Below are 57,435 nucleotides of genomic sequence, written 5' to 3' on the forward strand. Positions count from 1 at the left end.
ACGAGGGCGATCCTACTCTAACTCGGCCCGTCAAACGGCCAGCAAAATCACGATCCGTCCCTCGCCGCTGGACGGGAGTTATAACTCCCGTCCAGCGGATCTCTTTTCGCACTTTCGAACGCAATTGTCATAAGACAAGCATGATCCGCAAAAGTGGAACCCGCTTTTGCGATAAGATCATGCTCAGGCATATGATCCGGCGCCGCGCTCCCAGGGATGCAAAGGCGAAGAACGCGTCCGCAGGACCGCGGTTGACAGCCACGCCGGGCGTCTCTATGAGACCCTTCGCCTGCCCAGATGGCGGAATTGGTAGACGCACTAGTTTCAGGTACTAGCGCTGCAAGGCGTGGAGGTTCGAGTCCTCTTCTGGGCACCAGATTTGACAGTCGAGTTACGGCGGGACCCCTGCGATGGCCATCAAGCTTTACAAGGGCGACCTGCCTCCGGGTCTGGATTTCGGAAGCTCCGTTGCGGTGGACACCGAAACCCTGGGCCTCGTTCCCCGCCGCGACAAGCTTTGCCTTGTGCAGCTCTCCGCCGGCGATGGCAATGCGCATCTGGTGCAGCCGGACCGCTCGGGCTATGACGCGCCCAACCTCAGGGCGCTGTTCGCCAACCCCGCCGTCACCAAGATCTTTCATTACGCCCGCTTCGACGTCGCGGTGATCAGACATTATCTCGGCGTCGATGTGTTTCCGCTCTATTGCACCAAGGTCGCCTCGAGGCTCACCCGCACCTACACCGACCGGCACGGGCTGAAGGACCTGGTGAAGGAGCTTCTGGGGATCGAGCTCAACAAGCAGCAGCAGAGCTCGGACTGGGGCGCGCACATGCTGTCGGATTCGCAGAAGCAATATGCCGCGCAGGACGTGCTCTACCTGCATGAGCTGAAGTCCCGCCTTGACCAGATGCTGGCGCGCGAGGGGCGCGAGGCGGTGGCCAGGGCCTGCTTCGACTTCATCCCCACGCGTGCCGCGCTCGATCTTTCGGGCTGGACCGAGGAAGATGTCTTCGCCCACTAAAGACGCCCGCAGGGCTGTCCGGGCGGCCGAGGTCTCTCGCCTGTTGAGCTGGCTGGCGGCGGCCATCGGCATCGGTTTCGTGATCGCCTTCCTGGCCCAGGCCGGGCTGTTCCAGGCGCTGCTCCCGAAGCAGGCGGAGCCGCCGCCGCCGGGCATCGAGCCGGACCGCATCACGGCCGGCGGTTCCACCGTCAGCGGCATCGACGACGGGAAGCAGCCCTACAGGGTCACGGCGAAGCGCGGCTGGCAGGACGGCAAGACGCCGAATCTCGTCCATCTCGAGGAGCCGGTGGGCGTGTTCCGCCGGGCCAGCGGCGCCGAATACACCATCACCGGCGCGGCCGGTCTTTATGACACCAAGGTCAAGTCGCTCAATCTTGACGGCAACGTGGTGCTGGAGCAGGAAGGCCGCTTCAAGGTGCGCATGGACAGGGCCGAAATCGCGGTGAAACAGAAGAAGCTCACCGCCAACACCCCGGTCATCGCCCAGTTCGCCTCCGGCACGGTCGATGCGAAAGGCATGCAAATAACCGATGACGGCGCACGGATTCTGTTCTTGAATGGCGTTCGGGCGCGCTTTTCGGCGGCCAAGGGCAAGGGAGACACCAATCCATGATGTTGAGGCTCGCCGCCAGCGCTGCGGCATTGTTCCTGCTGGCCGCCGCGCCAGCCCTCGCCCAGGAGGCGGCAAGCCCGGACGCCACGTCTGGCGCGAATGCCGCCGCCAAGGCAGGCGGCAAGGCCGCGGACAGCACCCCGGTCGACATCGTGTCGAACGAGATGGAAATTCTCGACAAGGAAAAGAAAGCCATCTTCCGCGGCGCGGTTGACGCCACCAGGGGCGCCACCAACCTCAAGTCGGACGAGCTCACCGTCACCTATGCTGACGTGAAGCAGCCGGACGGCGCCACCAAAACCGACGCCACCGACCTCGACGCCAAGGGCAATGTCATCATCACCACGCCCAGGGAGAAGATCACGGGCGACTGGGCGAAGTATAATCCGCAGTCCGAGAAGCTCACCGTCGGCGGCAAGGTGAGGCTGGTGCAGGGCACAACGGTTCTCGAGGGCAGCGAACTCCAGGCCGACCTCAGGACCGGCCGCACCCAGATGACGGGCGGCCGCGTCAGGGGCAGTTTCCTGCCGAAGTCCGGCGGCGGCGGCACGGGGTCCGGCGCCCCGCAATGACACTCCTTATCCAAAATTAAACCTATTGGGCGGACACTCATTTGGCGCGTGACGAAGGCGCAGTGGAAGACAGGCAGGCAAAGGCAATGGCGCCCCGGCGGGCACGGAGTCCGCGGACGGGCGAAGGCGCTTCAGCCGAAGCTGGCCGTGCGGGCCTCGTGGTGGAAGGGCTGAAGAAGTCCTACAAGCGGCGGCCGGTGGTGCGGGATGTCTCTCTCGCCGTCAGGCGCGGTGAAGCTGTGGGACTTCTGGGACCCAATGGCGCCGGCAAAACCACGGTGTTCTACATGATCACCGGGCTCATTGCCGCCGACAGCGGCCGGATCAGCCTCGATGGCGCCGATATCACGCATCTGCCCATGTACCGCCGGGCGCGGCTGGGTATCGGATATCTGGCGCAGGAAAGCTCGATCTTCCGCGGCCTCACGGTGGAGGAAAACATTCGCGCCGTGCTGGAGCTGACCGAGGGCTCGAAGCAGAAGCGCGAAGTCAAGTTGCGTGAGTTGCTCGATGAATTCTCCATCACCCACATCCGGAATTCGCCGGCTGTTGCGCTTTCTGGCGGCGAGCGCCGCCGCGTGGAAATCGCCCGGGCGCTTGCCGCCGGCCCCGAGTTCATGCTCCTCGACGAGCCCTTCGCCGGAATTGACCCGATTGCGATCGGTGATATCCGCCGCCTGGTGCGACAGCTCACCTCTCGGGGAATCGGGGTGCTTGTTACGGATCACAACGTCCGCGAAACCCTCGAGCTCATCGACAAGGCCCTCATCATCCATGAGGGCCAGGTTCTGACCGAAGGCTCGCCACAGGAGATCGTCTCCCACCCGGACGTCCGGCGCTATTACCTTGGCGCCGACTTCACCCTCTAGCGCATGTTCCGCGAAAGTGGAACCGGTGTTGCGACAAGATCATGCTCAAGATTTTGATCTGGCGCATGTTCCGTCCAGGCGGTTCCGCCTGAATGGATCATGCTCCAGCGGGGTGCCCTAACCCATGGCGCTGAACCAGCGGCTTGACCTGCGCCAGGGCCAGTCCCTGGTGATGACGCCGCAGCTCCAGCAGGCCATCAAGCTGCTGCAAATGTCCAATCTCGAACTGCAGGCCTTCGTCGACCAGGAGCTGGAGCGGAACCCGCTGCTGGAGCGTGACGAACGCGCCGAGGTCCGGAAACCCGCCGAACCCGCGGGGGCCCAGACCGACATGGTCACCGCGCTGGCGTCCAGCAGCGCCGCGGAGGAGCGGCTGAGGACGCTCGATACGGAGCTCGAGAATGTCTACACCCATGAATCCCGCGCCGATGCGGCAAACCGGGAGCAGGCGGCTCCCCCGCCTGACTCCGGCTGGTCGTCGCTCCGGCCGCAGGGCGCGCTCTCGCTCGATGCCGGGGACACCGACTTCGACGCGACCCTGACGCGGCCGCCCACACTCGCCGAGCACCTCACCGGCCAGATGCGCCTGCTGCTTACTGACCCTGCCGAGCAGCTTATCGGCCAGCACCTCATCGGCAGCCTCAACGAAGCCGGCTACCTCACCGCCGATATTCCCTCCATGGCCGAAACGCTGGGCGCCTCCACGGCCCATGTCGAGGCGGTGCTGGCCAGGCTCCAGGCTTGCGAACCTTCCGGCGTCTTCGCCCGGGATCTCATGGAATGCCTCACCCTGCAGCTTAAGGAGCGTGACCGCTTCGACCCCGCCATGGCCATCCTCGTCGGCCATCTCGACCTGGTGGCCAGGCGCGACTATGCGGCCTTGAAGATCCTCTGCCGCGTCAGTCCCGAGGATGTGAAGGACATGGTGGCCGAGCTGCGCGCGCTGGACCCCAGGCCCGGCCACGCCTTCGGGGCGGAGCCCGTCCAGCCGGTCATCCCGGACGTCATCGTGCGGCCCTCGCCCGAGGGCGCCTGGACCGTGGAGCTCAACACCGAAACGCTGCCGCGCGTGCTCATCAACAACCAGTACCTCGCCCGGGTCTCCGCCAACGCCCGGAGGAGCGAGGACAAGGTCTATCTGTCCGAGTGCCAGACCAATGCCACCTGGCTGGTGAAGAGCCTCGACCAGCGCGCCAGAACCATCCTCAAGGTGGCGCGCGAGATCGTGCGCCAGCAGGATGCCTTCCTGCTCCTCGGCGTTCAGCACCTGAGGCCCCTCAACCTGCGCACCGTGGCCGACGCGATCGGCATGCACGAATCGACCGTCAGCCGCGTCACCTCCAACAAATACATGGCCACACCCCGCGGCATCTTCGAGCTGAGGTATTTCTTCACCACCGCCATCGCCTCCTCCGACTCGGACGGCGATGCCCATTCCGCCGAGGCCGTCCGCCACCGCATCAGGGAGTTGGTCGCGGAGGAGGGCCAGAACGCGCTCTCGGATGACGCGATCGTCGGAAAATTGCAGGCCTCAGGCATCGACATCGCCCGCCGCACGGTTGCCAAGTACCGGGAAAGCCTGGGAATTCCATCTTCCGTCAGGCGCCGCCGAGAAGCCCGGGCACAAGGCCCCCAATAGGGTTTGACGGGGCCTCCGCCCTCGACTAGTTTCCGCCCGCTTCGCAAAGGGACCCCGACGGGAGCGGGCTCCGCACGCAGCTTGGGCGAAGTGGAAGGCAACTGCGTTTCGGATCAGCCGGACAGTTGACGTGTCAGCCAAACGCGCCCATGTGTAAGAGCCAGGGCGAAGCAGGGATATTTGCGACGGCCATGCAGATCAAAGTCACCGGTAAGCACCTCGATGTTGGCGACGCATTGCGTGAACACATCGAAACCCGTCTCGGCGTCCTCCAGCACAAGTATTTCGATGGCGCCGTCCACGCCACGGTGACGGTGGAGAAGCAGCGCTCCTTCTTCCTCACCGACATTGCGCTGCACCTCGCCACCGGCCTTGTGCTGCAGGCCGAGGGCAAGGGCGCCGAGGCGCACCCGAGCTTCGATGAAGCCGCCGCCCACCTCGAAAAGCAGCTCCGCCGCTACAAGCAGCGCCTCAAGGACCACCACCGCAAGCGCCGCGAGCCGGTGCGCCAGTTCGAGGCCCAGAGCTATGTCATCGAGCCCGCCTCGGACGAGCATGATGCGCAGGGCGAGCACCCTGTCGTCGTCGCCGAAACCGGGCTCAAGCTGCCGGAACTCTCGGTGGGCGAGGCGGTCATGCAGCTCGACATTTCCACTCAGCCGTTTCTGCTGTTCCGCAACGGCGGCCATGGCGGGCTCAATCTCGTCTACCGCCGTCCTGACGGGAACATCGGCTGGGTCGATCCCAAGCCGGCGGCCTGACGCGCGACCTTCACGGGGACCTGACCCGACATGATGACCCTCGATTCCCTGATCGACAAGCAGTCCGTTCTGGCCAGCCTCAAGGCCCCGAACAAGAAGCAGCTGCTGCAGGAGCTTTCCCAGGCGCTCGCCACCCAACTGGCGATCGACCACCGGGTCATTTTCGAAACCCTGCTGACGCGCGAGAAGCTGGGCTCCACCGGCATCGGCCAGGGCATCGCTATCCCGCATGGCAAATTGCCCTCGATCAGCCGCGTCTATGGCTTCTTCGCCCGCCTCGCCCAGCCCGTCGACTTCGACTCGGTCGACGGCCTGCCCGTCGATCTCGTCTTCGTGCTGCTGGCGCCCGAGGATGCCGGTGCTGACCACCTCAAGGCCCTGGCCAAGATCTCCCGCCTGTTGCGCGACCCCGCCGTGGTCGCCAAACTGCGCGGCACGGACGACGCCGAAGGCCTCTACGCCATCCTCACCGAACCCGCCGCCAACCCCAGGTCCGCCTCGGCGGCATAGAACAGACAGGGCGGATGAGGGCCTCTTTCCGCTGGAGAGCGTGATCTTATCGCAAAACCGGTTCCACTTTTGCGGATCGTGCGCCAGGGACCCCCGGCACGCACTCCGGCCGTGAGTCCGGGGGAGGGGTCATCCGGGATGGGCTTTGGCGCGCCGTCCCGGGAAATCTTTCACAATGTCAATCAGCAGCAGTCGCGTGAGGGGAGATATAGAACATAATAGGAACAAAGTCAAGATAAAAATTCCTACCCCGGAATAAAAAAAGGCCCCGGCCTGGCGCCGGGGCCCCCGTTCGTATTGTGGCTGCGCTCAGTGCACGCTCATCGCCATCAGCTCATGTTCGAAGGCGCTGCCCAGGGCGGCTTCCCTGGAGCCGGAAATCGACACCGGGCTGCCGTCGGCATTGTAGAGGCAGAACAGTTTCGCCCCGGGTGAAACATTCGCCTGGCCGCCCAGCAGCCGCCGGGCCTCGTTGATTGCGATCTCGCGGATATATCCAAGGTCGCCGTCGCCCAGCAAAGCCAGGTCCTGCGGCGTAAGATCGACGGATTTCTTCAGGTCCGTTTTCTTCAGGTCCATGTCATCACCCTCCAATCTGGATACGGCGGACCACCCGCCGCGGTTCGGGTCGTTCGAGGTGAAGTTCGAGGAGGCCGTTCTCCAGCCTGGCCCCGGTCACCTCCATCCCGTCCGCCAGCACGAAGGCCCGCTGGAACTGGCGGGCGGCGATGCCGCGGTGCAGATAGGCCTTGCCGTCCTCCTCCTTCTGGCGGCCGCGGATCACCAGCTGGTTCTCCTCCACCGTCACGTCGAACTCGTCGCGGCTGAAACCCGCCACGGCGAGCGTGATGCGAAGCCGCTCGGCCTCGCCCTCCGCCCGTGGGAGGCGTTCGATGTTGTAGGGTGGGTAGCCGTCCCCGCCGGTCTTGGTGGCCCGGTCGAGCATCCGCTCAAGCTCATCGAAGCCGAGCAGCAGGGGGGACGAAAAAACAGATAGGCTTTTCATTTCGGTTTGCCCTCGCAAAGCAGCAATGCGCTGGAACCCGGACGCGGCATCCTCAGCGACGGGCATCATATGAGAAACCTGTTCCCGCCTTTCAAGCCGCCCGCTTGACCGGGGGGCCGGGCGGGTGATTTGATCGCCCCATCAAGATTGGAATCGCGCCTTGAGGCGGGTTGTGATTAGATCGCCAAAACACCACAACAGGGAGACGAAGATGCTCAGACGTACATTCATGGCCGCCGCTGCGGCCCTGGCCATCACCGCGGGGGCGGCGCTGGCGGATGAAGCGAGGCCCGCCATCGTGTTCGACATCGGCGGCAAGTTCGACAAGTCGTTCAACGAAAGCATGTTCAACGGCGCGGAGAAGTTCAAGGCTGAGACCGGCATCGCCTATGGCGAGTTCGAGATCGCCCAGGAAGCCCAGCGCGAGCAGGCCATCCGCAACTTCGCCGACCAGGGCTATTCGCCCATCATCGCGGCGGGCTTCGCCCAGGCCGCGGCGGTCGAGAAGGTCGCCAAGGAATATCCGGACCTCAAGTTCGCCATCGTCGACATGGTGGTGGACCTGCCCAATGTCCAGTCCATCGTGTTCAAGGAAAACGAGGGCTCCTACCTCGTGGGCCTCCTTGCCGGCATGGCGTCGAAGTCCGGCAAGGTCGGCTTCGTGGGCGGCATGGACATTCCGCTGATCCGCAAGTTCGGCTGCGGCTATGCGCTGGGCGTGAAGGCCGCCAGGCCCGACGCCGTCATTTTCCAGAACATGACGGGTGACACGGGTGCGGCGTGGAACGACCCGGTCAAGGGCGGCGAAATCGCCAAGGGCCAGATGGCCCAGGGCGCGGACGTGATCTACGCCGCCGCCGGCGCCACGGGCCTCGGCGTGCTGCAGGCCGCGGCTGACGGCGGCGCGCTGTCGATCGGCGTTGACGCCAACCAGAACCATCTCCACCCCGGCAAGGTCCTCACCTCCATGCTGAAGCGCGTGGACGTCGCCGTCTACAACGTGATGAAGGGCGGCAATGCCGGCTTCAAGCCCGGCATCCAGGCGCTGGGACTGGCCGAGGACGGCGTGGGCGTGGCCATGGACGACAACAACAAGCCGCTGATCACGCCCGAGATGCTGGCGGCCGTCGAGACGGCCAAGGCCGCCATCATCGCCGGCACGATCAAGGTCCACGACTACACCCAGGACAACACCTGCCCCGTGCAGTAATCGGCGAAGGCCAGTTCCTTCTCCCGTCGCAACGCGACGGGAGAAGGCGCCCGAAGGGCGGATGAGGGCTCTTTCAGCCAGCACGACTAGCGGACACACGCCCTCATCCGTCGCTGCGCGCCACCTTTTCCCATTGCTTCGCAACGGGAGAAGGCAAATCGACAATAGAACGGGAACGGCATGACTCCCGCCATCGAACTCTTACGGATCGACAAGCGCTTCGGCTCCGTCCACGCCAACAAGGACGTGTCGCTGGCGATCGCACCCGGCTCCATTCACGGCATCATCGGCGAGAACGGCGCGGGCAAGTCGACGCTGATGTCCATCCTGTTCGGCTTCTATCAGGCCGACTCGGGCGAAATCCGGGTGAAGGGCCGGCCCGTCAGGATCCGCTCTTCCTCCGATGCCATCGCCCACGGCATCGGCATGGTCCACCAGCACTTCATGCTGGTCGAGCCCTTCACCGTTCTGGAGAACGTGGTGCTGGGCGCGGAGGGCGGCCTGCTCATCGGACCGGCGCTGGCCAGGGCCCGCGCCGAGCTCACGCGGCTCGCCAGGGACTATGAGCTCGAGGTCGACCCGGACGCCGTCGCCGGCGAATTGCCCGTCGGCCTGCAGCAGCGCGTCGAAATCCTGAAAGCCCTTTTCAGGGGCGCGGAGACCCTGATCCTCGACGAGCCCACCGGTGTCCTCACGCCGGACGAGGCCCGCCACCTGTTCCGCATCCTCCGTACACTGAAGGACCAGGGCAAGACCGTCATCCTCATCACCCACAAGCTGCGCGAGATCATGGCCATCACGGACCGCGTCTCGGTCATGCGCCGGGGCGAGCTTGTCGCCACGCGCGGGACGAAAGCCACCACCGTGGAGGAACTGGCCGAGCTGATGGTCGGCCGCCATGTGCTGCTGCGCGTCGAGAAGGGCCCCTCCAGGCCGGGCGAAACCGTGCTTGAGGTGAGGAACCTCACCTGGAAGGACGGGAAGGGCATCGCCCGGGTGGACAATGTCTCCTTCTCCGTCCGGAAGGGCGAGATCCTCGGCATCGCCGGGGTCTCCGGCAATGGCCAGTCGGAATTGCTCGACGTGATCGCCGGCATCGCGCGGCCCGCCTCGGGCCAGGTGATCTTCGAGGGCAAGGACATCGGCATATTGGGCGACCCGCGCCACGTGCGCGCCGAGGGCCTCGCCCATGTGCCGGAGGACCGCCAGCACCGCGGCCTCATCGGCTCCTTCGATGCCGCCGAAAGCGCCATCCTCGGCTGGCACCATCTCGACCCGCTGGGCAAGGGCTTCCGCCTCGACCGCGGCAAGGTCGTGGCGCGGGCCAGGGCCTTGATGGAGGAGTTCGACGTCCGCCCGCCGGACCCGCTGCTGAGGTCCTCCAAGTTTTCCGGCGGCAATCAGCAGAAGCTGATCATCGCGCGCGAGATCACGTCCAACCCCGATCTCCTCATCGTCGGCCAGCCGACGCGTGGCGTCGATATCGGGGCCATCGAATACATCCACAAGCGCATCATCCAGCTGCGCGACGAGGGAAAGGCCGTGCTTCTCGTCTCCGTCGAGCTCGACGAAATCCGCTCGCTCTCCGACCGCATCCTCGTCATGTTCGCCGGCCGCGTGATGGGCGAGCGCGGCCCGGGCGCTGACGAGCGCGAACTGGGCCTGCTCATGGCCGGCGTTGCGAAGGACGCCGCCTGATGCGGATGCGCGGCGAGCTTCCGCACTGGGTCGATGTCGGGCTGATCCCGCTCATCAACCTCGCCGTGGCGCTCATCGTTTCGGGGCTGGTGGTGCTGATCATCGGCGAGAACCCCTTCGAGGCCATGTGGATCATGATCGAGGGGTCTCTCGGCTCGCTCAAGGGCTGGGGCTACATGCTGTACTATGCCACCAACTTCGTCTTCACCGGCCTCGCCGTGGCGGTGGCCTTCCATGCCGGCCTCTTCAACATCGGCGGCGAGGGCCAGGCCTATATGGCGGGCGTGGGCGCCGCCACGGTGGGCCTCGGGCTCGAATGGCTGCCGTGGCCCATCCTGCTGCCGCTCGCCATTTTCGCCTCCATGGCCATGGGCGCCTTCTGGGCCTGGATCCCCGGCGTGCTGCAGGCCAGGCGCGGCAGCCACATCGTGATCACCACGATCATGTTCAACTTCATCGCGGCGAGCCTCGTCGGATACCTGATCAATTACTGGTTCCGCCCGGTGGGCAAGATGGCGGTGGAGAGCCGCGAGATCACCGGGGCCTATATCCTCAGCGCCCGGGAAGTGGCGCGCGAGTTCTTCGGCGTGAGGATCGCCTCGTCGCCGCTGAACTTCTCGGTGTTCCTCGCCCTCATCGCGGCCTGGGCCGTGTGGTATCTCCTCTGGCGCACCAGGCTCGGCTATGAAATCCGCGCGCTGGGCGCCAACCCCGCCGCCGCCGTCTATGCCGGCATCAGGCCGGACCGGATCATCATCATCGCCATGACCATATCGGGCGCGCTGGCGGGCCTGATGGCGGTGAACGAAATCCTCGGCGTGCAGCACCGGCTGCTGCTCGGTTATGTCGGCGGCGCGGGCTTCGTCGGAATCGCGGTGGCGCTCATGGGCCGCTCGCATCCCGTCGGCATCATGCTCGCCGCCATGCTCTTCGGGCTGCTCTACCAGGGCGGCTCTGAACTTTCCTTCGCCAGGCCCGGGATCAACCGCGACATGGTGGTGGTGATCCAGGGTCTCGTCATCCTGTTCATGGGGGCGCTGGAATATGCCTTCCGGCCGGCCCTCTCCGCGCTCCTCTATCCCTTGGGCGGGGAGGCCAACCGGTGAACCTCTATATCGAACTTCTCGCCTCGACGATCCGCATGAGCGTGCCGCTGATCCTCGCCTGCATCGCCGGCCTCTGGTCGGAGCGGGCGGGCATCGTCGACATCGGGCTCGAGGGCAAGATGCTGATCGCCGCCTTCGCCGCCGCCTCGGCCTCCGCCGTGTTCGGTTCGGCCTGGATCGGCCTCTTCTGCGCCATCCTCGCCTCGCTCGCCTTCGCGCTGGTGCATGGCTATGCCGCGATCAATCAGCGCGGCAATCAGGTGGTCTCGGGGGTCGCCATCAACATGCTCGCCGCCGGATTGGCCGTGGTGCTGGGCAACGAATGGTTCAGGGAAGGCGGCCGCACGCCCGCCCTGCCGCCTGAAGGCCGCTTCCTGCCCTTCCAGTTCCCGGCGCTGGACGGGCTTCCGGCGGTCGGGCCGCTGGTCCGCATCTTCCTCGAGCACTCGATCCTCGCCTATGTCGCCTTTGCGCTCGTGCCGCTCACCGCCTGGGCGCTGGCCCGCACCCGCTTCGGGCTCAGGCTGCGCGCGGTGGGCGAGAACCCGCATGCGGTGGATACGGCGGGCATCCCGGTCGCGGCCCTGCGTTATCGCGCGGTCATCATCGCCGGCGTGCTGTGCGGCGTGGCCGGGGCCTATGTCTCCACCTCCCTGTCCTCGAGCTTCGTGCGCGACATGACGGCGGGCGGGGGCTTCATGGCGCTGGCGGCCCTGATCTTCGCCAACTGGCGCGCCTGGCCGGCACTCGGCGCCTGCCTGCTCTTCGGCTTTCTGCAGGCCATCGGCAATTTCGCACAAGGTGCCTCGGTCGGGGGCTTCCAGATTCCGGTGCAGTTCATCAACATGCTGCCCTATGTGCTCACCGTGGTGCTGCTCGCCGGCTTCATCGGCAAGTCGGTTCCGCCGCGCGCCTCGGGCCTGCCCTATGTGAAGGACCGCTGACATGCGTGACCTGGTCGAGGAGGCGAAATCCGCCCGGCTGCGCGCCCATGCCCCCTATTCGAAGTTCCTCGTGGGGGCCGCCATGCGCGACGAGTATGGCCGGGTGCATGGCGGCTGCAACATCGAGAACGCCGCCTACCCGCAGGGCTGGTGCGCGGAGCCCTCCGCCATCTCCGCCCTCATCATGGCGGGTGGCCGCAAGATCACCGAGATCGCGGTGATGGGCAATGGTTCAACCCTCTGCACCCCCTGCGGCGGCTGCCGCCAGAAGATCCGCGAATTCGCGGCGCCCGGCGTGAGGATCCACTGCTGCACCGAGGCGGGAGAACTGATCCGGACCTTCACGCTGGAGGAACTGCTGCCATTCTCCTTCGGCCCGGAGAACCTCGCATGAACGCGCTGGCGGCAAAGCTCGGCGGCCGCGCGCCGAGGACGGCCGTCATTCTGGGGTCCAGCCTCGGCGATCTCGCCCAGGCGGTGGAGGACGCGCTGGTCATTCCGTATACGGAGCTTCCGGGCTTCCCGGCGCCGGGAGTTTCCGGTCACGCGGGCAAGCTCTTCGCCGGCCGTCTTGGCGGCAGGGAAGTGGCCGTGCTGGCAGGCCGCGCGCATCCTTACGAATCCGGCAATGCCGCCGTCATGCGCCCCGCCATCGGGATGCTGAAGGAGGCGGGGATCGAGACGCTGATCCTCACCAATGCCGCGGGAAGCCTTAGCCCCAGGATGCGCCCCGGCTCCATCATGCTGATTGCCGACCACATCAATTGTTCCGGCATGAACCCGCTCATCGGCCAGCACGGCGACGAGAACTTCGTGCCGATGACCGATGCCTATGACCCCGCCCTCCGCCAGCGCTTCCATGCCGCCGCGAAGGCCGAGGGCATCCTGCTGCACGAGGGCGTCTATTGCTGGTATTCCGGCCCTTCCTTCGAGACGCCGGCCGAAATCCGCATGTTCCAGATCATCGGCGGCTCCGCTGTGGGCATGTCGACGGCGCCCGAAACCATCCTTGCCCGCCGTATCGGCCTCAAGGTCGCGGGCCTCTCGGTCATCACCAACCTCGCGGCCGGCATCGAGGGCGCCTCGCCCAGCCACGGGGAGACGAAGCGCGAGGGCGCGAGGGCGGCTGAGAAGCTGAAACAGCTCGTCACCCGCTTCCTGAAGGACGGCTGAGATGCTGCCGCAGGAGTTGATCCGCCGGAAGCGCGATGGCGCCTCGCTCAAGCGCGGGGACGTGAAGGACTTCATCGATGGCCTTGCCTCGGGTGCGGTCTCCGAGGGCCAGGTGGCGGCCTTCGCCATGGCGGTGTTCTTCCGCGGCATGAGCCGGGAGGAGGCGGTGGGACTGACCCTTGCCATGCGCGATTCCGGCGCCGTGCTGCGGTGGGACCTGCCGGGGCCGGTCGTCGACAAGCATTCCTCCGGCGGCATCGGCGACAATATCTCGCTCATGCTCGCCCCCATGCTGGCGGCCTGCGGCTGTTACGTGCCGATGATCTCGGGGCGCGGCCTCGGCCACACCGGCGGCACGCTGGACAAGCTCGATTCCATTCCGGGCTATGCCACCCAGCCGGGGCTTGACCTGTTCCGCCGCGCCACGCGCGAGGCGGGCTGCGCCATCATCGGCCAGACCGCCGATCTCGCCCCCGCCGACAAGCGCCTCTATGGCATCCGCGACGTGACGGCGACGGTGGAGTCCGTGCCGCTCATCACCGCGTCGATCCTGTCGAAGAAGCTTGCCGCCGGCCTTGGCCACCTCGTGCTGGACGTGAAGATGGGCTCCGGCGCCTTCATGACGCGCATGGCCGATGCCGAGGCGCTGGCCGAAAGTCTGGTCGATGTCGCCAATGGCGCGGGCCTTCCGGCGACGGCGCTGATCACCGGCATGAGCGAGCCTCTGGCGCCCTGCGCCGGCAATGCGCTGGAAGTGGCGCATGCCGCCGAATTCCTCCTCGGCCGCCGCGGCGACGCGCGCGTCATGGACATCGCCCTGGCGCTCGGCGCCGAACTGCTGCTGAGCGCCGGGATCGAGCAGGAGCAGACGGCGGCCCGCGCGCGCCTCGCCGCCGCGCTCGCCTCGGGCAAGGCCGCCGAACATTTTGACCGCATGGTGCGGGCGCTGGGGGGACCGGGGGATTTCCTCTCCGCTCATGCCAGGCACCTCGCCGCCGCGCCCATCATCCGTCCGGTCTGTTCCGGCCAGCAGGGCTTCGTCTCGTCCATTCATACGCGCGAGCTGGGCCTCGCCGTGATCGAGCTCGGCGGCGGGCGGCGCGTTGCATCGGATGCGATCGACCATCGCGTCGGCCTTTCCGAACTGCTCGGCAATGGCGCGCGCGTCGAGCCTTCGCAACCCCTGTGCCTTGTCCATGCCGCCAGCGAAGAGACTTTCAACAGGGCCGCGGAAATCGTAAAATCCGCTTATGTGATTGGCGGACCCGCCGCGGCGTCGGCAAACATCCTGGCCCGCATCGCCGGCTGAAGCGGAGTTCCGATGCCGCGCGCCTTCCTGTTGATCCTCGACTCCTTCGGCATCGGCGGCGCGCCCGATGCCGCGAGCTTCGGCGACGAGGGGTCGAACACGCTCTGCCACATCTGCGATCACATGAAGCTGCGTGTTCCGCACATGGCCTCGCTCGGGCTGGGGAAGGCGGCGGCGCTGTCGGCCGGTCGCGATCCGCTGGGCCCGCATCCCCTCATTGGCCAATACGGCGTGGCGCGGGAAGTCTCGCGCGGCAAGGATACGGTCACCGGACACTGGGAGATTGCGGGCGTTCCGCTGGCCTTCGACTGGGGCTATTTCCCGCACACCGTCCCGGCCTTTCCGCCGGAGCTGATCGAAGGCATTGTCCGGGGCGCGAAACTTCCGGGCCTGCTCGCCCTGTGCCATGCCTCGGGCACGCAGGTGATCGAGGATTTCGGCGAGGAGCACATCCGGACGGCCAAGCCCATCGCCTATACCAGCGCCGACAGCGTGCTGCAGATCGCCGCGCATGAGCGGCACTTCGGGCTGGAGCGCCTTTACGAAGTCTGCCGCGTGGCGCGCGAGCTCACCTACCCCATGAACATCGGCCGCGTCATCGCCAGGCCCTTTCTCGGCGAGAGGCGCGGAGAATTCAGGCGCACCGGCCACCGCAGGGACTTCGCGGTGCCGCCGCCCGCGCCGACGCTGCTGAAGGTGCTGAGCGATGCGGGGCGCGATGTCGTGTCGGTCGGAAAGATCGGCGACATCTATGCCCATGCCGGAACGGGGCGCGAGATCAAGGTGGCGGGCAACCCCGCCTTGCTCGAAGCGACGCTCGCCAATATGGATGGCTTGAGCGATGGCGGCTTGCTGATGACCAACTTCGTCGACTTCGACACCGAGTGCGGCCACCGCCGCGATCCAGAAGGCTATGGCAGGCTGCTCGAAGCCTTCGATGCCGAACTGCCGCGCATCCTCGCCAGGCTGCGCGATGGGGACCTCCTCATCCTCACCGCCGACCATGGCAATGACCCGACGTGGAAAGGCGCCGACCACACGCGCGAGCAGATTCCGGTGATGAGCTGCATGCGGGGCATGGCGCCCGGCAGCTTCGGCCTGCGGACCAGCTTCGCCGACATCGGCCAGACGATTGCACGGCGCCTCGGCGTCGGCCCGCTCGCCGCGGGCACTGCCTGGGATATCGCTAATCCTGCCGCTTGAGCACGGCCTGCAATACATGCCTCACGCTTATCGAGCCCAGGAACTTGTCGTTCTCGTCGAAGATCGCCACCGGCGCCACATCGGTGTTGTGGATCGCCAGCATCACCACCTTCAGCGAGGCGCCGGGCCTCGCCCAGAACACCGGGCGGTGGCCTTCCTCGACCGGAGTTTCCACGTGATCGCATGACACCCAGGTGGCCGGATGGCCATCGCGCTCGGCGGCTGCCACCTTGCCGTCCGGCCCCAGCTGGAAGCGCGTGGTCTTGCGCTTGTCGAGCCACACCCAGCCCCCGGCGTCGCGCTCGAGTTCGGGCAGCGCCCGCATCACGTTCCATGCGGTGAGCACCGACAGCGGATTCACGTTGGCGATGAAATCGCGCACATAATCATTGGCGGGCTTCAGCACGATATCTTCCGGCGTGCCGGACTGAACGATGCGTCCGCCTTCCATGATGGTGATGCGGTTTCCGATCTTGAGCGCTTCCTCAAGGTCGTGGCTGACGAAGAGGATGGTCTTCCTGATTTGGCTTTGCAGCTGCAGGAGTTCGTCCTGCAGCTTGGTGCGGATCAAGGGATCGAGGGCGGAGAAGGGCTCGTCCATCAGCAGGATCGGCGCTTCCGTGGCAAAGGCGCGGGCCAGCCCGACGCGCTGCTGCATGCCGCCCGAGAGCTCGTGGACATATTTGTTGGCCCATTGCCCGAGACCGACGAGCTCGAGCTGCTTGTCGACCCTCGCGTTGCGTTCGGCCTCCGGCACGCCGGCGAGTTCGAGGCCGAAGCCCGCGTTCTCGCGCACCGTGCGCCAGGGCAGCAGGGCGAATTGCTGGAACACCATGGCCACCTGTTTCTGGCGGATGTGCCGGAGTGTCGCCTGATCGCAGGAGGCGACATCGACCATGCGCCCGCCGTCCTTCACCAGCACCTCGCCGCCCGTCACCTTGTTGAGGCCGTTGACGGCGCGCAGCAGCGTCGACTTGCCGGAACCCGAAAGCCCCATCAGCACGCTGATCTCGCCCTCGTTCACCGTGAGGCTTGCCTGCGTTGCGCCCAGCACGGCGCCGGTGCGCCTGAGGATTTCGGAGCGGTCGATGCCGGAATGCGCAAGCTTCAACGCTTCCTCAGTCTTGTCACCGAAGATGATGTCGACGTTCCTGAACGCGATGGCGGCGCTCATTTCCTGGCCCCCGTCTTCACCGCCAGCATGCGGTCGAGGATGATGGCCAGCACCACGATGGCGAGGCCCGCCTCGATGCCCAGCGGAATGTTGCGGTTGGACAGGGCCTTGAACACCGGGTTGCCGAGCGAGGGCGCGCCGATCAGCGTGGCGAACACCACCATGGAGAGCGACAGCATGATGCATTGCGTGAGGCCGGCCATGATCGAGGGCATGGCGGCGGGCAGTTCCACCTTCCACAGCAATTGCCGCCTGGTGGCGCCGAAGGCCTCGCCCGCCTCGATCATCGGCCTGGGGATCGAGGTGATGCCGAGATAGGTCATGCGCACCGGGGCCGGCATGGCGAAGATGATGGTGACGATAAGGGCGGGTGCGGCGCCAAGCCCGAAGAGGATGAGGATGGGGATGAGGTAAACAAAGGTCGGCATGGTCTGCATCAGGTCGAGCACCGGCTGGGTAACCTGCCAGACCCGCCGCTTGTGCGCCGCCCAGATGCCGAGCGGCACGCCGATCGCCATGGACAGCGCCGTGGCGCCGGCGACGAGAACCAGCGTCTGCACCGTTTCCCTCCACAGGCCCTGGTTGATGATGAAGACGAGGCCGATCAGCACGCCCAGCGCCAGCTTCCAGGATTTCTGCAGCCAATAGGCGAGCCCTGCGATCAGCAGGGCGAGCAGCACCGGCGGAACGGCGAGCAACCCGTCGGTCGCCTTGTCCACCGCGTAGTTGAGCGCCACCTTGAGCGCGTCGAACAGCCATTGGAAATAGGTGATGATGAAGTCGATGAAGCTCTTTCCCCAGGGACCCACCGGCAGCTTCCAGGATTTGATGAAATTGGAAACCGGATCCATCTGCCCCTCCCCCGGGAGTGACGCCGCCGGCTTGTGTTGCCGCGGTCCGTCCGTCATGCACTGGACGAGAAAACGGGGAAGCCCGGGAGGCGTCTCCCGGGCTCCCGAACCTGCTTAGCCCTTGAGCGCGGCCTCGACCGCGGCTGCGGCATCGCCGCCGTCGATTGTCGTCACACCGGCGAGCCAGGGCTTCACCGTATCCGGGTTGGCCTTGAGCCAGGCCCTCGCGGTTTCCTTCGGATCCGCACTGTCCTTCAGGACGGGAGCCATCATGGCGCCTTCCATGGCGAGGTCGAACCTGAGGTTCTTCAGAAGCTGGCCGGCGTTCGGGCATTCGGTGGAATAGCCCGCGCGGGTGATGGTGTAGACGGTCGCGGCGCCGAAGCCTGAATCACCCATGCCGTCGAGGTAATGAATCTTCATCTCGCCCATGACGGGGTGCGGCGTCCAGCCGAGGAAGATAATCCATTCATTGTTCTTCATGGCCTTCTCGGCCTCGGTCAGCATGCCGGCCTCCGAGCTTTCGACCAGCTGGAAGCCCGTCAGATTGTTCTTCGGCTCGTCGATCATGGTCTGGATGATGCGGTTGCCGTCATTGCCGGCCTCGATGCCGAAAATCTTGCCATTGAACTTGTCCTTGTTGGCGCCGAGATCGGCAAGCGACTTCACCCCGGCATCGGCCACATATTGCGGAACGACGAGTCCATAGCCCGCGCCCTCCAGGTTGGCAGCCAGCTGCTCGATCGACTTGTCGTCGAGATAGGCTTGGATGTCGGCGGTCATGGAGGGCATCCAGTTGCCGAGGAACACGTCGATGTCCCTGTTCTTGAGCGAGGCCATGGTGACCGGCACCGAGAGGGTGGAGACAGCGGGCTCATAGCCCAGCGCCTCTAGGATCACCGAGGTGGCGCCGGTCGTCACCTGGATGTCCGTCCAGCCCACATCCGCGAACCTCACCGCCTTGCAGCTGGCCGGATCGGCGGCGAAAGCCGCGGAGGCCATGGCGACGCCGAGGACGGCAGCCGCCGCCACACTCTTGATGAATGACTTCATGATTAGCTCCCTGTTCGCCCGGCCCTTATCCGCGGGCCGCGGCTTCGGAATCGAGGATAATTCAGCTTTTGCGCATCCGGCAAGTTTTCATTGGACAGCCGGCCCGTGAGAACCGGCGCTTTCCCCGCGGAGGGGAACATGCCGGAGCGCGGAACGGCGCCGGTCCGGCGCGGGCGCTGCGGCGAGATCGTCCCGCGTGAGGGCGCGCGCACTTCCAACATCGGTCGTGCGCGAGTAAAGATGCCCGACTGAACAGGGAAAGGCAGACTCATGAAACCCGTGAAATGGGGCATTATCTCGACGGCGAATATCGGCGTGGCCAAGGTCATTCCGGGCATGCTGAAATCGAAGGAGATCGAGATCGTCGCGATATCGTCGCGCAAGAAGAAGACAGCGCAGGAGTGGGCCGGGAAACTGGGCATCCCGAAGGCTTATGGCTCCTATGAGGAGATGCTGGCCGACCCCGAGATCGAGGCCGTCTACAATCCGCTGCCCAATCATCTCCATGTGCCGCTTACACTTGCCGCAGCGAAAGCCGGAAAGCACGTGCTGTGCGAGAAGCCCATCGCCATCACGGCGAAGGAGGCAACCCAGCTCCGCAAGATCAAGAATGTCTTCGTCGCTGAAGCCTTCATGGTGCGCCACGCCACGCAGTGGCTCGCGGCGCGCGAGCTGGTGAAGAAGAAGAAGATCGGCGAGGTGCGCGCCATTCAGGTTCTCTTCTCCTATTTCAACCGCGACCCGAAGAACGTGCGCAACAAGGCCGATATCGGCGGCGGCGGGCTTCTCGACATCGGTTGCTATCCGATCACCGTCTCCCGCTTCATCTTCGACGGCGAACCGACCCGCGTCGTCGGCACCTTCGACCGTGACCCCAAATTCAGGACGGATCGGATCGCCGGCGGCCTCGCCGATTTCGGCCAGGGGCGGCACCTGTCCTTCACCGTCTCGACCCAGCTCGCACCCTATCAGCGGGTGAACATCATGGGCACCAAGGGCCGGATCGAGATCGAGATTCCGTTCAACGCGCCGCCCGATAAGCCCAACCGCTATTTCGTGCAGGGCCTTGAGATGAATGAAGGGGAATGGACGGAGCTTCCCGTTTCCGATCAGTACCAACTGCAGGCGGAGGCCTTCGGCCGCGTCATCCGCAAGAGGCAGAAGCCTTTCTGGGGGGTGGAGGACGCCATCCAGAACATGAAGATCATCGATGCCTTCTTCCGCTCGGAAACCAGCGGAAAGTGGGAAAAACCCTGAGGTTTCGGGCGCTTTTCGAAGCCATTGACGCGCGCGCCCGGCCTCTCTATAAGCCCGCAATCCCGATGGGCCGGGAAGGCGGGCCGTCTGCCGGTTGGCATGGCGGCCTTGCTTTTGCAGGGCCGATCAAACGCATTTCTGAAGCAGGACCAGAGCCACATGGCCAATACGAAATCGGCGAAGAAGGCCACCCGCGCCGCTGCCCGCCGCACCGAAGTGAACAAGAACCGCGTCAGCCGCATCCGCACCTATGTGCGCAAGGTCGAGGAGGCGATTGCGTCCGGCAACCAGGCCGAGGCCGCCGCGGCGCTCCAGGCTGCCCAGCCGGAGTTGATGCGCGGGGCCCAGAAGGGTGTGCTCCACAAGAACACCGCCTCGCGAAAGGTTTCGCGCCTTGCCGCCCGCGTGAATGCCATCAAGGCCTGATTGCGCATCCTGCCGCCGCGGGAACACACCGTTTCTCTGGACGCCGGACCGGTTTTTACCGGCGCTTTTCATTGTGCGCGCGGCGCTTGGAGCTTGATCCGCAAAAGTGGAAACCGCTTTTGCGATAAGATCATGCTCAAGCTTTTGATCTGGCGCATGTTCTTTTCGTTCAGGCGATTTCTCATGAACGGAACATGCGCTGGAGCATGATCCGCAAAAGTGGAACCGCTTTTGCGATAAGATCATGCTCAAGCTTTTGATCTGGCGCATGTTCTTTCCGTTCAGGGGATTTCGCCTGAACGGAACATGCGCCAGGCTTTTCCACAGCCGCCACATTTGTCCGGATACGGAACGTCTCGCGCAGAATAAACATCGCAATTTCAATCTCTTGTGCGACAATCCCCGGATTGGCGCAGCGCCACTGCCGCGCCGCGGGCGGGCAGCGGCAATATTCGCGTTCGGTTGCTTGTGCCGCGAGGCGGATGCGTCCTACGGTAAGCCTTCGCAAAAATGAAAGAGTCTCAGGGTCTTAGGTTTGGCCTTCCGGAAACGGCGGTGGCCCGGACCCCGTCAAGCCTTTTCCGTGTACGGAGCGTTTTCCGAATCAGGTTGCTTGGGCGAGCGGCGCTTTTGTAGGTTGTGTTTCGCGGGCGGGCCGCACGGCCAGTCGCCTGCAACACAATCGCAGAACCAGGGACTGTCGCGCTCAACGGTTCTGCCAATCGGTCAGTGGTGGTGGTTGCTGGACGTCGTTCGTCCAGGGGGATGGCTTTTGTGTGCGGTGTGGGATTGATGCACATGACGAAGCTGAATGGCCCGACTGACTCAACTCAATGCTACGGCAGGGGCACATGATGATCACTTCGAACAGTCCGGAATTTATCCTGCCGAGCGTCATGACCTGAAAGGGGCGCGTTGCCGGGGTTGAATGTCGGCTGGGTCCCTGGCCCAGCCGCAATGATCATGCGCGCCGCAGAATGCGCGCGAAGGGGTGCGGAAGAAGATGACTGTTGTGGCGGACGTGAAGTTGAGGTGGAACCGTGTTGCACAAAGGCTGCGGGCTGAACTTGGTGAAGATCTTTACACTTCATGGTTCGCGCGCATGGAGCTTGAGGAGTTCGAGCAGGGCCGTCTGATCGTTTCCGTTCCCACCCGCTTCCTCAAGTCTTGGATCGAGACGCATTATGTCTCGAAGCTGCATAAGATCAGCGAGGCCGAGCTTGGCCGCCATGACACGATCCATGTGCGCGTGCGCATGCGTGGCGGCGTTCCGCAGCGCGCTGCCTTGCCGGACGAACATGCGCAGCAAGCAGCGCCGCAGGCCGGCGCAGCGCCGCAGCCGCAGCCTCCGGCAATCGCCCAGGCGCAGGCCGTGGCCACCGCCGATCGCGGTCCGCAGCTTGACCCCAACCAAAACTTCGAGACCTTCGTGGTCGGCTCCTCCAATCAACTGGCCCACGCCGCCATGTGCCGCGTGGCCGATGCAGCGCCCGGCGCCGCCGTCAGCTTCAACCCGCTGTTCGTCCATGCGGGGTCGGGCCTCGGCAAGACGCATCTTCTGTCTGCCGTGGCGCACCGTGTGAGGGAGAAGCGGCCCGACCGCCGCGTGATGTTCCTCACCGCCGAGCGCTTCATGATCAATTTCGTGATGGCGCTCCGCCAGCGCGACACGCTGGCCTTCAAGGACCAGTTCGCGGCGGCCGACGTGCTGCTCATCGACGACTTCCAGTTCCTGCAGGGCAAGACCATGCAGCAGGAGTTCTGCAACGCCTTCAACGGCCTCGTGGACTCCCGCCGCCAGGTGATCGTGGCCGCCGACGTGCCGCCCGCCCAGCTCGACTCGATCGACCAGCGCATGCGCTCGCGGCTGATGGGCGGCCTCGTGGTCGACATCGACATGCCGGACATCGAAACCCGCCGCCGCATCCTGCAGAGCCGCTACGAGACGATGCAGAAGCGCGACCCTTCGGTCATCATCCCCGGCGAAGTGCTGGAGTTCATCGCCAACCGGGTGACCGGCACCGGCCGCGAGCTTGAGGGCGCGATGAACCGCATCGCCGCCTACCAGCAGTTCAACAATGCCGCGGTGACGCTTGACCTTGCGTCGCTCGTCCTGCGCGACATGCAGGCGAGCCCCGATGGCTCGCGCATCAAGATCGACGACATCCAGAAGATTGTCGGCCGCCATTTCAACGTCGGCCGCACCGACCTGCTCTCGCCGCGCCGCGCCCGCAGCGTTGTGGTTCCCCGCCAGATCGGCATGTATCTGGCCAAGAAGATGACAGCCAGGTCGCTGCCCGAGATCGGCCGCCGCTTCGGCGGGCGTGACCATTCGACGGTGCTGCACGCGGTGCGCAAGATCGAGGACCAGATCAAGACGGATGACAGGCTCGCCCGCGAGGTCGCCCTGCTGATCCGGCTTGTCGAACAGGGCTGAAAAACCGCCGATAACCCTTGAATTGGCGTGGTTTTCGCGCCAAAGTTCGCGGCCCGGCAAATGGCCGGAAACCACAGGACGAGGGATCACCGGCTCATGCGTGTCACGATCGAAAGGTCAGCTTTTCTCAAGGCGCTCACCCATGTGCAGAGCGTCGTCGAGCGGCGGAACACCATTCCGATCCTGTCCAATGTGCTTCTCCAGGCTGGTGACGGGCGTCTGAAGCTCACGGCGACCGACCTCGATATCGAGATTGTCGAAAGCGTGCCCGCCGAGACCGCCAGGTCCGGCGCCGCCACCGTGCCGGCGCACATGCTCTATGACATCGTCAGGAAACTGCCCGATGGCGCCCAGCTTGAGCTTGAGCAGGCCGGTGACGGCCAGCGCGTCTCGATCTTTGCGGGCCGTTCGCGCTTTGCGCTGCAGGCGCTGCCGCATGAGGACTTTCCGGACCTTGCGGCGGGTGACTTTACGCACACCTTCGCCATATCCGCCGCCGACCTCAGGGGCCTGATCGAGAAGACGCGCTTCGCGATCTCGACGGAGGAGACGCGCTATTACCTCAACGGCATCTATTTCCACGATGTGGCCGCGGACAGCCTGCTGCGCGCCGTGGCGACCGATGGCCACCGCCTCGCCCAGGCGCAGATCGCCAGGCCCGACGGCGCCAGGGGCATGCCGGGCGTCATCGTGCCGCGGAAGACCGTGCTGGAGGTGGTGAAGCTGTTCGAGGGCATCGATGGCGCGGTGGACGTCTCGCTTTCCGCCGCCAAGATCCGCTTCGCGGCGGGCGACTTGGTGCTGACGTCGAAGCTCATCGACGGCACCTTCCCGGATTATGAGCGCGTCATTCCGCGCAACAACGACAAGAAGCTGGAGCTCGACACCAGGGCCTTCGCCGCGGCGGTGGACCGCGTCTCGACCATTTCGCAGGAGAAGGGCCGTGCCGTGAAGCTGGCAATCGCCGCCAACAAGGTGGTGCTGACGGTGAACAACCCGGATTCGGGCTCGGCCGAGGAGGAAGTGGCCTGTTCCTATGACGCCGACCCGCTCGATATCGGCTTCAACTCGCGTTATCTGCTCGATGTGGCGAGTCAGATGAAGTCGGACGGCCTGGAGCTGCAGCTCTCTGACGCAGGCTCGCCCACCATCCTGCGCGACCCCAACGACGAGCAGGTCCTCTATGTGCTGATGCCCATGCGGGTGTAAGCCTCGTTTGTGACCCAGCCCCCGGTTCCCGCCATCCGCCGGCTGACGCTGACGGAGTTCCGCAGTTATCGCTCGATGCGCCTCGAGACAGGGGCCACGCTTGTGGCGCTTGTGGGCGCCAACGGGGCGGGGAAGACGAACGTCCTCGAAGCCATCTCGCTGCTGAACCCGGGCCGGGGCCTGCGCGGCGTCACGTTTGACGAACTGGCCCGACAGGGTGGCTCCGGCTCCTGGGCCATCGCGGCTGAGATCGAGGCGGCGCACGGGCCCGTTTTGCTGGGCACAGCCTGGAGCGGGCAGGCCGGGGGCGGGGGCGGCGACGGCGGCGGCCGGCAGGTGGTGATCGACGGCGCGTCGCAGAAGGGCTTGGGCGCCCTGGGGGAGCATATGCGCCTTCTCTGGCTCACCCCGGCGCAGGACCGGTTGTTTGCCGGCCCCGGCGCCGACCGCAGGCGCTTCCTCGACCGCATGGTGACGGCCTTCGACCCGGAGCACGGGGCCCGCATCAGCCTGTTCGAGAAGGTGATGCGGGAGCGCAACCTGCTGCTGGAAGAGACCCGGCCGGACGGGGCCTGGCTGGCAAGCCTCGAGACCCAGATGGCGGAAGCCGCAGTGGCGATCTCGGCCGCCAGGCTGGTTGGATTGGAGGCGCTCCAGACCCACATAGGGGAAGGCCGGGACACCAGCTCCTTCCCATGGGCGGAGGTGGCCGTCCGGGGCGAGATCGAGGCCCTCGTGGCGGCGAAACCTGCCGTGCAAGTCGAGGACGAATATCGTAGGATTTTACGCGATTCGCGCAGCCCCGACCGGGCGGCGGGGCGCACGCTCCGAGGTCCGCACCGGAGCGATCTGGAGGTGGTTCACGGACCGAAGCGGATGGCGGCGGCGCGGTGCTCCACGGGCGAGCAGAAGGCGCTGCTGATCGGCCTCGTGCTGGCCCAGGCGCGGGCGGTGCAGGCCGGCATCGGCGCGCCGCCGGTGCTGTTGCTCGACGAGGTGGCGGCCCACCTCGACCGGGTGCGGCGCAAGAGTTTGCTGGAGGCTCTGGCGGCCCTCGGGTCACAGAGCTGGATGACGGGAACAGATGCCCAGCTGTTCGAGGCGATTGGTGAGGCGGGTGCGATCTTCCATGTGGAGGACGGGCATGTCTCGAAGGCGATGGAAAACTGATGTCAGACGTTGAGAACACCGGAAACGGCAATGGCGCCTATGACGCGGAGTCGATCAAGGTCCTCAAGGGCCTCGATGCCGTGCGCAAGCGCCCCGGCATGTATATCGGCGACACGGATGATGGCTCTGGCCTCCATCACATGGTCTACGAGGTCGTCGATAATGCGATCGACGAGGCGCTTGCCGGCCACGCGACGCGCGTCAGCGTCACCCTCAACGCCGATGGCTCCTGCACGGTCACCGACAATGGCCGCGGCATTCCCACCGACATCCACAAGGGCGAGGGCGTCTCGGCCGCCGAAGTCATCATGACTCAGCTGCACGCGGGCGGCAAGTTCGACCAGAATTCCTACAAGGTGTCGGGCGGCCTGCACGGCGTCGGCGTCTCGGTCGTCAACGCGCTGTCGGCGAAGCTCAAGCTCACCGTCTTCCGCGACGGCAAGGAGCATTTCATGAGCTTCACCCACGGCGAGCCCGATGCGCCGCTGAAGGTGGTGGGCGATGCGCCGGACAGGCGGGGCACGGAAGTGACCTTCCTGCCGTCCTCCGAAACCTTCACCAAAACCGAGTTCGACTTCGGCACGCTGGAGCACCGCCTGCGCGAGCTGGCCTTCCTGAACTCCGGTGTGCGCATCGTGCTGACCGACAGGCGCGGCGTTGAGGACAAGGCGGTGGAGCTGTTCTACGAGGGCGGCATCGGGGCCTTCGTGCGCTATCTCGACCGCACCAAGCAGGCTGTCCTCGCCGAACCCATCATGATCCATGGCGAGCGCGACGGCATCACGGTCGATTGCGCGCTGTGGTGGAACGACAGCTATCACGAGAATGTGCTGTGCTTCACCAACAACATTCCGCAGCGCGATGGCGGAACCCATCTCGCCGGATTCCGCGGCGCGCTGACGCGCGTGGTCAACAATTATGCCAATGACAGCGGCATCGCCAGGAAGGAGAAGGTGCAGCTGACGGGCGACGACGCGCGCGAGGCGCTGACCTGCGTGCTCTCCGTCAAGGCGCCGGACCCCAAGTTCTCCTCCCAGACCAAGGACAAGCTGGTCTCCTCCGAAGTCCGCCCGGTGGTGGAGAATCTGGTCAACGAGCAGCTTGGCGCCTGGTTCGAGGAGCACCCCTCCGAAGCCCGCGCCATCGTCTCCAAGGTGGTCGAGGCCGCGGCCGCGCGCGAGGCTGCCCGCAAGGCGCGCGAATTGACACGGCGCAAGGGCGCGCTCGACATTTCCTCGCTTCCCGGCAAGCTCGCCGACTGCCAGGAGCGCGATCCCGCCAAGTCCGAACTGTTCATCGTCGAGGGCGACTCGGCGGGCGGCTCCGCCAAGCAGGCGCGCCACCGCGAGAACCAGGCGGTGCTGCCGCTCCGCGGCAAAATCCTCAATGTCGAGCGCGCCCGCTTCGACAAGATGCTGGGCTCGGCTGAAATCGGCACGCTGATCACGGCCCTGGGTGCCGGCATCGGCCGCGAGGAATTCAACGCCGACAAGCTGCGCTACCACAAGATCATCATCATGACGGACGCCGACGTCGACGGCGCCCATATCCGCACGCTGCTCCTGACCTTCTTCTACCGGCAGATGCCGGAGGTGATCGAGCGCGGGCATCTCTTTATCGCCCAGCCGCCGCTCTACAAGGTGAAGCGCGGATCCTCCGAGCAATATCTCAAGGACTCGAAGGCGCTGGAGGATTACCTCATCGACACCGGCCTCGAGAATACGGCGCTGGTGCTGGCCGGCGGCACGGAGCGGGCGGGCCGGGACCTGCGCGCCATCGTCGAGGAGGCGCTCTCGGTGCGCGCCGCCCTCGATGCGCTGCACTCGCGGTATCCGCGCCCGCTGATCGAGCAGGCGGCGATTGCCGGCGTGCTGAGCCCGGAGGTGCTGTCGAGCGCCGGGCGCGCGGCGGAAGCCGCAGCCGATATCGCGCGCCGCCTCGACGCGATCGCCGACGAGACGGAGCGCGGCTGGGCGGGAGAACCCACGGGCGACGGCGGCCTGAGCTTCACCCGCGAGGTGCGCGGCGTGAAGGAGGCATGGATGCTCGACGGCAAGCTGATCGGCTCGGCGGACGCGTTGCGCCTCGACCGGAAGTCGGCGCATCTGCGGGAAATCTACGAAAAGCCCGCCAGGCTCCGCCGCAAGGATGGGGAGACCGTCATCCACGGCCCCACCTCGCTGCTCGAGGCGGTCTTCGCCTTCGGCCGCAAGGGCATCACCATGCAGCGTTACAAGGGTCTTGGCGAAATGAACCCCGAGCAGCTGTGGGAAACCACGCTGGATCCGAATGTCCGCACGCTCCTGCGCGTTAAGGTCTCCGAGCTCGACGAGGCGGACGACATCTTCACCAAGCTGATGGGCGACGTGGTGGAGCCGCGCCGCGACTTCATCCGCGAAAATGCGCTGAGTGTGGCGAATCTCGACGTCTGATCCCGCCTTTAACGCGCTGTTTAGAGCTGCTGCATTAATGTGAGATTGTGCGGAATGCGGGCTATCACGGCCCGCCGGCATGACGCCACCCACGAATACCGCCGCAACTCCGTTCACCAAAACACTGTGCAAGGTTCGCGCAGGGTTGCCGCGGCAATGTCTCCAGTCGGATCGTGAGGTTAGTGGGGGCGCGCCGCGCCGCCCAGCGGGGACCCATCCATGTCGATCGTTACGTCGCTTACCACCAGGCAGATTGCGACCCTGAGCACCACCGCCATCCGGGCGCTGTCGACGACCGACGTGCAGGCGCTCTCCACCACGCAGGTGGGCGCGCTGACGGCCTCGCAGATCAATGCGATGGAGACGACCGACCTCACGACGCTCAGCACCGCGCAGGTGCAGGCGATCTCCACCACCGCCATCAAATCGCTCATCGCGGCCACCATCACCAATCTGGCGGATACGCAGGCGGCGGCCCTCACCACGGGGCAGATCGGCCTGCTGCAGGCCTATGCCGTGGAAGCGCTCGAATCGACCGACGTGCAGGCCTGGTCCACCACCCAGCTCGGCGCTCTCACCTCCCGCCAGTTTGCCGGTCTCACCACCACGGCGCTCGCCGAATTCACCGACACGCAGCTCGGCCAGCTCACCTCCACCCAGCTGCGCGGCCTGACCACGAGCCAGATCAACCTTCTCGCCACCGCCCAGCTCAACGCCCTCAACATCGCCGATCTGTCGGCCACCCAGGTGCGCGGCATGACCTCGACGGCGGTCGCGGCGCTCTCCACCACGCAGGCGCAATCGCTCACCACCTCGCAGATTGCCGTGCTTTCCGCCGCCGGCGTCGAGGCCCTCGATTCGACGGAGATCCAGGGCTGGTCGACCACCCAGCTCGGCGCGCTCACCTCCCAGCAGCTGGGCGGGCTTTCCACCACCGCCATCGCCGACTTCTCGGACACCCAGATCGGCCTGCTGAATTCCACCCAGCTGCGCGGCCTCACCACGCAGCAGCTCAACAATCTCGGAACCACGCAGCTTAACGCCATCGACGTCACCAGCCTGACGGCGACGCAGATCCGCGGCATGAACGCCACGGCCATCGATGCGCTTTCCACCACCCAGGCCCAGTCGCTCACCACCACGCAGATCGGCGCCATCTCGGTGACCGGCCTCGACGCGCTCACCTCCACCGAAATCCAGGGCTGGTCGACGACGCAGCTCAACGCCGTCTCCTCGCAGCAGCTGGCGGGCCTCACCACCACCGCGCTCGCCGATTTCTCCGACACGCAGCTGGGCCAGCTGACCGGCACGCAGGTCAAGGGCCTGACCTCCACCCAGCTCAACAACCTGGGCGCCACCCAGCTCAATGCGCTGAACGTCGCCGATCTCTCGGTGTCGCAGATCCGCAACATGAACGCGACCGCCATCGGCTCGCTGTCCAGCACGCAGGCCCAGGCGCTCGGCACGCAGCAGATCGCCGCGCTGAGCGCCGGCGGCCTCGGCGCGCTCGCCTCGACCGATATCCAGGCCTGGTCCACGACGCAGCTCGGCGCCATCACCTCGCAGCAGCTCGCGGGCCTCGGCACAACCGACATCGCGGACTTCTCGGACACGCAGATCGGCCAGCTTTCCTCCACCCAGGTCCGCGGCCTGACGTCCACGCAGCTCAATAACCTCGGCGCCGCCCAGCTCAATGCGCTGAACGTCACCAGCCTCTCGGCGGCGCAGGTGACGGGCCTCTCCACCACCGCCATCGGCAATCTCACCTCGACCCAGGCGCAGGGCTTCACCGTGACGCAAGTCGCGGCGCTGACCGCCACGGGACTGGGCAGCATCGCGAGCACCGACCTGCAGGCCTGGAGCACCACGCAGCTCGGCGCCATCACCACCCGCCAGGTGTCGCAGCTCACGACGACGGCGATCGCCAGCTTCTCCGATACGCAGCTGGGTCAGCTCACCTCGACGCAGGTGCGCGGACTTACCTCTTCCCAGATCAACACGCTCGGCACCACCCAGCTCAACGCCCTGAACGTGGCCGATCTCTCGACGGCGCAGGTGCGCGGCATGTCCTCCACCGCCCTCGATGCCTTGTCCACCACCCAGGCCCAGTCGCTGACCACCGCGCAGATCGCGGTACTCAACGCCACCGGCCTCTCCGCCCTGAGCTCGACGGAGCTTCAGGGCTGGTCGACGACGCAGCTCGGCGCCCTCACCTCGCAGCAGTTCGTCGGCATCGCGGCAACCGAGCTCCAGGATTTCTCCACCACCCAGCTCGGCAGCCTCACCTCCTCCCAGCTCCGCGGCCTCAACGCCACGCAGCTGAGCGGCCTCGACACGGCCTATCTGCGGGCCCTCGACGTCACCACGCTCTCGACCCAGCAGGTGGCGGGGCTCACCACCACGGCGGTGGGCAACCTCTCCAGCACCCAGGTGCAGGCGATGCTCACCGGCCAGATCGGGGCGCTCACGGCGGGCGGTCTCTCGGCCCTGGTCTCCACCGATATCCAGGCGTGGAACACCACGCAGCTCGGCGCGGTGACGGCGACCCAACTCGGCGGGCTGACCACCACGGAAATCTCCGACTTCTCCGACACCCAGATCGGGCTTCTCTCCACCACCCAGCTGCGCGGCTTCACCACGGGCCAGCTGAACAACATGAGCTCCACGCAGATCGGCGTGCTCACGGCGTCCTCGCTCTCGACGGCGCAGATCGCGGGCCTGACCTCGACCGCGCTCGACAACTTCACGACGACGCAGATCGGCACGCTCGATGCCGGCCAGTTCCGCGCCATCGCGCCCACGGCGCTCGACGGCCTCGACATCGCGGTGTTCCAGGGCCTCACCTCCACCCAGGCCGGTGCGCTCACCTCCGCGCAGGTCGCGGCGCTCAGCACCACCAACTTCGCGGCGCTCAACGAAACGACGGGCCTGCCGTCGCTCGCCACCACGGCCATCGCCGGCATCACGACCGGCCAGATCGCCGCCTTGTCCACCACCCAGGCCAATGCCTTCACCTCAACCCAGATCGGGCTGATGAGCTCCGACCAGCTCACCGCCCTGATCATCGCCTCCAACAGCTAACCGGGAGACCTGAGAGCCTTGTCATCCGCCATCGCCGCGCTGTTTCGTGACGCCGACATCCTCGAAGCCACGGAGGGCGCGGCGGCGGCCGCGGAACTCTACAGGCGGTGGGTGGCGCTCAACCCGGATGACCCGCATATCGCGCCCGCGCTGTTCAACATGGCCGTCGTGGCCCAGCGCAGCGGCGACCCCTATGACGCCATCAACGCGCTGCGCGCCGCGCTGAGGATCGACCCGGACTTCCACCCGCCCTACATCAATCTGGGCCGCGCGCTGGAGGATCTGGGTCAGACGGGCGATGCCGTCACGCAGTGGCTGGCCTTCGTCAACCGTCTGCCCGCCGTCAACGGCCCCACGCTCCGCCACAAGCTGATCGCGCTGCACCAGCTGGGCCGCGTTCTCGAAGCCAACCATGCCGATGCTCCGGCGGAGGATGCGCTCCGCCAGGCCATCGATCTGTCGCCCGAAAATCCGCAGGCGGTGCAGCACTGGATCGCGCTCCGCCAGAGGCAATGCAAGTGGCCGGTGGTGCAGGGCTGGGACGGTGTCGATGCGAAGCGCCTCTTCGCCAATATCTCGCCGCTGTCGGCGGCGGTGATGTTCGACGACCCGCTGTTCCAGCTCGCCCGCAATGCCGGCTATGCCCGCCAGTCCATCGCCCGGCCGCCGCATGTCCACGATCACGCGGGCCGCCCCGCCGAGCGGCCGGCCCGGCTCAAGATCGGCTATGTGTCCTCCGACCTCCGCGAGCATGCGGTGGGCTTCGGCCTCGCCGAGGCGATGGAACTGCACAGCCGCGGCCGCTTCGACATCCATGCCTATTACTGCGGCATCCCGCGCGAGGATGCCACACGCGCCCGCATCCGCGCCGCGGTGGAGCACTGGACGGACATCACGGGTGTTTCGGACGATGCGGCGGCGGCGCGGATTGCGGCCGATGGCATCGACATTCTTGTCGACGTCAACGGCTACACGCGCGATGCCCGCACCGCGGTCTTCGCGCGGCGTCCCGCGCCCATCGCCGCCAACTGGTTCGGCTTTCCGGGCAGCATGGGCACGCCCTATCATCACTATGTCATCGCCGACGCCAATGTCGTCCCCGAGGGCAGCGAGATTTACTTTGCCGAGCGGGTGCTGCGTCTTCCCTGCTACCAGCCCAACGACCGCAAGCGCCCCATCGCGGCGGAACCGCCGCAGCGCGGTGCTGAAGGCCTGCCGGAGCAGGGCTTCGTCTTCTGCTGCCTCAACGGCACGCAGAAGATCACGCCGCAGATCTTCGGCGCCTGGATGAAAATCCTCGCCGCGGTGGAGGGCAGTGTGCTGTGGCTGCTCGATTCCGCCGCCGACGCCAATGCGCGGCTGCGCGCCATGGCGGCGGCAACCGGCATCGCGCCGGAGCGGCTGTGCTTCGCGCCAAAGCGCCCCAATCCGCGGCATCTGGCGCGCTATGCGCTGGCCGATCTTTTCCTCGACACCTTCCCCTATGGCGCCCACACCACCGCGTCCGACTCAATGTGGATGGGAACGCCCGTGCTGACGCTGGAGGGCCGGGGCTTCGCGGCCCGCGTCTGCGCCGGGCTGGTGAAATCCGCCGGCATGCCGGACCTCGTCTGCACCAGCCTCGAGGACTACGTCTCGCGCGCCATCGCCATCGCCCAGGCGCCGGGGGCTGCGGCGGACCTGCGCCGCCGGCTGCGCGCCAACCGCGAACACGCCGCGCTGTTCGACACGCCGCAACTGGTGAAGAGCCTCGAAGCCCTCTACGACCGCATGTGGGAGGAGTTCCGCATGGGCGACCTGCCGACGCCGAACCTCGTCAATCTTCCGGTCTATGAGGAGATCGGCCTCGGCCTCATCGAGTCCCGCCAGGGCGACAGCGTGCCGCCGGAACTCTATGCCGCCGAACTTGCCCGCTGGATGGTGCATGAGCCGCTCATTGCCGACGGGCGGCTCCTGAAACCCGCCGCGGTCGGGGCGCCCTCGCTGAGGCGCGCAGCGGCATAACGGCCCCGCCGCGCTTCGGCCTGAAGAAGCGGCCATGTTGCGCCAGAGCAGGTTTCGGTTCAGTGGAATCGAAACCTGCTCTGTTTATTTATTTGGTCGCATTTTCGACGGTCAACAGGTGTCCACTTGACCTGAAAATGCTTTAATGTCCGCCAAGGTCGATTTATGGGGGAGAAGATGGGGATTGAACTGCCGGCGGCCACGCTGGAAAACTGGCGTGAGCACCCCCACAGCATCTGGGGCTTCACCCATGTCGACAGCCTGATCCCCACCGCTCCCATTCCCACCGCGCCGCCGCCCGGCACGCTGCGGCCGGGAAAACCCCTCGACCTTGCGCGCCTTGCCATCGTCTGGGGCGGCGGCCGCCGCAGCGCCGAGGCGGCGCTGGAGGAAACCCACACCGATGGGTTCATGGTGCTGAAGGACGGCGAGGTGGCCGCCGAGCGCCTGATCAACCAGACGGCAACGGACCGCCACATCGTCTTCTCGGTCAGCAAGTCGATCACCGCCGCGCTTGCGGGCATCCTCGTCACGGAAGGCAAGCTCGATCCGGACGCTCCCGTGTCGCGCTACGTGCCGGAGGTCGAAGGCTCGGCCTATGCCGATGCGACCCTGCGCCATGTGCTCGATATGTCGGTCAGCATCCGCTTTGTCGAGGACTATCTCGATCCTTTGGGCGATGTGGCGCGCTACCGCGCCGCCATGGGCTGGAATCCGCCGGGCGCCATCGCCAGCGCCGATGGCATCAATGCCTTCATCACCAGCCTGCCCAAGGCCGATCATCCGCATGGCCGAAGCTTCCGCTATGTCTCGCCCAACACCGACCTCCTCGGCTGGATCATCGAGCGCGCCGCGGGCGAAAACTACGCCAGCCTGCTGTCACGCCTTATCTGGCAGCCCATGCACATGGCGCGGGACGCCTTCATCACCATTGACCGGCACGGCGCGCCGCGCGCCGCCGGGGGTCTCTGCATCAGTCTCGGCGACATGGCGCGTTTCGGCGAGATGATGCGCCTCAAGGGCCGCTTCAACGGCCAGCGCATCGTGCCGGAGGAATGGATCAACGACATCCTCCACAACGGCGACCATGCCCAGTGGTCGCGCGGCGAGATGGTGAACCTCTTCCCCGATGGCCGCTACCGCTCCAAGTGGTATGTGCCGGAGCCGTCGTCTCGCGTGCTCTGCGCCATCGGCATCCACGGCCAGTGGATCTACATCGACTATGATGCCGGCATGGTGGCGGTGAAGCAGTCCTCCCAGCCCATCCCCGCCGACGGGGCGCTGGACAATCTCACTTATGCGATGTTCCAGGCCATTGCTGACGAGCTGAGATGAGCCCGGAGCGCGACGGGGCCTGGCGGCGCGAGGCGGTGCTCGGCAACTATGCCGAGCGGCCCTTTCGCACACCGCCCGCCCGGCCCAGCATCTGGAGCTATTGCGATCGGCTCTCCTATGCGCCGGGCGAGGTGGTGAAGGTCAGCGTCTGCACCAATGCGCCGCGCTACGACGTCGAGGTCATCCGCGATGGGCTGACACCGGTCACGGTCTTCGCGCGCGGCGGCCTCAAGGGCGAATGGCGCGGCACGCCGGATGATTGCTCCGTCACCGGCTGCGGCTGGCCCGTCTCCCTGGGGATTCCCGTGCCGCCGGACTGGCCGTCGGGCGGCTACATCCTGCGCAGCCGCGGCGGCGGCGACATGCACGAGCATCTCTTCATCGTCCGCCCGCGTCCTGGCGCCGACAAGCGCGGCCGCCTGCTGCTCATCGCCGCCACCGCCACATGGACCGCCTATAATGACTGGGGCGGCTCCAATCATTATCAGGGCTGTTGCGGCCCCAATGGCGACCGCTTCTCGCCCGTGCTCAGCACGCTGCGCCCGCTGGCCAGGGGCTTTGTCTCCTTGCCGCCCGATGCGCCGCGCGCCGTGCTGCTGGAGGATCCGCCGATCAACTCGGAGCCGCGCTACCCGCATATGGAATGGGCCTATGCCAATGGCTATTCCAAGAAATACATGTCCTCCGGCTGGGCCAGCTTCGAGCGCCACTTCGTCACCTGGGCCGGGGCCGAGGGCTATGCGCTTGACATCATCAGCCAGACCGACCTGCACTACCGCCCGGACCTGATCGAGGGCTATGCCTGCATCGCCCTCGTCGGCCATGACGAATACTGGTCCTGGGAGATGCGCGATGCCATCGATGCTTACGTTGAGGGGGGCGGCCGCATCGCCCGCTTCGCCGGCAATTTCATGTGGCAGATCCGGCTCTCGGACGAAGGCCGCACCCAGACCTGCTACAAATACATTGCGCGGGACGAAGACCCATTCATGCGGGAGGGCCCGCGTGAGCGCGTGACCGAATCCTGGGAAGCGCCCGGGATCGGCCGCCCCGGTTCCGCCAGCTTCGGCCTCAACGCCACGCACGGGCTTTATGCCAGCTGGTCGGGCTGCTCCCCGCGCGGCGCCAAGGGCTTTCCTGTCTACCGGCCGGAGCACTGGGCCTTCGCCAAAACCGGCCTCTATTATGGCGATATACTGGGCGGCGCGTCGCGCATTTTCGGATATGAGGTGGATGGCCTTCCCTATGAGATCCGCGGCGGACTGCCATATGTGGCCGACCCGTCGCTCGCGCCGCAAGGCATCGAGATTCTCGCGCTGGGCATCGCCTCCACCATCGAGGAGGGGTCAACCATCCTGCCGGGCCGGAGCTTCCTTGGCGCCGAGGACGGCGAATATGTCGCCTCGGTCCTCACCGGCCGCAAGGACAGGGCGGCGGTCGAGCAGACCAAGCGCGGCTGCGGCATGATCGTGAACTTCCCCAAGGGCCGGGGCGAGGTCTTCCACGCCGGCTCCAGCGACTGGATCATGGGCCTCACCCGCAAGGATGCGATCGTCGCGCAGGTCACCCGCAACGTGCTCGACCGCTATCTGGGACGCGCTTAAGCAGCGCCAGAGCATGATCCGCAAAAGTGGAACCCACTTTTGCGGAACTTGCGCTAAGCCGGCTGCCGGACAGCGCGTTCCAGGCTGCGGGGGATGGAGCGGGCGATGGGAATCGAACCCACGACATGCAGCTTGGGAAGCTGCCGTTCTACCACTGAACTACGCCCGCAACGGTTGAGAGATTAGTGGAGCGGCGAAGGGGCGGCAAGGGGGTGTGCGAGGCGCGTGGCGAAGGCTGCGGAATGGAAAGCCGGGGCGCCAAAACGCCTTGCCCGGTCTCGTATCCTACAGCATGTTCCGATCAATGGAATGTATCGCAAAACCGGTTCCACTTTTGCGGATCATACTCTAGGCAAAGCGCAGGAATGCAATTGCGATCGATGACGTTATGATGACCGCAAAGGTCATTGTCATGCCCGACACGCGAAAGCGAAAATTCTCCCGCTGCCGTGAGATGCCCCAGGCATGGATGAGCCGCCCGGCAAGAAGCATCAGAAAGAGTCCGTGAAGAAGAAATTCGTTGCCGCCGGACTGCTCGAGGATCAGGAGCAAGAGAAGCGCAAGTGGAACATACTCCGAGAAGTTCGCGTGGACGCGCATCGCACGCTCGACGGCCTTGTTGCCCGCCGTGCCCAGCCCAACCTTCTCCTGTCTGCGGGTCCGGATCACGGTGACTGACAGGATCACATAGAAGATTGCAAAGATGGGTGCGTAAATGGAGATGACTGAGTTCATTTGATTTCAGCTTGACCGGGTTGCCAGCGCATTCACGTGAATGCGCATCCGATCGATGTCTGACCGAACTTTATGGCGGTCATTGGCGCATGTTCCGGTCAAGTGGACACCGGTTCATCGTCGAAAATGCTGTAGTGGAGCTTTGGCGGGCCCGCAAGGGGGCACCCTGCCCGCGGCAACAATGCAGACGCCCGCCCCCTTATCCTGAACCATTCCGGACGCCGCAAGGCCACGCGACCGCAGCCTGGATCGGCGACCGTATCGCGAGCCGGTATGCGGCCTCCGGCTGTTTCAGTCGCAATAGCCTTGCGCAGCATAGCTCGGCCCGCCCGGTCCCGGCGCACTGCACAGCGATTGCAGCAGCGCGCCGATGTTGCCCCCGCCATAGCCGCCATAGTTGTTGCTGGGAAACTCTTTGTTCTGGGCGAACTGCGAGGAGTAATTGTCCTTGATCGCGTTGGGATCCGCCGATCCCCAGGAGGTGACGCCGATCACAACGTTCAGGGCGGAGGCGGTGCCCGGCACCGCACCCCCGAGAAGGTTGGCGGCCCTATAGCCGAAATTCACCACCCACGGACCGCCGCTGGAGCCGCCGGTGAAGTTGTTGCCCTGCCACATCTGCAGCGCGCCGCGAACCGTGGTGAGGAATGTGGGGCCATCCGCCCGCTGCATGATGAGGCCCCCGTCCATGAGGCCCGGGTAGCCCAGCGTGGTGACGGCGGCGGTCCACAGGCTCTTCGTTTTGGCCGAGCGCGTGAAGGAATAATTGTTCCAGCCATAAGTCATCCAGCCCACCACATCGCCGATGAAAAGATCGCCACTCTTGCTGACGATGAACACTGCAAGGTCATTGTTGCGGGCAGCCCCCACGCCGGTGTCACGCCCGTTGAGCCATGTCGCGGGAACGGCGACGCGCTCGGTGGTCCAGGCGCCGAAGGGTTGCTGCTGCGCCAGCGTCGATCCGGCGGGGCCATAGAAGCCGGGGCGGAAGGTCCAGCCGGAGAACAGCGCATTGGAGCCGAAGTCGGCGGCGCAATGCGCCGCCGTCACCATCACGCTGCGCTTGATCAGGCTGGCCGAGCAATGAGCCTGGCCGCCATCATACTGAAACACCAGCCGCCCGATGGTGCGATAGGGATAGGTGGTGCTCAGCCGGTTATCCGCGGTGGCGCTGCTCGCCGGTGGCCCGTCCTGCACCCGCACCGAGGTATAGGGAATACCGAAGCTGCCGAAGGCCCGGGCGCTGGCCTGAGCCTTTCCGCCGCGCGACCAGCCGCTCTGCCGCGGGTCGGCGGCGGTGACGGGCGTCACCGCCGCGTCCGCCGGGCTGGCCAGCCGGTTGCGCATCGGCGATGCGGCGGCAGGCAGGGGCGGGTGGCTCGGCGTCTGCCGCACCACCACGTTGCCATCGGCCAGGGCCTCCGCCGCAGGCAGCAGGGCAGCCAGCCCCATGATCATTGCAAGTCCGGTCACGCCACGTGGTGTCATCTTCGCCTTCCCTTGGGATATGGAGGATGGAGCGCACAGCACACTGCATCCAGGGTGAAAACACCCGGCGTTATATGCATAAAATGGGACCTGAAACAACCCCCAATCCGACAATTGCATGGCCGCGATGTGGGCGCTGTCCGTGCAATTGAAATCCGTTCCGCTCCGGCGGCTGCGCCCGTGTCATCTCCGGCCGACGGGGATCAGCGCCGCTCCGGATCGAAGGCCTTGAAGTGCTTCGACAGTTTCAGGCCCTGGCGCTGGTAGTTGGAGCCGATGCCCTGGCCATAGACGCGTTCGGGCGCCTGCGTCAGCGGCTCATAGACCAGCCGCCCGATGATCTGCCCGTCCTCGAGGATGAACGGCACCTCGTGGCTTCTCACTTCAAGAACCGCGCGCGCCCCTTCTCCGTGGCCTGACGAATGGCCGAAGCCGGGGTCGAAGAAGCCGGCGTAATGCACGCGGAACTCGCCCACCAGCGGGTTGAACGGCGTCATCTCCGCGGCATAGGCGGGCGGCACGCGCACCGCCTCCTTCGACGCGAGGATATAGAACTGGTCAGGGTCGAGCACGAGAGACCCGCGCGGCCAGATCGGCTCCCAGTAATCCAGCACCTCGAGCGCGGCCTTGCGGTCGATGTCGATGAGGCCCGCATGGCGCTTGGCGCGGAAGCCCACAGGTCCGTCCGCCCCCAGCGTCGAGAGATCGACGGAGAGGGCAAGCCCGTTGTCGATGTTCGCCTCGCCGGACGAGATCAGCCCCTCGCGCGCATGGAGATCGCGGATCAGCGCGTCGGTGGCGAGCGATGCGCCCCGGCGGAAGCGGATTTGCGACAGGCGTGAGCCCTCGCGCACCAGAATGGGGAAGGTGCGGGGCGAAATCTCGGCAAACAGCGGGCCTTCATAGCCCTCCGGCGCCTTGTCGAACTCCCGCGCATAATCCGTGATGACGCGCGTGAAAATGTCGAGGCGGCCGGTGGAGCTCTTGGGATTCGCCGCGGCGGCAACACCGCCCGGCAGCTTGAGGCTCTCCTGCAGCGGCACGATATAGACGCAGCCCGTCTCCAGCACGGCCCCATCGGCCAGCGGCACGCGGTGCAGCGCCAGTTCCCTCACCCGCTGGTCCACGGTTGCGCGCGGGCCGGGCAGAAACGATGCGCGCACGCGGTAGGCCCACGGCCCCAGTCTCAGGTCCAGGCTGGCGGGCTGGATCTGGTCCGCATCAGGCGGCCGGGCAAGTCTGATCTGGCCGTCCTCGCAATAGCGGGCAATGGCTCGGGCGGGCAGGATGCCGCAGGCTTCGGAACGGGTTGCCATCTCCATCACATGGCGGAAGTGTTGCGGGCTTGGCAAGTGTCTTCGCTGTGGAAAACCCCGCCACATGGGTTAAACTGGCGCCATGTATGAGCGCATCACCCGCGGCGTCAAAGTCATTGTCCGCCCCAAATATCTCGACGGCCAGTCGAAGCCGGAGGAGGGCCATTTCGTCTGGGCCTATTCCGTCACCATCGAAAATCACGGGCGCGAGACGGTGACGCTGCGCACCCGCTACTGGAAGATCACCGATGCGCTGGGCCATGTGCAGGAGGTGCGCGGTGCCGGCGTGGTCGGCGAGCAGCCCACGCTGAAGCCGGGCGACAGCTACAGCTACACCTCGGGATGCCCGCTGAAGACGTCCTCCGGCTTCATGGCCGGCGCCTATCAGATGCAGCTTCCCTCCGGCGAGTTCATCAATGTCGAAATCCCCGCCTTCTCGCTCGACAGCCCGCACGAAAAACACCCCATCAACTGAGCGAGATCATGACAGGCACCCGCTATTCGGCCGAGGAGATGCTGGCCCGCCTCATCGCCTTCGACACGACGAGCCGTGACGGCAACATCCCCCTGATCGAATTCGTCGAGAACTATCTCGACGGCTGGCGCGTCCCGCATTTCCGCGTCGATTACGAGGCCGGCAGGAAGACCAATCTCTTCGCCACCATCGGTCCGGCCATTGCGGGCGGCATCGTGCTCTCGGGCCACACCGACGTGGTGCCGGTCGATGGCCAGCCCTGGACGTCTGACCCCTTCGAACTCACGCAACGCGATCAGCGTCTCTTCGGCCGCGGCGCCTGCGACATGAAGGGCTTCCTCGCCGTTTGCCTCGCGCAAGTTCCGAATTTCCTCGCGGCAGGTCTGAAGTCGCCGATCCATCTCGCGCTCTCCTGCGACGAGGAGGTTGGCTGCAAGGGTGTCCGCCCGCTCGTCGCCCATATGCGCGACAATCTGCCAAAGCCGCGCGCGGTGATCGTCGGCGAGCCCACCTCCATGCAGGTGGTCAATGCCCACAAGTCGGCCGTCACCTTCTCCACCGAGGTCACCGGCCATGAGGCCCATTCCAGCCTCACCCACCATGGCGTCAACGCCATTCTTGTGGCGGGCGAACTGCTCTCCGAGATCGGCCGCATCCGCGAGCGCCTGATCGAGGTTGGGGACCCCACCCGCCGCTTCGATCCGCCCTATTCCACGATCCATGTCGGCGTCATCGCGGGCGGCACGGCAAAGAACATCATTCCGCGCAAATGTTCCTTCCAGTGGGAGACGCGGCTCCTGCCCACCGCGGACGCCGATTACGTGCCGCACCGCTTCGAAAGCTTCGCGCGCAAGCTGGAACCGGCGATGAAGGCCGTGGCGCCTGAAACCGGCATCGCCACGCAGGCCGTCAACAGCGTGCCCGGCCTGGCACCCGAGAAGGACAGTCCGGCGGAGACTCTCGCCCTCCATCTGGCCGGGGCGAATTCCGCCCATGCGGTCAGCTACTGCACGGAAGCCGGCCTCTTTCAGCAAATCGGCATCCCGGCCGTCATCTGCGGCCCGGGCTCCATCGAACAGGCCCACAAACCCGACGAGTGGATCGACGTGTCCGAACTCAGGAAGTGCGAGGCCTTCATGGGAAAACTTGTGTCCCAGCTGTCCTGACACCCTGCCGAGAACCCATCCGATCAGCCATGCGAGAAACATCGTCATGGCGGGAGATATAGCACGCTTAGGAATTAAAGTCAAGGAAAAATTTCCTTAAACTTTCATTCCTCCGAGTGAACCCCCGCCTCTCCCGGCTCGTCACCCCGGCGAAAGCCGGGGCCCAGCTTTCGCAGGGATTACGGTTCAAGAGGGGCTCACTGCAGCAGCCGCGGGATTTCCTCGCTGAACTCCTTCTCGAACACCTTGGCGTCGCCCTCATAGGCCTCGATTTTGCCCCACACGATCCAGTGCCGCTCGGTGGCCGTCAGCCGACCGAAGGTTTCGGTGCGGATCGACCAGTCGCCGCGCCGCCGCGTCTCCGTCCAATGCGTTTCCATCCGTGCAGAGAGCGGGTCGTCCGGCATGATCGAATAGCTCTCGCGGCCAACCCCGCCGATCACCAGGCCATGCGGGTGCAGCTCCTGTTCGCCGAAGTCGTCCACGATCTCGATCCGGAGTTCGCCGGTCCCGGGGTCCGTCACCGTCTCGCGCTTGTGCGAGGCGGGCGCGATCTCGGTCTGGTCCGCCGGCGGCGCGGCCTCCGGTTCCTGCCAGCTCACCGCCTGCTCGCCCGCCACGTCCTTCCTCAGCGGCAAATGCAGCTGCGATTTCCCCGCATAGACGGTGAGGGTGACGGGCTCGGGTGCGGGCCACATCATGGGGAAATAGCAGGTCGAGATCGCGACGCGCAGCTTGTGGCCCCTGGGCACGCGCATGGCGATGTCGTCCAGCTTGATCTTCATGCGGTAGTGCTTGCCGGGCTCGAGCGGCATGGGGTTCTCGCGGCTGTCGCGCATGCACAGGTTCTGCAGGTGGTAGGTGATGCGCGACACCTCGCCCGAAGGCCACACGTTGTTCAGGCGAACGGCAATATGCGCCACCGGCCTGTCGGCGGAGAATTCGATCTCCACCGCCGGCTGGCCCACGATGTCGATGTCGGTGACGAGAGGCGGCGTGTCGAAGGTGATCGACTGCGCATCGTCGCGCCGCTGGTCGCCGGGAAATTCAGGGCCGAGCCAGATGATGCAGTATTCCCCGCCGTCCGCGCCCGTGGTCTGCTTCGAGCAGACGGTGAGCGGCGTTTCCGCGCCCGCGGTGGGCCCGATGCCGCCGGAGTTGAGCCACCATTTCTTGATCTCGATATGCCCGAAGCCCCAGAAGCTGTCGCCGATCCAGCGGCCCCCGATCTTCTCCGGAAAGGCGCCGGGTTTCCACGGCTCCATCACATAATAGCGGTAATCCGGATCGCGCGAAATGTGGGTGGCGGCGCCCTTCAGCCACTGGTCCCACCAGCGAAGACATTCCTGCAGGAAGCCGATCCGCGGTTCGGGCACGGCGAAATGCGGGTATTTGTGCGCCCAGGGTCCGATGATCGCCTTCCGTGTGGTGCGCAGGCCCTTCATCAGCCGGGGCACGGCGTTGGAATAGGCGTCGTTCCAGCCCCCCACCACCAGCGTGGGCGCCTCGATCGCGGCATAGTCCTCGCAGACGGAGCCGTGCTTCCAGTATGCGTCGCGGTGCGGATGGGAGAGCCAGGGAATGACGAGGAAGGGCTCGTTCTCCAGCCGCTCCATCCACATCCCGCGCCAGCGCTCGCCCACGATCATCGGGTCCGGCGGGCGGGAGGAATAGGCCAGCATGGTGGCGGCCCAGCCCAGCATCTCGTTCAGCACCGTGCCGCCCTTGTAATGGACGTCGTCCTCATAGCGGTCGTCGGTCGAACAGATGGTGACGATGGCCTTCAGGGCGGGGGGCTTCAGCGCGGCCACCTGCAGCGCGTTGAAACCGCCCCAGGAAATGCCGAACATGCCGACCTTGCCATTGCACCAGGGCTGGTGGGAGAGCCAGCCGATCACCTCGACCGCGTCGTTCTGCTCCTGCTCGGCATATTCGTCGAGCATCAGCCCGTCCGAGTCGCCGTTGCCCCGCATGTCGACGCGGACGCAGACATAGCCGTGGCCGGCGAAATAGGGGTGCGTCAGCGCATCGCGCACATGGGTGCCGTCACGCTTGCGGTAGGGCAGGTATTCGAGCAGCGCGGGCAAAGGCGTCTCCTCCGCACCCTCCGGCATCCACACCCGCGCGGCGAGCTTCGTGCCATCGGAGAGCGGGATCCACAGGTTCTCGATTGCCGTCACCCGGCAGGGAAGGTCGGTACGCGTCGCGATGGTCATTCAGGTCCTCTCGGGGGGAAGGCGACCGCGATGCGCGAGGCTGGCGCAGGCGAGCGCGATGGCTTCGAAACCGGCGCGCGCCGGAGCGCTCATGCTCCGTGCACGGAGAAAAGCGTGGACGAGCAGCGGTTCCTCCCGCACATCCGCATGGACCCCAGCCGCGCGCAAGGCCGCCGCATAGTCGAAGCAGTCGTCATGCAGCGGATCGAGCGCCGCGGCTACGAGGAAGGCCGGCGCCAGCCCGCGGTAGTCGGTCTCGCGCAGGGGCTCGGCGAATTTCGATCCGCCGCCCCGGTAGGTGTCGCGGTAATACCGGACGTCGGCGGTGGAAAGCCCCGGCGCATTGGCCTGGCTGACGTAGGAGCCCTTGCTCATGTCGCCGCCGAGGCCTGGGTAGATCAGCACCTGGCCCTTGAGCCGCGGCGCCTGCTCGTCACGCGCCTTGAGGGCCAGCGCCGCGGCAAGATTGCCCCCCGCGGAGTCGCCGCCCACGATGATCTCCGCATGGGCGCGGGCCAAGGCCTTCAGCGCCGCCCAGCAGTCATCGAAGGCGGCGGGGAAGGGGTGCTCCGGGGCGAGGCGATAATCCACCGCCACCACGTCGATCCGCGCGGCGGCGCAAAGCTCGGCGCAGATGTCGTCATGGCTGTCGAGCCCGCCCACCACGAAGCCGCCGCCATGGAGGTAAAGCAGCAGCGGCGCATCGGTGGTACCATCGAGCCGGTAGTGTCGGCAGGCAACGCCGCCATAGCGCCGGTCTTCCGCCGTCACGCCCGGCGGGCGCGGCTGTCTGAAATGGGCGCAGTAACGGTCATAGAAGGCGCGTTGCTCCGCCATGGTGAAGCGCGCCGCATCGGGCGGATAGAAGCACTCGCCGGCGATCAGGAAATCGCGGATGCCGGGGTCTTCCAGCCAGGCATATTTCTGTTCGGTCGCGTCCAAGATGTTTCGCTGTGTGGCGCCCGGCGCGGGTGCGGGCCTCCGGCCACGTTACAAGCTCGCCCATCGAAAGCAAGATGAACGGGCGCGGGATGGGTGACGGGCTCCGTTGGAGCGCGGGGAAGCCCTGCAGGCCAGGCGGATTTCCTTCCGCCCCGGGCCGCCCTATCATGGCTTACCCAGGAAAGGGGAGCAACAATGCCTGACTTCAACCAGCCGCTCGGCGGCAATGACATGCCGCGCTTTGCCGGACCCGCCACCATGATGCGGCTGCCCACGCAGGCGACCGCCAGTGGCCTCGACGTGTGCTTCATCGGCGTGCCGATCGACATCGGGTCTTCGAACCGCTCCGGCACGCGCCACGGACCCCGGCAGATCAGGGCCGAGTCCTGCATGATCCGCCCCTACAACATGGCGACCAGGGCCAAACCCTTCGAGTCCTTCCAGGTGGCGGACATCGGCGATGTGGCGATCAACACCTTCGACCTCAAGAAAACGGTGGGGATCATCGAAAAGGCCTATGACGCGATCCTTGGCGAGAACTGCAAGCCGCTGACCCTGGGTGGCGATCACACGCTGACGCTTCCCATCCTGCGCGCCATGAAGAGGAAGCACGGGCCGGTGGCGCTGATCCATGTCGATGCCCATGCCGACGTCAATGACGAGATGTTCGGCGAGAAGATCGCCCACGGCACGCCCTTCCGCCGCGCCGTGGAGGAAAACCTTCTGGCCTGCGACAAGTCTTTTCAGATCGGCCTGCGCGGCTCGGGCTATTCGCCGGACGATTTCGACTGGACCAGGAACCGGGGCTTCACCGTGGTGACCGCGGAAGAGTGCTGGTACAAATCATTGGCGCCGCTGATGCAGCAGGTGCGCGCCAGGATCGGCAACCACCCGGTCTATCTCACTTATGACATTGACAGCCTGGACCCGGCCTTCGCGCCCGGCACCGGCACGGTGGAGGTGGGCGGCCTTTCGACCTGGCAGGCGCTTGAGATCATCCGCGGCTGCCGCGGCCTCAATCTGGTGGGCGGCGACCTCGTGGAAGTTTCCCCGCCGCTCGATCCCGCCGGCAACACGGCGCTGATCGGCGCGAACTTCCTTTACGAAATGCTCTGCGTGTTGCCCGGCTGCCAGTACGGCTGAAATGCCGGTCGCCCGGCAATCGATCCGTCATACCGGGCTGCAATGCTGCGCCCATGCATCTGTTTCCTCCGTTCATCCGTATATGAAGCGCAATGCCAAACACCGTGCCGCAGCCTGCCGACCTCGTCCACGCCATGCCGGACCCGGCCCTGGTGGTGGATGCGCAGGGCGTGGTGAGGCTGGCCAACGAGCAGGCGGTGGAACTGCTTGAGGCCGATCCCGCGGGCCGCCACCTCTCCGCCACGTTGCGCGCGCCCGACGTGCTGGAGGCCGTCGCCGAGACAACCTCGGGTGCGGGCAGCGCCAGCGTCGATTATGAAATCCGCGTGCCGGTGCCGCGCGCGTTCCGCGCCCATATTTCCTGCCTGGGCGCGGGCAAGGGCGCGCTCATCACGCTGCGCGACCTGACGCGCGAACAGCAGATCGAGCGCATGCGCGCCGATTTCGTCGCCAATGCCAGCCATGAGCTGAGAACACCGCTGACTGCACTGTCGGGCTTTCTCGAAACCATCCAGGGTCCCGCCAGGACGGACCCCAGGGCGCAGGACAAGTTTCTGGGCCTGATGAAGAGCCAGTCGGAGCGCATGCGCCGCCTGATCGACGATCTCCTGTCGCTGTCGCGCATCGAGATGAACGAGCATGTGCGGCCCTCGGGCGAGGTGGACCTCAACCGGGTGGCAGCCCATGTTCGCGATGTGTTCTCCGGCATGGCAAGGGAGCTCGAGTGCGAGCTGAAGCTGGCAAGCGATGGTCCGGCGGTGGTGACAGGCTCGCGCGACGAACTCGTGCAGGTGCTGCAGAACCTCGCCGAGAATGCCCTGAAATATGGAAGCACCGGCAAGCTGGTTGAGATCATTGTGCGCAGTGATGCCGGGTGGGCCGATGTCAGCGTGCGCGATTATGGCCCGGGAATTGCCGAGCAGCATATCCCGCGCCTCACCGAACGCTTCTATCGCGTCAACGCCCAGGACAGCCGCTCGCGCGGCGGCACCGGGCTCGGCCTCGCCATCGTCAAGCATATCGTCAACCGCCACCGCGGCCGGCTGGTCATCGCCTCCGAACTGGGCAAGGGCAGCACCTTCACGATGCGGCTGCCGGTGAAAGCCGGCTGAGTGCCCCGCCCACTGACCGTCATCCTGGCAAAAGCCGGGGTGACGGAATTATGTGATTAATATACAGTAGTTTAAGTCGTCAGATTTATGTAATTTTACCGTCACATAAGCGTTTTGTGGCACTCCTAGTGTGCGGCGGCCCTCAGACAGGAGTAGAAGTAATATGAAACGTATCCTCTTGACCGCCAGCCTCGTGGCGCTCACTGCCGTGCCGGCCCTTGCGGCGCGCGACCAGATCCGCATCGTCGGGTCGTCCACCGTTTATCCCTTCACCACCGCAGTGGCCGAACAGTTCGGCAAGACCAGCGGCATGAAGACGCCGGTGGTCGAAGCGACCGGCACCGGCGGCGGCCTTAAGCTGTTCTGCGCCGGCCTGGGCGAGGACAAGCCCGATTTTGCCAATGCCTCGCGCCCCATCAAGAAGGCGGAGTTCGAAACCTGCGTGAAGAACGGCGTCACCGAGATCGTCGAGCTTGAGATCGGCTTCGACGGCCTGTCCGTCGCCCAGTCCAAGGACGCGAAGCCGCTGTCCCTCACCAAGGAGCAGCTGTTCAGGGCGCTGGCCAAGAACATCCCCGACAAGGATGGCAAGCTTATCCCCAATCCCAACAAGACCTGGAAGGACGTCGATGCGTCGCTTCCCGATGTGAAGATCGAAGTTCTGGGTCCGCCGCCCACCTCCGGCACGCGTGACAGCTTCGCCGAACTGGCCCTCGAGGCGGGCGCCCTCAAGATCCCCGCCATGGCTGACCTCAAGAAGTCTGACGCCAAGGCTTTCGAGGCGGTGTGGAAGTCGATCCGCGAGGATGGCGCCTATGTCGAAGCCGGCGAGAACGACAACCTGATCGTCCAGAAGCTGGTCGCCAACCCGGCCGCGCTCGGCATCTTCGGTTTCTCCTTCGTCGAGCAGAATGCCAACGCCATCGTGGACATTCCGATCGACGGCGTGCAGGCCACCTACGAGACCATCGCCGACGGTTCCTACAAGTTGTCGCGCCCGCTGTTCATTTATGCGAAGAACCAGCACGTGGGCAAAATCCCCGGCATCGTCGAGTTCATCGCCGAATATGTCTCCGACAAGGCGATCGGCCCGGATGGCTATCTCGCGGCCAAGGGCCTGGTGACCCTTCCGGGCGCCGAAGCCGACAAGACCCGTGCAGTTGCCAAGAACATGACCGTTCTCACGGCGGCAGACGTCAAGTAACTGCATAAGTGAGGGATCAGGGGGACCGCGGATGAACCGGCCCCCTGTTCTTTGTTTTTCCCGCTAGTGTGGAGCGCGCAATGTTCCTGTGGACCGTGCTGCTGATCGTGCTGATGGCCGCCATCGCCTATTGGGCCGGTCGTGCGCGCGCCGCAGGCCTCGCCGCCACAGGCGGCGCCAGGCTTCATTCGCTTCCCTCCTATCACGGACTCTTCGCCGCCGCCGGGGCCATGATCGGCGGCCTGGCGCTGGCCATTGCCGGGGCTCTGATCGTTGGCGCGCAGTCGGCCTTCATGCCCGTGGCAGCCGTCATTGGCGGCGCCATTGGCGCGGCTCCGCTCTATTCGATGAGCTCGCCCGACTTCCGCGCCCGCAACAGTTTCGAGCGCATCGTGCTGGTGGTGCTTATCTGCTGCTCGGCTGTGGCCATCCTCACCACCATCGGCATCGTTTTTTCGGTGCTGTTCGAATCGGTGATTTTTTTCCGCTCGGTATCGCCCATCGAATTCCTGTTTGGCACGCATTGGTCGCCCACCGGCACGCCGCCGTCCTTCGGTCTCATTCCCCTGCTCGCCGGCACGCTGCTGATCACCGCGATCGCCATCGTGGTGGCCGGTCCGCTCGGCCTGCTCTCGGCCATCTACATGGCGGAATATGCCACGCCGCGCCTGCGGGGCGCGCTGAAGCCGATCCTCGAAATTCTCGCCGGCATTCCCACCGTGGTGCTGGGCTTCTTCGCCGCGCTGACGGTGGCCCCGCTGATCCGCGGCTCGGGCGAGGCCATGGGGCTCTCGGTCGCCTCCGAATCCGCCCTCGCCGCCGGCCTCGTCATGGGCATGATGATCGTGCCGCTGATCTCGTCCCTTTCGGACGACATCATCAACGCGGTGCCGCAGTCGCTGCGTGACGGGTCCTATGCCATGGGGGCCACGAAATCCGAAACCATCAAGAAAGTGGTGTTGCCCGCGGCGCTTCCCGGCATCGTTTCCGCCTTCATGCTGGCCATTTCGCGCGCCGTGGGCGAAACCATGATCGTGGTCATGGCGGCGGGGCTCGCCGCCAACCTGACGGCCAATCCGCTCGCCGCCGTCACCACCATCACGGTGCAGATCGCCACGCTGCTCGTGGGCGACCAGGAATTCGATTCGCCCAAGACGCTGTCGGCCTTTGCGCTCGGCTTCGTGCTGTTCTTCTTCACTCTCATCCTCAATTACATCGCACTGCGCATTGTGCAAAAATACCGGGAACAGTATGACTGAGGTTCGGAACGATCTGGTCGCCAAGCGCTACGCCGCCGAACGCCGCTTCCGCTTTTATGGCGCGACGGCGCTGGCGCTTACCGCGCTGTTCCTGGCGATCCTGCTGACCGACACCGTCATCAAGGGTATTCCCGCCTTCCACGAAACGAGTGTCGAGCTCGACGTGAAGGTCGATCCCGCCGAGGTCGATCCCAACAATCCGGTGGGCGGCAACTATGACAAGATGATCAAGGAGGCCTTCCGCGCCGAGTTCCCGGCGGTCGAGGGCCGGACCAATCAGAGGGCGCTCACCGCACTCCTCTCCAGCGGCGGCGCGGACGCCTTGCGCGGCATGGTCGTCGCCGATCCCTCGATCATCGGCAAAACCGTCACCGTGCCCGTGCTGCTCAGCGCCGACGCCGACATGTTCCTGAAAGGAATGCTCACCAGTCAGACCGTCGCCCCCGGCACGGCGGCGCTGCACATCGCCAGGCTTGACGGCGAGGAGGGCTTTGTCCTCACCGGCGACAAGACGGGCGAGGAGGCCGAGAAGGAGCTGGGCCTCGCGCCGCGTGACGTGGTGCGCTTCAAGGGCGGCGCCTTGCGCGTCACCGGTGTCGAGAACGGCTACCTGAAGGCCGTGCCGGTGCTGGCGACTGACCCCGCCGTCACCACCGTCGGTCCCGGCCAGTGGGACATCGTCAGCTTCTCCGTGCCGGAATCGAACCGCCGCATCAATGACAACCAGGCGCTCTGGCTCGACGAGCTGAAACAGGAAGGCCGCATCGAGAACAGTTTCTCATGGCGCTTCTTCGAGGCGGGCGACTCGCGCGAGCCTGAACTGGCGGGCATCCGCGGCGCATTGGTCGGCTCGCTCCTGACCGTTCTGGTGGCGATCGCGCTGGCGTTGCCGCTGGGCATCGCCGCGGCGATCTATCTCGAGGAGTTCGCCCCCAAGAACAAATGGACGGATGTGATCGAGGTCAACATCAACAATCTCGCGGCCGTGCCCTCGATCATCTTCGGCCTTCTGGGACTTGCGGTGTTCCTCAACTTCTTCGGCCTGCCGCGCTCGGCGCCGCTGGTTGGCGGCCTGGTGCTGGCGCTCCTCGTGCTCCCCACCATCATCATCGCCTCGCGTGCGGCGCTCAAAGCCGTGCCGCCGTCGATCACCGAAGCCGCGCTGGGCGTCGGCGCCTCGAAGCAGCAGGCGGTGTTCCAGCATGTGCTGCCCCTGGCGCTGCCCGGCATCATGACCGGCACCATTCTGGGTCTCGCCCGCGCCTTCGGCGAAACCGCGCCACTCCTGATGATCGGCATGGTCGCCTTCATCGCCGACATCCCCTCGGGCTTCACCAGCGCGGCCACCGTGCTGCCGGTTCAGGTGTTCCTGTGGTCGGACCTGCCGGAACTGGCCTTCAGGTCCAAGACGGCGGCCGCCATCATCGTGCTGCTCGTCGTGCTTTTCGCCCTCAACGCCGCCGCCATCTATCTCCGCAAGCGCTTCGAGCGCCGCTGGTAAGGATAAACATCATGAACGCCCCCGTCCCCCACCAGACCCTCGTCACCCCCGAAAAGCCCAAGGCGCTCGCCAGCGGCCAGTTCAAGGTCACGGCACGCGGCGTCGATGTGTATTACGGCGACAAGCAAGCCATCAAGAGCCTGTCGATCGACATTCCGGACCGCTCCGTCTCGGCCTTCATCGGGCCTTCGGGCTGCGGCAAGTCCACCTTCCTGCGCTGCATCAACCGCATGAACGATACCATCCCCACCTGCCGCGTGACGGGCCTCATCGATGTCGACAAGCACGACATCTACGATCCCAAGATCGACGTCGTGCAGCTGCGCGCCAAGGTGGGCATGGTGTTCCAGAAGCCCAATCCCTTCCCCAAGTCGATCTACGAGAACGTGGCCTATGGCCCGCGCATCCACGGGCTCGCCGCCGGCAAGACCGAGCTTGACACGATCGTCGAGCAGAGTCTGCGCAAGGCGGGCCTCTGGGAAGAGGCGAAGGACCGGCTTGCCCAGCCGGGCACGGGCCTCTCCGGCGGCCAGCAGCAGCGCCTGTGCATCGCCCGCGCCATTGCGGTCAACCCCGAGGTGATCCTGATGGACGAGCCGTGCTCGGCGCTCGACCCCATCGCCACGGCCCGGATCGAGGAACTCATCGACGAGCTCCGCCAGAATTACTGCATCGTCATCGTCACCCACTCCATGCAGCAGGCAGCCCGCGTCTCGCAGCTCACGGCCTTCTTCCACCTCGGCACGCTGGTGGAATATGGCGACACCGACGAGATGTTCACCGCGCCGCAGGAAAAGCGCACTCAGGACTACATCACGGGCCGCTTCGGCTGAGCCCTTGGGAGATCAAGACATGACCGATCACACCGTCAAGTCCTATGACGACGACCTGAGCCAGCTCAAGACCATGCTCGCCCAGATGGGCGGCCTCGTCGAACAGCAGCTTGACGACGCCATTGACGCGCTGACGCGGCGCGACACCGCGCTCGCCGACCGCGTGATCCAGATCGACGAGCGTGTCGATGTGCTTGAGCACCAGATCGAGGAGAAGGCGATCCTCACCATCGCCCGGCGCCAGCCCGTGGCGCGCGACCTGCGCGAAATCATGGTGGCGATCCGCGTATCGTCCGACCTCGAGCGCATCGGCGACCTCGCCAAGAACACCGCCAAGCGCACCCATGCCTTGTCGGACCAGCTGCCGAGGAAGCTCATGGCGGGCGTCACCCGCATGGGCCGTCTCGCCCAGGTGGAGCTCAAGAACATCCTCGACGCCTATTCGCACTCCGACGCCGGCATGGCGATGGAGGTGTGGCGCTCCGATGAGGAGCTCGACGCGCTGTACAATTCGATCTTCCGCGAGCTGCTTACTTACATGATGGAGGACCCGCGCAACATTTCGCTGTGCACGCATCTCCTGTTCGGCGCCAAGAACATGGAGCGCATCGGTGACCATGCGACGAACATCGCCGAGAACATCCACTATCTTGTCCATGGCAAGCCGCTGGGCGAGGGCCGCCCGAAGAAGGACGTGACCGCCGCCATGCGCATCGACCTCGAGGGATCGGAAGACAGATGAGCGTTTCGATCCTTGTTGTCGAAGACGAGGAACCGATTCAGATTTTGCTCAGCTATAATCTGGAATCGGAAGGTTATCGCGTGCGCCACACGGCGGAAGGCGAGGAGGTGGCGCAGCTCGTCGCCGGCGAGCGGCCCGACCTCATCGTGCTGGACTGGATGCTGCCGGGGATATCGGGAATCGAGGTCTGCCGCCTGCTGCGCGCCAAGCCCGAGACGCGCGACATTCCCATCATCATGCTCACGGCGCGCAGCGAGGAGGCGGAGCGCGTGCGCGGCCTCGCCACCGGCGCTGACGACTACATGGTGAAGCCCTTCTCGGTGCCGGAGCTGCTCGCCCGCATCCGAACCATCCTGCGCCGGGTGAACCCCGATGCGGTGGCCGACCAGCTGAAGGCGGGCGATCTCTCGCTCGACCGCAAGACGAGGCGGGTGACCCGCGCGACGCGCGACGTGAACCTGTCGCCCACCGAGTTCAAGCTGCTCGAACACCTGATGAGGAACCCCGGCCGCGTCTATTCCCGCGCGCAATTGCTCGACACGGTGTGGGGTCATGACGTCTATGTCGACGAGCGCACGGTCGATGTGCATGTCGGCCGTCTGAGAAAGTCGCTCAGCCGCGGCCGCGAGATGGACCCGATCCGCACCGTGCGCGGGATGGGCTATTCCTTCGACGAGAGGTTCGGGCGGACGAACTAGGCCAACGGCCACCGCACCCTCTTCATCATCGCCGGGCTTGTTGTTTGGACCGGGGACATGGTTGACGCCCCAAAAAAGATGCCCGGGACGCGCCCGGGCATGATGAACGTGATGAGCAGTCGTCTCATCCGAAATTCACCTTGCGGTTCCGCCGGTCCTGCATAGGCTGGTAGGCGAGCCTGGCGTGGTATTCGCAGTAGGGCGAGCCTTCGCGGGGGCCGTGTCCGCAGAAGCAGAATTCTTCCGATCCCGGATCGCCGATCGGCCATTTGCAGGTCTTGTCGGAGAGGTGCAGTATCGTAACCCGCCCGTCCTTCGGCAGATCGACGAGGCGCAGCGGCTGCGGCTCGGGGATCGCCGCCGGGCGAATATGGGTCTCGGCCCGCATCGTCGGCTTCAGCGCCGCGGAGCCGGCGGTGGGCATGCTGGGCATCGAGCTTCCGGCGCGCGGAGGAAGGCTGGGCTCGCGCTGCTTCCGGGGTTCGCGGGGGGCGGTGACGCGCTGCTGCTGCACCCGGCCCGACAGATTGAGGCGGTGCACCTTGCCGATCACCGCATTGCGGGTGACGCCATTGCCGAGGCGGCCGGCGATCTGGCTGGCGCTCAGGCCCTCCGTCCAGAGTTTCTTCAGAAGTTCAACGCGCTCATCAGTCCAGGACAATTTCGCCCCTCCAAGATTGATTTCATGCTGTGCCGACAACGGAATCCCCCGTTCTTCGCCGGATCTGCTCCGTTCCGGCGTGTTCATTCACCAAACTGACCGTTAGCCGCTACATCTCGTAGCTGATGGCGGCAACCCTACAATATGCGGTGGTTCACCCGCAACCTTCCGCGCCGGAATCGAACCCGTTTTCCCCAGTTTCCGTGCCAGGCGCCTTGCTTAACCAAACCTTATCAGGGGCAGGAATCGGCTGTCCCTGCGCTGTTTTGACTCAGTGTGGACAACCGTGAATCACGCCCTGAACGGCGTGAATCATCCAGCCGTCCCGGCGTCATTGACCCCGCGCGGCCTTGGAATTATAAGCTTTCTGCGGCGAGGCGCCCACCCAACACGGCGGGCGTCTTTTGATTTCAATATCAGGGTTCTGCCATGATCACGCCCGTTCTCCCCACCTATGCCCGTGCGAAGGTTGCCTTCGACAGGGGCGAGGGCGCGCGCGTCTTCACGCCCGAGGGCGAGGCCTACCTCGATTTCGGCGCGGGCGTTGCAGTGACCAGCTGCGGCCATGCCCATCCGCACCTGGTGGAAGCGCTTACCGACCAGGCCAAAAAGATCTGGCACACCTCAAACCTCTATCAGATGCCGGGGCAGGAGAAGCTTGCCCAACGGCTGATCGAGAACAGCTTCGCCAACACGGTGTTCTTCACCAATTCCGGCGCGGAGGCGCTCGAATGCGCGATCAAGATGGCGCGCAAGCACCAGTCCGCCACGGGCCACCCGGAGCGCTGTCGCCTCATCACCTTCGAGGGCGCCTTCCATGGCCGGACACTGGCCACCATCGCGGCCGGCGGCCAGGCCAAATATCTTGAGGGCTTCGGCCCCAAGGTCGAGGGCTTCGACCAGGCGCCCTTCGGCGACCATGAGGCGCTGAAAGCGGCGATCGGGCCCGAGACGGCCGGCATCCTCATCGAACCCGTGCAGGGCGAGGGCGGCATCCGCCCGGTGCCGCCGCAGTGCCTCAGGGGCCTGCGCGCGCTGTGCGACGAACACGGCCTGCTGCTGATCTTCGACGAGGTGCAGACGGGCGTGGGGCGCACCGGCAAGCTCTTTGCCCATGAATGGGCGGGCGTCACGCCGGACATCATGGCCATCGCCAAGGGCATCGGCGGCGGCTTTCCCATCGGCGCCTGCCTCGCCACCGAAAAGGCCGCTGTCGGCATGACCGCGGGCACCCATGGCTCGACCTTCGGCGGCAATCCGCTGGCCACGGCGGTGGCCAATGCCGTGCTCGATGTGATCCTTGCGGAGGGCTTCCTCGCAGGCGTGCAGCAGCGCGCCCTTACGCTGAAGCAGAAGCTCGCCGCGCTGAAGGATTCCCACCCGGCGATCATCGAGGACATTCGCGGCCAGGGACTGATGATGGGCATCAAGTGCAAGGCGCCCAACACCGCCCTCCAGGCGGCGGCGCTCGACCAGCGCCTCCTCACCATCGGCGCGGGCGACAATGTGGTGCGCCTGCTGCCGCCGCTCATCGTCACCGACGCGGACATCGCCGAAGCCATGGACAAGCTCGACCGCGCCTGCAAGGCGCTCGAAGCCACGGCCTGACCTTTCACTCCCATGACGGTTCCCATGAGTTCTCCGAAGCATTTTCTCGATATCGCCGATCTTGACGCATCAGCGCTGAACGGCATCATCGCCGCGGCGCGCGCCATGAAGGATGCGCGCAAAGGGCGCCCCAGGGGCCAGCGCGAGACGGACGAGCCGCTGAGGGGCCGGATGCTGGCCCTCATCTTCGAGCGGCCCTCGACGCGCACGCGCGTGTCCTTCGAGGTCGGCATGCGCCAGCTCGGCGGCGAGACCCTCGTGCTGTCCTCGAACGACATGCAGCTCGGCCGCGGCGAGACCATCGCCGACACGGCGCGCGTTCTCTCCCGCTATGTCGATGCCATCATGATCCGCGCGGCGAGGCATTCGCACCTCACGGAACTTGCCGCGGCGGCCGCCGTTCCGGTGATCAACGGCCTCACCAACCTCACCCACCCCTGCCAGGTGATGGCCGACGTGATGACGCTCGAGGAACATCTGGGGCCTTTGAGGAATCTCACCGTGAGCTGGGTGGGCGACGGCAACAATGTCGCCGCCTCGTGGATCCAGGCGGTGGGCCGCATGGGCGGCAGGCTGAGGATCGGCGCGCCGGAGGAACTGGCCCCTGTGCCCGAGGTGATGGCCTGGGCCAGGGCGCAGGGTGCCGACGTCTCCCTGATGACGTCTCCTGAGGAAGCGGTGGAAGGGGCGGACTGCGTGATCACCGATGCCTGGGTGTCGATGCACGACACCGATGGCGAGACGCGGCACAATCTGCTCAAGCCCTATCAGGTCAATGGCGCGCTGATGGGGCTGGCGAAGCCCAATGCCAAATTCATGCACTGCCTGCCCGCCCATCGCGGCGAGGAGGTGACGGACGAGGTGATGGACTCGCGGAATTCGCTGATCTGGGATGAGGCGGAAAACCGCCTCCATGTGCAGAAGTCGATCCTGCTGCACTGCCTGGGGGCATGATGGCCGATATGGCTGCGCTTGCCGCCGGCGACCTGGCGCTGCCTTTCGAGGTGAAACCCCTGGGCGTGCGCGGCAGGCTGGTGCGCCTCGGACCCGCGGTCGACGACATCCTGCACCGCCATGCCTATCCCGCACCCGTCTCCGCATTGCTGGCTGAAGCTGTGGCGCTGGCGGTCATCCTCGGCGCCATGCTGAAGTTCGACGGCAAGTTCATCCTGCAGACCAAGACCGATGGCCCGGTGGACATGATCGTCGCCGACTATATCGCCCCCGGCAAGATCAGGGGCTATGCCCGCTTCGACGCGGCGCGCGTGGCGGCGCTCAAGACCCCAACCGAGGCCGGGCTCCTCGGCGCCGGCTATCTCGCCATGACGGTGGACCAGGGGCCGGACATGGAGCGCTATCAGGGCATCGTGCCGCTCGACGGGGGAGACCTCACCGCAGTGGCCCACAGCTATTTCGAGAAGTCCGAGCAGATCCCCACCCGCATCCGCATGGCGGCGGGCCCCCTCATCCAGCGCGGTGCCAAAGGCGAGGCCTGGCGGGCCGGCGCCATCATGGTGCAGCACTTGCCGCGCGGCGGGGGCTCCAGTCCTCTCCCCACCCATTCCGGCGATGCGCCGGAGGGCACCGATATTGCACCGCAAGAAAACGATGACTGGGTGAGGGCGCGGCTGCTGCTCGACACGGTGGAGGCGCATGAGCTGCTTGACCCGCAGCTCGGAGCGGAACAGTTGCTCTACCGCCTCTATCACGAAGATGGCGTGACGGCTTACCCTGCGACACATCTGGAGCGCTATTGCAGCTGTTCGCAGGAGGGCATCGTGAGGATGCTGGCGCGCTTCCCGGCAGAGGACCGCACCGACATGGTGACGGACGGGAAAATCGCCGTCACCTGCGAGTTTTGTTCCACCACCTACACGGTGAAGCCGGAAGACCTGGCGACCTGACGGAAAGAACGTCGTTTTTCGCCCAAAACCTGTCCAAATCGTTAGTAGTATTCACCACCGCCCTGTGCAACTCTGATTGACGGACGCAAATCCCCGTGACAGGCTCGCGCGGATAGGGCCTGAAGCCCCAAGGATAAAGAAGAACGGACGTGGGAGAGGCGAAGGCATCGGGCTGCGGGACGCTTTTTCCATGCGGTCTCCGGCGCCCCGGAGCCACCCCCGAAACCTATCACTGGCGGTCACTTAAGGAGAGAGACGCATGACCGAATTCGAAATGAAACTGAAAGCAGCCGAGAAGGCCGTCGGCCTCGGCAAGCTGTCGCGCCGCGACTTCATCCACTTCGTGATGGCCTCGGGCGTCACGCTTGCCGCAGCGCAAGGAATGTTCGCCCGCGCCGCACGCGCCGAGCCCAAGAAGGGCGGCACGTTCAAGGCCGCCGTGGGCCACGGCCAGACAACCGACTCGCTCGACCCGGCCACCTGGTCCAACGGTTTCACCTTCGCCTGGGGCAAGTCCGTGATGGGCGCGCCGCTCGTCCATATCAGCACGAAGAACGAAGTCGTCCCGCATGTCGCCGAAAGCTTCGAGCCGTCGGACGGCGCGAAGAAGTGGGTGTTCAAGATCAAGAAGGGCATCACCTTCCACAATGGCAAGACGCTGACGGCCGATGACGTGGTCGCCACCATCAACTATCACATCGGGCCGGACTCCAAGTCGCCGGCCAAGGGTGTGCTGTCGAACCTCGTCTCGGTGAAAGCCG

Annotated in this window: 51 protein-coding genes and 2 tRNA genes (1 of these 53 only partly in view); 40 read left to right on the forward strand and 13 right to left on the reverse strand. The window is 65.6% G+C overall.

Features of this window, described 5'->3' with window-relative positions:
- The first annotated feature begins 291 nt into the window (after positions 1-291).
- The 8 genes from IOC69_RS00005 (at position 292) to ptsN (ending at position 5,989) form a co-directional block, all read left to right on the forward strand.
- A tRNA-Leu gene (locus IOC69_RS00005) sits at positions 292-376 on the forward strand.
- Between the two features lie 34 nt (positions 377-410).
- Positions 411-1,022 (forward strand): ribonuclease H-like domain-containing protein, encoded by a 612-nt coding sequence (locus tag IOC69_RS00010; RefSeq protein ID WP_290541472.1) that lies wholly within the window; start codon positions 411-413, stop codon positions 1,020-1,022.
- The gene (lptC, locus tag IOC69_RS00015; protein WP_290541473.1) at positions 1,006-1,638 is read left to right on the forward strand and encodes an LPS export ABC transporter periplasmic protein LptC; all 633 of its coding nucleotides are present in this window, start codon (positions 1,006-1,008) and stop codon (positions 1,636-1,638) included. The genes IOC69_RS00010 and lptC overlap by 17 nt, the downstream gene beginning before the upstream one ends.
- Positions 1,635-2,210 (forward strand): LptA/OstA family protein, encoded by a 576-nt coding sequence (locus IOC69_RS00020; RefSeq protein WP_290541474.1) that lies wholly within the window; start codon positions 1,635-1,637, stop codon positions 2,208-2,210. The genes lptC and IOC69_RS00020 overlap by 4 nt, the downstream gene beginning before the upstream one ends.
- Positions 2,211-2,251: 41 nt before the next feature.
- Entirely contained in the window at positions 2,252-3,079 is an 828-nt protein-coding gene (gene lptB, locus IOC69_RS00025) for an LPS export ABC transporter ATP-binding protein (protein ID WP_290541475.1), read from the forward strand.
- A 124-nt stretch (positions 3,080-3,203) separates the two neighbouring features.
- Complete coding sequence (gene rpoN, locus IOC69_RS00030) at positions 3,204-4,718, forward strand: RNA polymerase factor sigma-54 (RefSeq protein WP_290541476.1); 1,515 nt, start codon at positions 3,204-3,206, stop codon at positions 4,716-4,718.
- Positions 4,719-4,909: 191 nt separating this feature from the next.
- Entirely contained in the window at positions 4,910-5,479 is a 570-nt protein-coding gene (gene raiA / locus IOC69_RS00035; protein ID WP_290541477.1) for a ribosome-associated translation inhibitor RaiA, read from the forward strand.
- Positions 5,480-5,512: 33 nt separating this feature from the next.
- A complete protein-coding gene (gene ptsN / locus IOC69_RS00040; protein ID WP_290541534.1) occupies positions 5,513-5,989 on the forward strand; it encodes a PTS IIA-like nitrogen regulatory protein PtsN in 477 nt (158 codons plus the stop codon).
- A gap of 309 nt (positions 5,990-6,298) precedes the next feature.
- Here the strand turns inward: ptsN and IOC69_RS00045 are convergent, their stop codons facing one another.
- On the reverse strand, positions 6,299-6,568 hold the full coding sequence (locus IOC69_RS00045) for a DUF1150 family protein (RefSeq protein ID WP_290541478.1): 270 nt from the start codon (positions 6,566-6,568) through the stop codon (positions 6,299-6,301).
- A 4-nt stretch (positions 6,569-6,572) separates the two neighbouring features.
- On the reverse strand, positions 6,573-6,995 hold the full coding sequence (locus IOC69_RS00050; protein WP_290541479.1) for an Hsp20 family protein: 423 nt from the start codon (positions 6,993-6,995) through the stop codon (positions 6,573-6,575).
- A gap of 211 nt (positions 6,996-7,206) precedes the next feature.
- On the opposite strand from IOC69_RS00050, the gene IOC69_RS00055 reads away from it, so the two are divergent.
- The 8 genes from IOC69_RS00055 to IOC69_RS00090 all read left to right on the forward strand — a co-directional run bounded on the left by IOC69_RS00055 (position 7,207) and on the right by IOC69_RS00090 (position 15,638).
- Positions 7,207-8,205, forward strand: coding sequence for a BMP family ABC transporter substrate-binding protein (locus IOC69_RS00055; RefSeq protein WP_290541480.1), 999 nt, complete (start codon positions 7,207-7,209; stop codon positions 8,203-8,205).
- Between the two features lie 180 nt (positions 8,206-8,385).
- Positions 8,386-9,903: an ABC transporter ATP-binding protein gene (locus IOC69_RS00060; protein WP_290541481.1), complete on the forward strand. Its 1,518-nt coding sequence runs from the start codon at positions 8,386-8,388 to the stop codon at positions 9,901-9,903.
- A complete protein-coding gene (locus IOC69_RS00065) occupies positions 9,903-11,009 on the forward strand; it encodes an ABC transporter permease (protein ID WP_290541482.1) in 1,107 nt (368 codons plus the stop codon). Before IOC69_RS00060 ends, IOC69_RS00065 begins: the two co-directional genes overlap by 1 nt.
- Positions 11,006-11,953, forward strand: coding sequence for an ABC transporter permease (locus tag IOC69_RS00070; RefSeq protein WP_290541483.1), 948 nt, complete (start codon positions 11,006-11,008; stop codon positions 11,951-11,953). The genes IOC69_RS00065 and IOC69_RS00070 overlap by 4 nt, the downstream gene beginning before the upstream one ends.
- Position 11,954: 1 nt before the next feature.
- Positions 11,955-12,347, forward strand: a complete 393-nt coding sequence (gene cdd / locus IOC69_RS00075) for a cytidine deaminase (RefSeq protein WP_290541484.1) — start codon at positions 11,955-11,957, stop codon at positions 12,345-12,347.
- Positions 12,344-13,126: a purine-nucleoside phosphorylase gene (locus tag IOC69_RS00080; protein ID WP_290541485.1), complete on the forward strand. Its 783-nt coding sequence runs from the start codon at positions 12,344-12,346 to the stop codon at positions 13,124-13,126. Before cdd ends, IOC69_RS00080 begins: the two co-directional genes overlap by 4 nt.
- Position 13,127: 1 nt before the next feature.
- Positions 13,128-14,435: a thymidine phosphorylase gene (deoA, locus tag IOC69_RS00085; protein ID WP_290541486.1), complete on the forward strand. Its 1,308-nt coding sequence runs from the start codon at positions 13,128-13,130 to the stop codon at positions 14,433-14,435.
- Between the two features lie 12 nt (positions 14,436-14,447).
- Positions 14,448-15,638 (forward strand): phosphopentomutase, encoded by a 1,191-nt coding sequence (locus tag IOC69_RS00090; protein WP_290541487.1) that lies wholly within the window; start codon positions 14,448-14,450, stop codon positions 15,636-15,638.
- Here IOC69_RS00090 and choV read toward each other — a convergent pair.
- From choV to choX, 3 genes are all read right to left on the reverse strand, one after another.
- Positions 15,622-16,812, reverse strand: coding sequence for a choline ABC transporter ATP-binding protein (choV, locus tag IOC69_RS00095; protein WP_290541488.1), 1,191 nt, complete (start codon positions 16,810-16,812; stop codon positions 15,622-15,624). The two genes, IOC69_RS00090 and choV, sit on opposite strands and share 17 nt — an antisense overlap.
- On the reverse strand, positions 16,809-17,663 hold the full coding sequence (gene choW, locus IOC69_RS00100) for a choline ABC transporter permease subunit (protein ID WP_290541489.1): 855 nt from the start codon (positions 17,661-17,663) through the stop codon (positions 16,809-16,811). Before choW ends, choV begins: the two co-directional genes overlap by 4 nt.
- A 114-nt stretch (positions 17,664-17,777) precedes the next feature.
- Positions 17,778-18,716, reverse strand: a complete 939-nt coding sequence (gene choX, locus IOC69_RS00105) for a choline ABC transporter substrate-binding protein (RefSeq protein WP_290541490.1) — start codon at positions 18,714-18,716, stop codon at positions 17,778-17,780.
- A 270-nt stretch (positions 18,717-18,986) separates the two neighbouring features.
- Between choX and IOC69_RS00110 the strand changes: the two genes are divergently transcribed.
- Both IOC69_RS00110 and rpsT read left to right on the forward strand, forming a co-directional pair.
- Positions 18,987-19,973 (forward strand): Gfo/Idh/MocA family oxidoreductase, encoded by a 987-nt coding sequence (locus IOC69_RS00110; RefSeq protein ID WP_290541491.1) that lies wholly within the window; start codon positions 18,987-18,989, stop codon positions 19,971-19,973.
- Positions 19,974-20,132: 159 nt separating this feature from the next.
- Positions 20,133-20,399, forward strand: coding sequence for a 30S ribosomal protein S20 (rpsT, locus tag IOC69_RS00115; protein ID WP_290541492.1), 267 nt, complete (start codon positions 20,133-20,135; stop codon positions 20,397-20,399).
- A 181-nt stretch (positions 20,400-20,580) separates the two neighbouring features.
- On the opposite strand, the gene IOC69_RS00120 is transcribed toward rpsT, so the two are convergent.
- Positions 20,581-20,907 carry a hypothetical protein gene (locus IOC69_RS00120; protein WP_290541493.1) on the reverse strand — a complete coding sequence of 109 codons (327 nt, stop codon included), beginning with the start codon at positions 20,905-20,907 and terminating at the stop codon, positions 20,581-20,583.
- Between the two features lie 495 nt (positions 20,908-21,402).
- Between IOC69_RS00120 and dnaA the strand changes: the two genes are divergently transcribed.
- From dnaA to IOC69_RS00160, 8 genes are all read left to right on the forward strand, one after another.
- Complete coding sequence (gene dnaA, locus IOC69_RS00125) at positions 21,403-22,836, forward strand: chromosomal replication initiator protein DnaA (RefSeq protein ID WP_290541494.1); 1,434 nt, start codon at positions 21,403-21,405, stop codon at positions 22,834-22,836.
- Between the two features lie 96 nt (positions 22,837-22,932).
- A complete protein-coding gene (dnaN, locus tag IOC69_RS00130) occupies positions 22,933-24,045 on the forward strand; it encodes a DNA polymerase III subunit beta (RefSeq protein WP_290541495.1) in 1,113 nt (370 codons plus the stop codon).
- 9 nt (positions 24,046-24,054) lie between these two features.
- The gene (gene recF, locus IOC69_RS00135; protein WP_290541496.1) at positions 24,055-25,215 is read left to right on the forward strand and encodes a DNA replication/repair protein RecF; all 1,161 of its coding nucleotides are present in this window, start codon (positions 24,055-24,057) and stop codon (positions 25,213-25,215) included.
- Positions 25,215-27,647, forward strand: coding sequence for a DNA topoisomerase (ATP-hydrolyzing) subunit B (gene gyrB, locus IOC69_RS00140; protein ID WP_290541497.1), 2,433 nt, complete (start codon positions 25,215-25,217; stop codon positions 27,645-27,647). The genes recF and gyrB overlap by 1 nt, the downstream gene beginning before the upstream one ends.
- Positions 27,648-27,866: 219 nt before the next feature.
- Positions 27,867-30,728, forward strand: coding sequence for a hypothetical protein (locus IOC69_RS00145; RefSeq protein WP_290541498.1), 2,862 nt, complete (start codon positions 27,867-27,869; stop codon positions 30,726-30,728).
- An 18-nt stretch (positions 30,729-30,746) separates the two neighbouring features.
- Positions 30,747-32,732: a glycosyl transferase gene (locus IOC69_RS00150; protein ID WP_290541499.1), complete on the forward strand. Its 1,986-nt coding sequence runs from the start codon at positions 30,747-30,749 to the stop codon at positions 32,730-32,732.
- A gap of 177 nt (positions 32,733-32,909) precedes the next feature.
- Complete coding sequence (locus IOC69_RS00155) at positions 32,910-34,067, forward strand: serine hydrolase (protein WP_290541500.1); 1,158 nt, start codon at positions 32,910-32,912, stop codon at positions 34,065-34,067.
- Complete coding sequence (locus IOC69_RS00160; protein ID WP_290541501.1) at positions 34,064-35,671, forward strand: N,N-dimethylformamidase beta subunit family domain-containing protein; 1,608 nt, start codon at positions 34,064-34,066, stop codon at positions 35,669-35,671. The genes IOC69_RS00155 and IOC69_RS00160 overlap by 4 nt, the downstream gene beginning before the upstream one ends.
- A gap of 94 nt (positions 35,672-35,765) precedes the next feature.
- Here IOC69_RS00160 and IOC69_RS00165 read toward each other — a convergent pair.
- From IOC69_RS00165 to IOC69_RS00180, 4 genes are all read right to left on the reverse strand, one after another.
- Positions 35,766-35,840, reverse strand: a tRNA-Gly gene (locus IOC69_RS00165).
- 179 nt (positions 35,841-36,019) lie between these two features.
- The gene (locus IOC69_RS00170; RefSeq protein ID WP_290541502.1) at positions 36,020-36,406 is read right to left on the reverse strand and encodes an MAPEG family protein; all 387 of its coding nucleotides are present in this window, start codon (positions 36,404-36,406) and stop codon (positions 36,020-36,022) included.
- Positions 36,407-36,697: 291 nt separating this feature from the next.
- The gene (locus IOC69_RS00175) at positions 36,698-37,879 is read right to left on the reverse strand and encodes a hypothetical protein (protein WP_290541503.1); all 1,182 of its coding nucleotides are present in this window, start codon (positions 37,877-37,879) and stop codon (positions 36,698-36,700) included.
- A 218-nt stretch (positions 37,880-38,097) separates the two neighbouring features.
- Positions 38,098-39,210 carry a 2'-deoxycytidine 5'-triphosphate deaminase gene (locus tag IOC69_RS00180; RefSeq protein ID WP_290541504.1) on the reverse strand — a complete coding sequence of 371 codons (1,113 nt, stop codon included), beginning with the start codon at positions 39,208-39,210 and terminating at the stop codon, positions 38,098-38,100.
- 82 nt (positions 39,211-39,292) lie between these two features.
- Here IOC69_RS00180 and apaG point away from each other — a divergent pair, with 82 nt between their 5' ends.
- Positions 39,293-39,685 carry a Co2+/Mg2+ efflux protein ApaG gene (gene apaG, locus IOC69_RS00185; protein ID WP_290541505.1) on the forward strand — a complete coding sequence of 131 codons (393 nt, stop codon included), beginning with the start codon at positions 39,293-39,295 and terminating at the stop codon, positions 39,683-39,685.
- Positions 39,686-39,693: 8 nt separating this feature from the next.
- Positions 39,694-40,851, forward strand: coding sequence for an acetylornithine deacetylase (gene argE / locus IOC69_RS00190; protein ID WP_290541506.1), 1,158 nt, complete (start codon positions 39,694-39,696; stop codon positions 40,849-40,851).
- Between the two features lie 197 nt (positions 40,852-41,048).
- On the opposite strand, the gene IOC69_RS00195 is transcribed toward argE, so the two are convergent.
- Together IOC69_RS00195 and IOC69_RS00200 are read right to left on the reverse strand one after the other, a co-directional pair.
- Positions 41,049-43,067, reverse strand: a complete 2,019-nt coding sequence (locus IOC69_RS00195; RefSeq protein WP_290541507.1) for a CocE/NonD family hydrolase — start codon at positions 43,065-43,067, stop codon at positions 41,049-41,051.
- On the reverse strand, positions 43,068-44,009 hold the full coding sequence (locus tag IOC69_RS00200; protein ID WP_290541508.1) for an alpha/beta hydrolase: 942 nt from the start codon (positions 44,007-44,009) through the stop codon (positions 43,068-43,070).
- Positions 44,010-44,204: 195 nt separating this feature from the next.
- Here IOC69_RS00200 and speB point away from each other — a divergent pair, with 195 nt between their 5' ends.
- From speB to phoB, 8 genes are all read left to right on the forward strand, one after another.
- Complete coding sequence (gene speB, locus IOC69_RS00205) at positions 44,205-45,152, forward strand: agmatinase (protein ID WP_290541509.1); 948 nt, start codon at positions 44,205-44,207, stop codon at positions 45,150-45,152.
- A 92-nt stretch (positions 45,153-45,244) separates the two neighbouring features.
- Positions 45,245-46,264 carry an ATP-binding protein gene (locus tag IOC69_RS00210; protein ID WP_290541510.1) on the forward strand — a complete coding sequence of 340 codons (1,020 nt, stop codon included), beginning with the start codon at positions 45,245-45,247 and terminating at the stop codon, positions 46,262-46,264.
- Positions 46,265-46,427: 163 nt separating this feature from the next.
- Positions 46,428-47,468 carry a PstS family phosphate ABC transporter substrate-binding protein gene (locus IOC69_RS00215; RefSeq protein ID WP_290541511.1) on the forward strand — a complete coding sequence of 347 codons (1,041 nt, stop codon included), beginning with the start codon at positions 46,428-46,430 and terminating at the stop codon, positions 47,466-47,468.
- An 80-nt stretch (positions 47,469-47,548) separates the two neighbouring features.
- A complete protein-coding gene (pstC, locus tag IOC69_RS00220; RefSeq protein ID WP_290541512.1) occupies positions 47,549-48,727 on the forward strand; it encodes a phosphate ABC transporter permease subunit PstC in 1,179 nt (392 codons plus the stop codon).
- Positions 48,720-50,228 (forward strand): phosphate ABC transporter permease PstA, encoded by a 1,509-nt coding sequence (gene pstA / locus IOC69_RS00225; protein WP_290541513.1) that lies wholly within the window; start codon positions 48,720-48,722, stop codon positions 50,226-50,228. The genes pstC and pstA overlap by 8 nt, the downstream gene beginning before the upstream one ends.
- Positions 50,229-50,239: 11 nt before the next feature.
- Complete coding sequence (gene pstB, locus IOC69_RS00230; RefSeq protein ID WP_290541514.1) at positions 50,240-51,061, forward strand: phosphate ABC transporter ATP-binding protein PstB; 822 nt, start codon at positions 50,240-50,242, stop codon at positions 51,059-51,061.
- 19 nt (positions 51,062-51,080) lie between these two features.
- Positions 51,081-51,803 (forward strand): phosphate signaling complex protein PhoU, encoded by a 723-nt coding sequence (gene phoU / locus IOC69_RS00235; protein ID WP_290541515.1) that lies wholly within the window; start codon positions 51,081-51,083, stop codon positions 51,801-51,803.
- Positions 51,800-52,501 carry a phosphate regulon transcriptional regulator PhoB gene (gene phoB / locus IOC69_RS00240; RefSeq protein WP_290541516.1) on the forward strand — a complete coding sequence of 234 codons (702 nt, stop codon included), beginning with the start codon at positions 51,800-51,802 and terminating at the stop codon, positions 52,499-52,501. The genes phoU and phoB overlap by 4 nt, the downstream gene beginning before the upstream one ends.
- Before the next feature lie 124 nt (positions 52,502-52,625).
- On the opposite strand, the gene IOC69_RS00245 is transcribed toward phoB, so the two are convergent.
- Positions 52,626-53,162: a GcrA family cell cycle regulator gene (locus IOC69_RS00245; protein ID WP_290541517.1), complete on the reverse strand. Its 537-nt coding sequence runs from the start codon at positions 53,160-53,162 to the stop codon at positions 52,626-52,628.
- 429 nt (positions 53,163-53,591) lie between these two features.
- Between IOC69_RS00245 and IOC69_RS00250 the strand changes: the two genes are divergently transcribed.
- The 4 genes from IOC69_RS00250 to IOC69_RS00265 form a co-directional block, all read left to right on the forward strand.
- Complete coding sequence (locus IOC69_RS00250; protein WP_290541518.1) at positions 53,592-54,770, forward strand: aspartate aminotransferase family protein; 1,179 nt, start codon at positions 53,592-53,594, stop codon at positions 54,768-54,770.
- A 24-nt stretch (positions 54,771-54,794) separates the two neighbouring features.
- Complete coding sequence (gene argF, locus IOC69_RS00255; protein ID WP_290541519.1) at positions 54,795-55,724, forward strand: ornithine carbamoyltransferase; 930 nt, start codon at positions 54,795-54,797, stop codon at positions 55,722-55,724.
- Between the two features lie 8 nt (positions 55,725-55,732).
- Positions 55,733-56,674, forward strand: a complete 942-nt coding sequence (locus tag IOC69_RS00260; RefSeq protein WP_290541520.1) for an Hsp33 family molecular chaperone — start codon at positions 55,733-55,735, stop codon at positions 56,672-56,674.
- A gap of 259 nt (positions 56,675-56,933) precedes the next feature.
- On the forward strand, positions 56,934-57,435 hold the 5' portion of the coding sequence (locus tag IOC69_RS00265; protein WP_290541521.1) for an ABC transporter substrate-binding protein. The gene runs 1,097 nt beyond the window's last position; 502 of the gene's 1,599 nt are visible here — the first part of the coding sequence; it begins with the start codon at positions 56,934-56,936; its stop codon lies off the right edge, out of view.

Source organism: Aestuariivirga sp. (assembly GCF_020252405.1).
In the GTDB taxonomy this organism is placed as follows: Bacteria; Pseudomonadota; Alphaproteobacteria; order Rhizobiales; family Aestuariivirgaceae; genus Aestuariivirga.

What these genes read in the sequence shown, in the direction of transcription:
- IOC69_RS00010 (WP_290541472.1), top strand. Translation starts at nt 411, where the DNA reads ATGGCCATCAAGCTTTACAAGGGCGACCTGCCTCCGGGTCTGGATTTC.
- lptC (WP_290541473.1), top strand. Translation starts at nt 1,006, where the DNA reads ATGTCTTCGCCCACTAAAGACGCCCGCAGGGCTGTCCGGGCGGCCGAG.
- IOC69_RS00020 (WP_290541474.1), top strand. Translation starts at nt 1,635, where the DNA reads ATGATGTTGAGGCTCGCCGCCAGCGCTGCGGCATTGTTCCTGCTGGCC.
- rpoN (WP_290541476.1), top strand. Translation starts at nt 3,204, where the DNA reads ATGGCGCTGAACCAGCGGCTTGACCTGCGCCAGGGCCAGTCCCTGGTG.
- raiA (WP_290541477.1), top strand. Translation starts at nt 4,910, where the DNA reads ATGCAGATCAAAGTCACCGGTAAGCACCTCGATGTTGGCGACGCATTG.
- ptsN (WP_290541534.1), top strand. Translation starts at nt 5,513, where the DNA reads ATGACCCTCGATTCCCTGATCGACAAGCAGTCCGTTCTGGCCAGCCTC.
- IOC69_RS00045 (WP_290541478.1), bottom strand. Translation starts at nt 6,568, where the DNA reads ATGGACCTGAAGAAAACGGACCTGAAGAAATCCGTCGATCTTACGCCG.
- IOC69_RS00050 (WP_290541479.1), bottom strand. Translation starts at nt 6,995, where the DNA reads ATGAAAAGCCTATCTGTTTTTTCGTCCCCCCTGCTGCTCGGCTTCGAT.
- IOC69_RS00055 (WP_290541480.1), top strand. Translation starts at nt 7,207, where the DNA reads ATGCTCAGACGTACATTCATGGCCGCCGCTGCGGCCCTGGCCATCACC.
- IOC69_RS00060 (WP_290541481.1), top strand. Translation starts at nt 8,386, where the DNA reads ATGACTCCCGCCATCGAACTCTTACGGATCGACAAGCGCTTCGGCTCC.
- IOC69_RS00065 (WP_290541482.1), top strand. Translation starts at nt 9,903, where the DNA reads ATGCGGATGCGCGGCGAGCTTCCGCACTGGGTCGATGTCGGGCTGATC.
- cdd (WP_290541484.1), top strand. Translation starts at nt 11,955, where the DNA reads ATGCGTGACCTGGTCGAGGAGGCGAAATCCGCCCGGCTGCGCGCCCAT.
- IOC69_RS00080 (WP_290541485.1), top strand. Translation starts at nt 12,344, where the DNA reads ATGAACGCGCTGGCGGCAAAGCTCGGCGGCCGCGCGCCGAGGACGGCC.
- deoA (WP_290541486.1), top strand. Translation starts at nt 13,128, where the DNA reads ATGCTGCCGCAGGAGTTGATCCGCCGGAAGCGCGATGGCGCCTCGCTC.
- IOC69_RS00090 (WP_290541487.1), top strand. Translation starts at nt 14,448, where the DNA reads ATGCCGCGCGCCTTCCTGTTGATCCTCGACTCCTTCGGCATCGGCGGC.
- choV (WP_290541488.1), bottom strand. Translation starts at nt 16,812, where the DNA reads ATGAGCGCCGCCATCGCGTTCAGGAACGTCGACATCATCTTCGGTGAC.
- choW (WP_290541489.1), bottom strand. Translation starts at nt 17,663, where the DNA reads ATGGATCCGGTTTCCAATTTCATCAAATCCTGGAAGCTGCCGGTGGGT.
- choX (WP_290541490.1), bottom strand. Translation starts at nt 18,716, where the DNA reads ATGAAGTCATTCATCAAGAGTGTGGCGGCGGCTGCCGTCCTCGGCGTC.
- IOC69_RS00110 (WP_290541491.1), top strand. Translation starts at nt 18,987, where the DNA reads ATGAAACCCGTGAAATGGGGCATTATCTCGACGGCGAATATCGGCGTG.
- rpsT (WP_290541492.1), top strand. Translation starts at nt 20,133, where the DNA reads ATGGCCAATACGAAATCGGCGAAGAAGGCCACCCGCGCCGCTGCCCGC.
- dnaA (WP_290541494.1), top strand. Translation starts at nt 21,403, where the DNA reads ATGACTGTTGTGGCGGACGTGAAGTTGAGGTGGAACCGTGTTGCACAA.
- dnaN (WP_290541495.1), top strand. Translation starts at nt 22,933, where the DNA reads ATGCGTGTCACGATCGAAAGGTCAGCTTTTCTCAAGGCGCTCACCCAT.
- gyrB (WP_290541497.1), top strand. Translation starts at nt 25,215, where the DNA reads ATGTCAGACGTTGAGAACACCGGAAACGGCAATGGCGCCTATGACGCG.
- IOC69_RS00145 (WP_290541498.1), top strand. Translation starts at nt 27,867, where the DNA reads ATGTCGATCGTTACGTCGCTTACCACCAGGCAGATTGCGACCCTGAGC.
- IOC69_RS00155 (WP_290541500.1), top strand. Translation starts at nt 32,910, where the DNA reads ATGGGGATTGAACTGCCGGCGGCCACGCTGGAAAACTGGCGTGAGCAC.
- IOC69_RS00160 (WP_290541501.1), top strand. Translation starts at nt 34,064, where the DNA reads ATGAGCCCGGAGCGCGACGGGGCCTGGCGGCGCGAGGCGGTGCTCGGC.
- IOC69_RS00170 (WP_290541502.1), bottom strand. Translation starts at nt 36,406, where the DNA reads ATGAACTCAGTCATCTCCATTTACGCACCCATCTTTGCAATCTTCTAT.
- IOC69_RS00180 (WP_290541504.1), bottom strand. Translation starts at nt 39,210, where the DNA reads ATGGCAACCCGTTCCGAAGCCTGCGGCATCCTGCCCGCCCGAGCCATT.
- apaG (WP_290541505.1), top strand. Translation starts at nt 39,293, where the DNA reads ATGTATGAGCGCATCACCCGCGGCGTCAAAGTCATTGTCCGCCCCAAA.
- argE (WP_290541506.1), top strand. Translation starts at nt 39,694, where the DNA reads ATGACAGGCACCCGCTATTCGGCCGAGGAGATGCTGGCCCGCCTCATC.
- IOC69_RS00195 (WP_290541507.1), bottom strand. Translation starts at nt 43,067, where the DNA reads ATGACCATCGCGACGCGTACCGACCTTCCCTGCCGGGTGACGGCAATC.
- speB (WP_290541509.1), top strand. Translation starts at nt 44,205, where the DNA reads ATGCCTGACTTCAACCAGCCGCTCGGCGGCAATGACATGCCGCGCTTT.
- IOC69_RS00210 (WP_290541510.1), top strand. Translation starts at nt 45,245, where the DNA reads ATGCCAAACACCGTGCCGCAGCCTGCCGACCTCGTCCACGCCATGCCG.
- IOC69_RS00215 (WP_290541511.1), top strand. Translation starts at nt 46,428, where the DNA reads ATGAAACGTATCCTCTTGACCGCCAGCCTCGTGGCGCTCACTGCCGTG.
- pstC (WP_290541512.1), top strand. Translation starts at nt 47,549, where the DNA reads ATGTTCCTGTGGACCGTGCTGCTGATCGTGCTGATGGCCGCCATCGCC.
- pstA (WP_290541513.1), top strand. Translation starts at nt 48,720, where the DNA reads ATGACTGAGGTTCGGAACGATCTGGTCGCCAAGCGCTACGCCGCCGAA.
- pstB (WP_290541514.1), top strand. Translation starts at nt 50,240, where the DNA reads ATGAACGCCCCCGTCCCCCACCAGACCCTCGTCACCCCCGAAAAGCCC.
- phoU (WP_290541515.1), top strand. Translation starts at nt 51,081, where the DNA reads ATGACCGATCACACCGTCAAGTCCTATGACGACGACCTGAGCCAGCTC.
- phoB (WP_290541516.1), top strand. Translation starts at nt 51,800, where the DNA reads ATGAGCGTTTCGATCCTTGTTGTCGAAGACGAGGAACCGATTCAGATT.
- IOC69_RS00250 (WP_290541518.1), top strand. Translation starts at nt 53,592, where the DNA reads ATGATCACGCCCGTTCTCCCCACCTATGCCCGTGCGAAGGTTGCCTTC.
- argF (WP_290541519.1), top strand. Translation starts at nt 54,795, where the DNA reads ATGAGTTCTCCGAAGCATTTTCTCGATATCGCCGATCTTGACGCATCA.
- IOC69_RS00260 (WP_290541520.1), top strand. Translation starts at nt 55,733, where the DNA reads ATGGCTGCGCTTGCCGCCGGCGACCTGGCGCTGCCTTTCGAGGTGAAA.